We start from the raw sequence: 57,671 nt of genomic DNA on the forward strand, positions 1-57,671 counted from the left end.
AGCACGGGAGTCTTCGTGTAGTCGCTGCGATACGCCCAACTCACGCGCCTGGACGGTTGCGGTGTGTCACAGTGAAAACTTAGCGTATCACCGCTTTGCAACGGAGAGCCGTCACCCGACAAGCCACCGACACTATCGCGTTCAACCGTGGCGCAACTGTGCCATTTTGGCTCTACCTGAAAACCACCCTGCACCGCCAAATATAAGCGTAAGCCTGCTCTGGCATAGCCAACTTTCAAGCGTTGCCCGGCTTTCACTTCAAAATTCTGCCACAGAGTTAACGGCTCATCATCCAGGTGTGCCTCGGCGTCAGCGCCAGTCAGTGCAAAACAGCCATCTTGCTGAAACTCAACTTCCAAACCGCCCAGAGTAATTTCGAGCTGGGCTGCGTTAAAGCTGTTGCCAAGCAACCGGTTTGCCCATAAAAATGCGTGTTCGTCCACCGGTCCACCGCGGGTTAATCCTTTGGACAAATACCCGAAACGGCCAAAATCCTGAACCGTCGCTCTCATGCCTGCATCAAGAATTTTTATCATGACAACGACTCCAGCGAGCCACCGGCTTGCTCAAATTCGTCTTTCGACACCGCTTTAAACTGCACTCGGTCGCCTACCTTCATTGGGCTAATATTGTCTGCCTGCGGGTCATAGAGGGTTTCTGCCGTACGGCCAATAATGTTCCAGCCTCCCGGCGACACAGACGGATACACGGCGGTTTGCGCCTCTGCTATGGCCACACTGCCCGCTGGTATTTTGGTTCTTGGGTTATCTAAACGCGGCAAGCGCAGCTTCTCGGGCAACTCACCTAAATATGCGAACCCCGGCGCAAAGCCCATAGCGTACACTCGATACTCTTGCTCGGTGTGCATTTTAATAATGCCGTCAATCGACAAGGAGGTTTGCTCTGCCGCACGCTCTAAATCTGGCCCGACGCTGGGGTCGTAGTAAACGTCAATGGTATGCAAGGCGCTCTGCTTGGAAGCACCGCTTGCATCACCGTCTTGCTGCAATTCATCAATAAGCTTACGCACACATTCACGCAGCTCGTCCTCAGAAAGCGACAGCACGTTGTAGTAGATCATCAGAGAATTGTATGAAGGCACCAAATCATAGAGGTTGTTACCTAATGCGCTGCTAACACGGTTAGTTAGTGCCATGATTCGATCGTTCACCTCGGGGTCAATACCTTCGCCCAGATACACCAAAATGGCGTCAGCACCGGCGGTGACTATTTTAGGAAAAGCACTCTCTGCGTTACTCATCACTTCCTTTTACTATTTCTCTCAACTGTTTGACGGTGTCTATGGCCCGGGGGTTGTCGCCATGCACACATAACGAATCAATTTGAATACTCAGTGGCGTACCATTAACGCTGGTAATGGGCTTTCCTTCGGTAAAGGCCTGTGCCTGCTCCAGCATAGCCTCAGTTTCACTGTGTACCGCATCGTCGTGCTTACGCGAGCGAAGCTTACCGTTGTCGTCATAGGCGCGGTCAGCAAAGCCCTCAAACCATAAGGTCACACCAAATTGTGCGGCACGTTCTTTCCATGCGTGGTTCTCCGGTGTTGCCATAATCATAAGCGGCAACTCGTCATTCCCCTGTAAGGCCGAAATGGCCTGACATACAGCGTCGAACAGTGGTCCGTCATTCAGCATGTCATTATACAGCGCACCGTGTGGCTTTACGTATTCCACTTTGGCTCGCTCTCCGGTACAAATACCCTGTAACGCCCCTACCTGATACTGCACCATTGCGGTAACTTCTTCCGGCTTACAGGCCATGTGCCGACGCCCAAAACCGACCAAATCAGGATACGCTGGGTGCGCACCAATGGTAACGCCATACTCCTTCGCCAAACGCACCGTATTTTTCATGGTTAATGGGTCGGACGCATGAAAACCACAGGCAATATTCGCACAATCTATATGCGGCATAATGAGCTCGTCGGCACCCAATTTCCAGGCACCGAAGCTTTCACCAATGTCTGCGTTAAGCGTTACTTTCTTCATTTACGACTCTTTATTTATGATTTTTTCTCTTTCTCTGAACTGCGTGCTTCAATGTCGCCCAGCAGGCGCGTCAAACTGACCGCAAACAAATACAAACCAATGCCGACAGCGCCCAGTTGAAGCGGCGGTAACGCCAGCACAAACAGCTGGTGTTTCACATAAACCGCCACACCACCAATAATGCCCATGGTCGTTATCGCGCTAGCAACTAAAACGACTGGTGGTAACCACGACAGCAACCAACGGAATTTCAACAGCGCACACACACCGCCCAGTACCACACCCCAGGCAATAGGTAAGCCCAGCTGATACCAACCCAGATTGTAGTCCGCTATAACGCTAATCAGCTGCTCTTGAGTGGCTGAGTAGAAAAATAGCCCCACTGCACCGGCTAAAATAACAATCCGCTTTTTTAAATCCATGAATAATTCCCGATGTCCTAATTAGGCTCTTAAACGAAGAGGCTGATAATAAAAATAATAATCGCGATAATGGGTATCCACAAAATAGGCGACTGATACCATTTTAACGGTGCTGTCTGCCCTTTTGAGTCGAGCGAGCTCAGCGTTGGTTGGCGATACAGCCAAATAATACCTACCAACATCAATGCCGCGCCGGCCAAACGAACATTGGTATCGTTGTCACTAACAACACCCAAAACCGCCATTAACAGCCCGGCTATTAGTATTAAAAGAGCAAGTACTCTTTGCCACATACATCCCCCGCGTTTTGTTCTTATAGTTGTTCTTGTTGTTAATCGCTTTATACTAATCGTTTTACTGTAATGACTCTATACTGTATCAGCTTCTGAGGCCATATGTTAAAACGAATTCTGATAGCACTTGCCGCCATTATTATTACCGTTGGGGTTATTCTTGGCAGTGCGGTTATTTATCAAAAAACGACCATGCAGCCCGACTTACCCACCGACGAAGACTGCGGCATTCAACAGTTGGTGAATAATGGCGACGGTTCGTTAGAAGCGCATACTTATTGGTGTGAGCGCGGTAGTGACAAGCAGTGGCAAGGGCATGAAGTGTGGCTTTATGAGCCTCGTGTTGAAAAGTGGCAGCGTATACTGACAACCGAGCACGACGGCTGCATGAAATTAACGCTGAGCGATCAGCAACTGGACATTAACCACGACGGTGATCGCGGCAATATGAACTTGGTGGAACCGGTATTTTTATATAACGACGCCAACGGAGTAAGTCAGTCACTGCCGGTGCAAGTGTCTACCGCCGGCGACGCCGATTGTTCTGGTGAATAACCGAGAGCTAAGCCAGCTTTAACACCCATTTAAGCGGCAGACGTTTCATTAGGAATGCCATTAACGCCCAGGGCCAGTAAGGGACATAAGCTTTTACTGGCTCTTTATTAATGGCTTTTGCCAGTAAGCGACAACCTGTTTCCGTATCCACCATGAATGGTGTGTTTTTCACTTTTTCATTAATTTCAGAGCGAATGTACCCCGGATAAATGGTCGACACTTTTATCGGGCTATTACTGCCGTAAGTTTTCATTAAATCCGCACGAATACCTTCGGTTAGCGACGCCAGCCCGGCCTTGGTTGCTGCATACACCGTCATTGCCCGTGGCATACCACGGAAGGCACTCATGGACGAAATAGTCACCAGATGGCCCTGCTTTTGCTCGCGCAGAATTTCCATAGCCGCTTCGCATTGCGCCAGCGCCGCTACAAAGTTTGTTTCTGCCGTGGCTTTATTAGCCTCAAAGTAGCCCGTACCTAACGCCGCGCCTTTGCCCATGCCCGCATTAATAATAAAGCGGTCAATGTGTCCCTGCTCTTGTTTAAACGCCTGAAACACACGGAATACGTCGTCATGAGCATTTACGTCCAGCGTTTTAATGCTGACGGTTATACCTGAATGCTTATCTTCCAGTTCGTTTTTTAGCGCCTCTAAGCGATCTAAACGGCGGGCACACAGACATAAATTTTTGCCTTCTGCAGCAAACTCACGTGCCATACCCTGTCCTAAGCCAGAGCTGGCACCGGTAATTAAAATAGTTTTCCGTTCTTGCGGCATTGTTGAGCTCTCTTTTTTATTATAATTCGTTAAGCTTTAGCGATATGGCGACGGCAGCGCCACAGCAAATAATTCACCAGGAACCAGAAGTTCTTAAAAGCTTTATTATTGGTTTGCTTATGGTGGTACCGATAGTAAATTTGCTGCGCAATAACCGCCAAGCGAAACAAGCCAAACACCTCATAAAAGGCAAAGTCTTCCACCTTGGTGCCAGTGCGTTCGCAGTAGTAATCAATAATTTCTTTGCGCGTTAGCATGCCCGGATAGTCACTCGGTTGACGTTTGGTTGCTCGTGCCACTTTGTCATCGCTCGCTTCTATCCAATACGCCAGTGAATTACCTAAGTCCATTAACGGATTGCCTAGGGTTGCCAGCTCCCAGTCCAGAATACCGATAATGTCAGTTGGATCTTCCGGGTTCAGAATCAGGTTATCTAACCGAAAGTCATTATGAACCAGACATATTTTCTCGTTCTCTGGCTGATTTTCTTTAAGCCAGCGCATGACTGACTTAGCACCAAACACATTCCAGGTTTTCGCCTTTTCATAACGACTGCACCAGCCGTTAACCTGACGCTCGGTATAACCCTTACCTTTGGCTATTTTACGCAACCTTGTGCTGTCTAAGTCGACATTATGCAATTCAATAAGCTTGTCGAGTGCGTTCGTACAAAGCTGACGTGCCTGCCCGGCGCTTAGGTCCAGACCTTTAGGGAAACGGCGACGCGGAATAATGCCGGTAATGTGCTCCATAACGTAAAACTCAGCACCAATAACCGACTCGTCCTTACAGTGCGCCAGCATACGAGGCACATGGGGAAACGCCGGACGTAAACGCTTTTGTAAGCGGTATTCACGCCCCATGTCATGGGCTGACTTAGCTTTTGTCCCCTCCGGTGGGCGACGTAACACTAACGCTAAACCGTCATAGTCTAAGCGGTACGTCCAGTTCGACACACCACCGGTGTACTGCGTAATTCTGAGCTCACCTCGGTTGTCCGGTAGCTCACGTCCTATGTTCTCAGTCAGCCAGTTGTCCAGTGCTTCAACCGGCAACGCTTCCTCTTCGCGAACCTCGCTCGCTTGATCCGTTATTGTTGACGCGTCAGTCATTAATACGCCCTTTCCACTGTTTTAATTCGTTTTTTGCAATGGTCGCACGGTGCACCGCATCGGGTCCATCGGCAATACGTAATGAACGGGCCACAGTCAGTAACCCCGGTAATGGTGTGTCGTGGCACATAGATGCGCCACCAAACAGCTGCATGGTTTCATCCACCACTTTTTGCAGCACATTTGGTGCCACCAGCTTAATAGCGGATATTTCTTTAATGGCCTTCATGGCGCCAATGTTGTCAATTTGCCAGGCCGCATGCAGGGTCAGTAAACGCGCTTGATCAATCGCAACACGCAAGTCTGCCAGACGCTCGCTGTTGCCGCCCAGCTTCAATAACGGTTCGCCGAAAGCGATGCGTGACGTACCGCGCTCAATGAATAACTCTAGTGCCCGTTCTGCCGCGCCAATAGCCCGCATACAGTGGTGAATACGCCCCGGGCCTAAGCGCCCCTGCGCAATTTTAAAACCAGCACCGGGGCCGACAATAATGTTCTCTTTGGGAACGCGCACGTTGTCGAACACCACCTCGCCATGACCATAAGGCGCGTCGTATTCACCTAACGCCGGCAGCATGCGCTCTATGTTAACGCCTGGGGTGTCTAGCGGTACCAACACCATAGAGTGGCGATGGTGCTTTTCCGCGTCTTCGTCGGTCAGCCCCATAACCATGGCAATTTCAGCGTCAGGGTGCCCTAACCCCGTACTCCACCACTTGCGGCCGTTAATAACCCAGTCGGAGCCGTCGGCAACAATGGTGGTTTGCATATTGGTGGCGTCAGAGGACGCGACATCGGGTTCGGTCATACAAAACACCGAGCGAATGTCGCCGTTTAAAAGCGGCGTTAACCACTGCTCTTGCTGCGGGTCATCGCCAAAGTGATACAGCACTTCCATATTCCCGGTGTCGGGCGCATTACAGTTGAATACCTCGGGCGCTAGCAGACTGCGCCCCATGCGCTCGGCCAGTGGTGCATATTCCAATGTCGTTAAGCCAGCGCCCAGTTCGTCATCCGGCAAAAACAGGTTCCAAAGCCCCTGCTCTTTCGCCAACTGCTTAAGCTCAGCTACTCGCGGTGGCACCTGCCATTCACGCCAATTAGGCGTGCTGTTCAGTCGATAATTCTCTTTTTGATACTGGTCTTCATACGGCTCAATATGCTCGCGCATAAAGGCATCAAGCCGCGCCAAATAGTCCTTTGTTTTCGCACTGTAGGAAAAGTCCATAATGCCCGCTCCCAACGAATAGTTAACAGCATTGTAGACGTGAAAGTGTTGGTGGTACAACCAGAGTTGGAGGATGGAGCAAAACAAGTGATGTGAGTTTGGGTACGCTGCGAGCTCATCCATGAGCTCGCCTCAAGCTCAACAGTCTTTATTAATATCTAACTCGCTAAGATCTATGTCATCTAAGAACAACAAAAATTCATCAGTCTGATCAACTTTCAAATAAACATCTAATTCGGAATTACCCCATGTGAGTTCCTTGCTTTGGCATGCCGATAACAATCTTACATTGATGCTACCAGCCCCACCCTCCTCATGTGCACTACGATATTTGCGAATCGCTTCCTGCCCTTGCTTCATTAATTGAGCGTCCTTTTCAGATAAACGCATCACCGTAAACTGCTCGTCTTTCTCAAGCTCATTTTTTAGTGTTACAGGTATTACATAGTTTGAGTCAACAATCACAGGATAACTATAGCTGAAGCTAGTATCTGGGTTGCCTGTTCTAAAACTAAAGTCAATCACCACATCTCCATCTCTTACATCTACCTCGTCAGGAGATTTCACGGCAACAACGATTTGATTAGGATCTGCCTCTAAAGGGTTTAAGTTCATTAACTTAATCATGGTACTGAGAGGGATACTGCTACAACCGGTAACAACGCTGAGTGTTATAGCAATCAAGAGTGCTTTTAATTTCTTCACAGTTCATCCTAGTTTATTAGTTATTAATGTTAATAAAATGTTTATTTAGGAAGAATCTGACTGTGAACCTGAAGAAAAGTTTCAACTCTGTTAACTCACACCTGTGAGTCGAAAGACAGACATCGTTTCCTCAGCAAAGAGCACCTAAGCTTTTAAATTCATAAAGGTTATTCTGTGTCCCATACAGTTCTATTGTCTCTTTGAAGCTGAAACCAATAGTTTCCAGCAGCTTATTTGATCTAAAGTTGTCGGGAAGAGTGACAGCAACGACCGTATCGAGTGAACAGGTTTTCATAACGGTTTTTAGCGTATTTTCCGCAGCCTCTCTCGCATAACCTTTACCACTGTATTCGGGCAAAAAAGCGTAGCCTAAATCTGGATTATCCAATTCGTCTCGTTTCAGTAAGCCACACATACCAATTGGTGTGTGCGTTTCTTTTAGGCAAACCAAGTTAAGACCGAAGCCGTGCTTCTCATAGCTAGCCATAGGGCCAGTTTTAAGATAATTAATTGCGTCTTCGTGCGTACGAACGTTTTTATCGCCGATGTACCGTATAAACAAGTCATCGTTGAGTAAGCGGACAATAAAAGGAGCATCGCGTAACTCAAACTGTCTTATAGATAACCGTTCTGTTTCGCAAAGTACTTTCATGGAAGCCCTTTTATAGCAATGGTTATTGGTAAACCGAAAGAATTTCCCAGTTATTTTCAAACTCAGCAACGTCTTTGATATTGAGTATCGCTTGCGGTGAAGCCCCGCCTCCAGGGCGGCGGTAGTCGTGCTTTTCCATGAAAGCCACGTACCTATCGACAATTTTCTTCTGTATTTCACGCTCAGTACAGATAAAGAATCTAGCTCCACTGACCCCTGAGTCAGGCAACCGCACCAAAATCCATATCAAATCAGGGTGCTTGAGAGGTGTCAATTCGCCCAGTGTTTGACGATTATTCTTATCAATACTGTGATTACACCACTTATCGATTGTGGACTGAACCAGAGCTCCCCTAGTACTTGCTTTAACCTGAACAGGAAACGACTTTAATGACTCGGAATGCACGGCTGTAACATCAAACCCAGGCACATTTCCAGAGTACGGAGAAGCGTAGTAACCTAACGTACCCAGTACTGCCGACACCAGATGTTCGCCGACCTGCCCTGTTAATTTATTTGATGTGCCTGATGCCATAATATTGTTTTTCTTGTTCTTAACGTTTTGCCAACGGGCGCGCGAAGCGCGTCCAGCACACGAAGTGTGCGACGTTGGGCAACTTGTTATATTTCACATTTCCTCCAAGAGTTTTGATTTTTTTGTATTAAATTCTTCTTCTGTAATTACACCTGAGTTTTTTAATTCAGCTAATTTTTTTAATTTTTCTATGGGGTCAGAATTATTTTCAATTTGTTTTGCGCTAGATACGCTTTGCTGGCTTCTGCCAGCCTCGATTGCATTGACCAGACTTGTTTCACCTTCTTTTTCAAAGGTTTTAAATTCAAGATCATCATGACTTGCATGGAGGCGAATAACTCTATGCCCTAAAAGGGATTGGCGTTCTACTGAGGTAATACTTTTTAGAGGTATTGTTTCTAAAACTTCACCCATGAGGCCTTTTCTATAAAAAATTACACGAGTTTCTGAAACGATTAAAACCCCGTTGTGTTGGGTTTTATCTCCCTTCCCCATCATTTCGCCAATATAGCCATCGGCCCATGCAATTACATTTTCTCCTGATTGCGCATGACGTTCTTTGAACGCTTTTACATGCTTGGATTCTTTTTTCATGGATGGACTCCTTGTAGTGAAATATAACGCCCCCAAGCAGGGGCATATTTTTGCGTTTTGAGCGCAGCGAAGCAAAAATATGTCCCGCTGCCTTGGATTGTTATGTGCGGAAGTTACCGGCCGGAAATTGTTTTTCTTGCTTCTATATGAAGCCTGATCATAAATAGCCCATAGGTTCCCACAGCTATAAACCAAGTGTCCTTAACCCCTTCAATTGGCCCCGTTTTATAAAACCCTAGGAGCCCGAATGATATGAATGATATCGCGAAGAATCCGAACACGGCTCCAACTCTATAGAACTGTGAAGGCATGATTTTACAAACAATAATTTCAAGTACCTTGATTGCTATGAAAATCGCCTCAGACACCAAAAAAGCAAACCCGACCACAACGAAAAAGTATACTAACCCAAGGAGCCAAGAAAACTCCTCAGGTTGCGGGAAGTGGCCAAGCCCAAATTCATTTAGGTAAGCAATAACGATAAAGGGAATAGTCAGTATTCCGCTTACCTGCATCCAATTCTTTAAGTCACCCAAATTGACCACTTACTCTCCCAGTGATTTTTTCACATAACATTTATATACTGCGCATGCGCATTTATAGCGCTCAAAAACAGCACTCTAAACCGTCTTAAACAACTGATAATAACTACTATTTTCACCATTAATTCAAACTTTCCCGAAAAACTATTCGAGCATGCTCACTTTCGCTCTTATTAATGCGCAATATGAGACTTTAATTTTTTGTTATATCTATGACGATAAAAGAGTTAACCCCATAAGGCAATACTAAATCGAGCAACTTCGCCGACCGATATGCGCCAAGCATCACCACCAGCAGTTGAATCAGCGAGCCACTAATAACGAGCCGTTCCCCCCCCCCGTACCAAACACATCACATCTAACGTACAATACCCACCCTAACCACCACCAAACTGCACACAATTACATGACCTTTTCTGATCTCAAACTTTCCCCTGAAACCCTTACTGCCCTTTCACGTCAGGGGTACAGCGAACCTACACCTATTCAGGCGCAGGCAATTCCGTTGGTGCTTGCAGGGAAAGATGTCATGGCCGCAGCGCAAACGGGTACGGGAAAGACAACGGCCTTTACGGCGCCTATTTTAGAGCTTCTGAAAGGTAAAAAGCGCGCCAAGGCAAACACAGCGCGTGTGCTTATTTTAACGCCCACTCGAGAATTAGCGGCTCAGGTGAGTGAGAACGTTGCAAATTTAAGCGCAGGTCTGCCATTGAATTACGCGGTGGCGTTTGGTGGTGTGAAAATTAATCCGCAAATGATGAAGCTTCGCAAAGGCGTGGATATTCTGGTGGCAACGCCGGGCCGCCTGCTGGACTTATACAAACAAAACGCGGTTCGCTTTCCTAAGTTAGAAGTGCTGGTTCTGGATGAAGCCGACCGCATGCTTGATATGGGCTTTATTCACGACATTAAGAACATTATTAAGTTACTGCCGGCTAAGCGCCAAACGCTGCTGTTCTCGGCAACCTTTTCTGACGACATTCGAGCGCTGGCTAAAAGCTTGCTGAAAAGCCCGGTCGAAATTGCCGTGGCACCAGCCAACGCCACTGCCGAGCCTATTGAGCAAACAGTGTATGAAGTACAAAAAAGCCAAAAGCTGGGACTGTTATTAAAACTACTGAAAAGTCTGGAGCAACCCAAATTGCTTGTGTTTTCGCGCACTAAGCAAGGGGCTAACCGGCTAGTTAAGCAGCTGGATAAAGCCGGCTTTTCGGCAGCGGCTATTCACAGCGCCAAAAGCCAGGGCGCCCGTACCAAAGCATTGGCTGATTTTAAAGGCGGTAAGGTACAAGTGCTTGTCGCCACTGATATTGCCTCACGCGGCATTGATATTGAAAAGCTGCCGTACGTTATCAATTACGACCTCCCCCACGTCGCGGAAGACTACATACACCGTATTGGCCGTACTGGCAGAGCCGGTCAAACTGGTCATGCTATTTCTTTGGTTACAGACGAGGACGCTGAAGCGCTGAAAGCCATTGAAAAGCTAATAGGCGAGACGATTGAGCGGTGTAAATTAGAGTGACTTGCTTGGTAAATAATGCTCAATATCTGTAGAAGGCTTACCAAAGAAGTACCCCTGGAAATGCTCGCACCCCATATTCTGCAAACGCTTGAACTGTTGTTCGGTTTCCACACCCTCTGCAATGACGGTAAGGTTCATGCTGCGACCTAAGCTAATAATGGTTTCGGTTAATAACGCCCCTTTACTGTGTCCATCTAAGTCGCGCACAAAAGCTCGGTCAACTTTGAGTTCGTCAAGCGGCAGCCTTGTGAGATAAGCTAAAGAAGCATAGCCAGTGCCAAAGTCGTCGAGCGAAATCGACACGCCCAGTTCACGCAGACTGGCCATTTGCTCAACAATAAAATCAATATCGTCGGCTATGAGACTCTCTGTCAGTTCAAGGCATAAACACTTGGGGTTTGCGCCAGTGGTTTTGAGGATATTTTTCACGCGCTGGACAAAGTCCCCACGACGAAACTGAACCGGGCTAACATTGACAGATATGTTAAAGCTTTCACTGCTCTTTTCAGCGCCCCATTTCACCAGTAGTTGGCAGCTCTTTTCTAAGACCCAGTCACCCAGCGCGATAATACTGTCATTCGCTTCGGCAATAGGAATAAAGTCATTGGGCGAGAGTGTCTTAAACTTAGGATGATGCCAACGAAGAAGCGCTTCAAAGCCAGTAATGTTCTGATTCTGATCGACTTGCGGTTGCAGCGCCAGAGCCAGTTCGTCATTGTCGACAGCGTGATTTAGCGCCTGTGATATTTCTAAGCGCTTTTTAACCGATGACTCCATCTGTGAGTCGAAAAAGCTAATATCAGTGGTATTGGAGCGTTTCGCCATTTTAAGAGCAATATCCGCCTGGCGCAGCAATTCGTCTCCGGATAATATTCCGGGACAATGAAAAAGCGTAATTCCAATGCATGCATTGAGTTGGTGCGACCGTCCATCAAGAATTAATGGCGCTTTTAATTTTTGAAGAATTTGAGTTGCCATTAGTTCGGCCTCTGCTGCAACAGCATCGAGTGAGGATGTCGAGCAAGGTAAAACAAGAGCAAACTCATCCTTACCAAGACGAGCCAGGTCATCTGGAGAAGAACTAAATTGCTGCAAAGATTCAGCGCAACTTACCAGCACCCTGTCACCAAAACTGTAGCCCAGACTATCGTTAATACTGTGAAACTTCTCAATATCAACGATAAGCAACGCAGCAGCGGAGGTATCACTGCTTGTGTTGCGCATAGCGCTGGTTATTCGCTCCAGTATCAAACGACGGTTGGGTAACCCAGTTAGTGAGTCATAATAAGACAGGCGCTGAACTTCTGCTTCAGCCATTTCTAATGAACGCATATCCGCATCCATACAAAACATAATGGGTTCATCATTCGGCAGGGAAACGACCGTATGGCTTGAATACACAGGCACCGTGGAGCCGTCTTTATGTTTGAGGTTCAATCGCGCTGGTGGAATACCCTCTTCGTTGTCAAACATCCAAGCAACGGCTTGCTTTACTTCGTCGCGCATCTCATGAGGGATAATTAAGTCAAAAAGGCTGCGCCCAAGCGCTTCGCTGGTGGAATAACCGTATATCCTTTCTGAAGCGGCATTCCAATAGACGACCGAGCCATCCACGCGATAGCCTTGAATAGACATAGCTTGTGTATCATCGAAGAGCTTATGGAACCGTGCTTCGCTAATTTGCTTGTCGCGGTTATTCGTCATAAAAATTAGCCGTTGCTTAATTTATCGGTGAGACGTCGAACTTACATTAAGCATAGAAGATAATTGATAATATTGTTAAATAAAGGTTGTTTGACGATCAATTTTCTTAAGCGGAAGGTAAATGGAACTTTATTCAAATGTTTTCCACTAAGAATTCTTACTCGATAACAATTTAAAATAATGAAAATCGCTTTCCTGATTTCAATTTTAGTAGTCTTAAGCACCTCTCCAGCCATAGCCGGCGAAAAATACCTGCGTGATGATGGCACAGAAATTCGATATTACTTAGATAACGCCGCTGCTGATAACCTGCTGGTGATTTTTCAGGGATCAGACTGTAACAGCGTTCGTCACATGACGTCAGTTACGACTATTTGGCAAACTCTAGCTCCTAATTCCGCTCTGTTGACGATTGAGAAGTATGGCATTGATGATAGCCTACCCTATGCCTCTGGAGAGCGAGATGACTGCCCTACCAAATACCTTCAACACGACACAATGACGCAGCGAATTAATGACGGGGTTCAACTCACCGACGCTTTTAAGAACTCCTATGACAAAGTCATAGTCGCTGGTGGCAGCGAAGGGGGCTCTATAGCTCTAGCTGCAGCCGAACGAGTTTCGGGCTTGCATTCTGTACTAGCGTTAAACTCGGGTTCTTCCAGCTTTCAGCATGATATCGAATTCAGCATTAAACAGACGGTGCCAGAAGGCCAACGTAATCAGGCCTTACAAGGTTTTAGACAATTTGCGGACCAAATTAAACAAAGTAAGGAGCCTTTTCAGGTCAACGTCAGTGGACACGGTTACGCATTTTGGAAAGATGCATTAGAACGAGACCTACTCAAGCCTCTCAAGACGATTGATGCTCCGGTATTTATAATACAGTCACTGGAAGATACAAGTGTCGACCCTGAGCAAACGAGACAAGAAATAAATAAAATTATTTCCGATGGCGCTAAACATATAACACTAAAGATGCTGCCGGGACTTGATCACGGTTTTCAAGATTCAAATGGTCAATCCCAACTAAAAAATGTTGTTGAGGGTGTATCTAATATCATCAATACTAAATGATAGAGAAACCTAAAAAGACAGGTACGCCATGCCAGATAATTTAAAACTCTACGAAGCCATTATGCTGCTCGCATTGTGCGAGGAAAAGGGCACCATGAACGGCATGTACGTGGAGTATGCCACCGCTGGAGCCATAGCCGCTGAACTTTTAATGCTCGGCCGAATTAAGGCTGATGAAAATAATAAAAACAAAGTTGCAGTGCTCGATGACAGCCCTACTGGCGATGCGTTGTTAGATGAAGCTTTAACGATGATCGCTGAAGCCAAGCGTTCGCGTAAACTCAAGGACTGGGTACAAAAACTAGGCGGTATTAAAAATCTTAAACATAAAGTTGCACAAGCACTAGCTGATGACGGCATTGTGTCTCATGAAAGAGAGAAAGTGTTGTGGCTGTTCGAGCGCCAGGTTTACCCCGAAGTAAACCCGCAACCAGAACAGGAATTGCGTCAGGCCATGCGTGATGCAGTATTCAGTGATAGCGAAGATATTGAGCCTCGCATCGCTATTGCCGTCGCATTAGCCAATAGTGCCAAGCTACTGCCACAGGTGTTCAGTAAGCAAGAGCTGAAAGACCGCAAACAACGCATTAAGCAGTTGGAAAATGGCGAACTTGTGTCTAAAGCCGCCAAGGAAGCCGTCCAGGCCATTGAAGCGGCGGTTATGGTTGCTGTGATTATGCCTGCCATAACAGCAGCTTCAGCGCCAACTTCCGGGGGTTGCTAGCTTTTTGGCTCCGCGCGATAAAGCAGCCACAAAAAACCCGGCGCGAAGGCCGGGTTTTGTTTAAGCGTTGGCGGGATATTACCAGCCAGTTTTCTCTTCAACAGCTTTGCCGATGTCGGCCAGGCTGCGTACAGTTTTAACGCCTGCTGCTTCAAGTGCAGCGAATTTCTCGTCAGCAGTACCTTTACCGCCGGCAATGATGGCACCAGCGTGGCCCATACGTTTGCCCGGAGGAGCAGTAACACCAGCAATGTAAGAAACAACCGGCTTAGAGACATTGTTTTTAATGTACTCTGCCGCTTCTTCTTCTGCTGTACCGCCGATTTCACCGATCATAACGATAGCTTCGGTTTCTGGATCTTTTTCGAACAGTTCCAGAATATCGATGAAGTTAGAGCCAGGGATAGGGTCACCACCGATACCAACACAGCTAGACTGACCAAAGCCTGCATCAGTAGTCTGCTTAACCGCTTCGTACGTCAATGTACCTGAACGTGACACGATACCCACTTTACCTTTCTTGTGGATGTGGCCAGGCATGATACCGATTTTGCACTCGTCCGGAGTGATAACACCCGGGCAGTTTGGACCGATCATGCGCACGCCTTTGTGCGTCAGGTATTCTTTAACGTAAAGCATATCCAGCGTAGGGATACCTTCAGTAATACAAACAATCAGTTCGATACCAGCGTCTGCTGCTTCGATGATTGAATCTTTACAGAAAGGAGCCGGTACGTAGATAACTGATGCAGTTGCGCCAGTTGCTTCTACCGCTTCTTTTACGGTGTTGAATACAGGCAGGCCTAAGTGCTCTTGACCACCTTTACCAGGTGTTACACCGCCAACCATTTGCGTACCGTAAGCAATTGCTTGCTCAGAGTGGAAAGTACCCTGACCGCCAGTGAAACCCTGACAGATTACTTTGGTGTTTTTATCGATCAAAATGCTCATTATTGACCTCCTGCCGCAGCAACCACTTTATCGGCAGCATCAGACAAGCTTTCTGCAGCGATAATGTTCAGGCCACTTTCGTTCAATTTCTGTGTACCCAGTTCAGCGTTGTTACCTTCAAGGCGAACAACCACTGGTACTTTAACGCCGACTTCTTCAACCGCGCCAATGATACCTTCTGCGATCATGTCGCAACGAACGATACCACCGAAGATGTTAACCAATACGGCTTTAACAGAGCTGTCAGACAAGATAATTTTGAACGCTTCAGAAACACGCTCTTTTGTCGCGCCGCCACCAACATCAAGGAAGTTAGCTGGCTCGCCGCCGCTCAGTTTAACGATGTCCATCGTACCCATCGCCAAGCCTGCGCCGTTAACCATACAACCGATGTTGCCGTCTAACGCTACGTAGTTCAGTTCCCACTTAGCTGCTTCAGCTTCACGAGCGTCGTCTTGTGACGGATCGTGCATTTCCTGAATTTTAGGCTGACGATACAAAGCGTTGCCGTCGATGCCGACTTTCGCATCCAGACAGTGTACGTTGCCTTCGTCAGTGATAACCAGCGGGTTGATTTCCAACAGTGCTAAGTCGTACTGTTCGAACATTTTCGCCAAACCTAAGAAAACCTTAGTGAATTGCTTAACCTGGTCTGGAGTCAGACCCAGTTTAAAGCCTAATTCACGACCCTGGTATGGCTGCGCGCCAACTGTTGGGTCAATTTCAGCTTTCAAGATTTTTTCAGGTGTTTCTTCTGCGACGGTTTCAATCTCTACGCCACCTTCGGTTGACGCCATGAACACGATTTTGCGTGAAGCACGGTCAACAACCGCACCTAAGTAAAGCTCGTCAGCAATATCAGTACAGCTTTCAACCAAAATCTTAGCAACCGGTTGACCTTTCTCGTCGGTTTGGAAAGTTACTAAGTTTTTGCCTAACCACTGTTCTGCGAATGCACGAACTTCGTCTAAACTTTTAACCAGCTTCACACCGCCCGCTTTACCACGGCCGCCTGCGTGAACCTGACATTTTACGACCCAAATGTCGCCACCAATACGCTTTGCCGCTTCTACAGCTTCATCAGCTGTGTCGCACGCAAAACCTTCAGATACTGGTAAACCGAACTCTTTAAAGAGTTGCTTACCCTGATACTCATGCAAATTCATGATGCTCTTCCGATTCGTTGAAACAACAAAAGCAGCTTACCTGCTGCCTACCCGAATACCGCGCCGAATTTTAACGTGAACGGCGCAAAATTAACAGCCGCAAGCTAAATTAGCGTTGCGGCTGGTTCTCAGCGTCTTTAGATATCCAGGATAAGACGTTGAGGATCTTCTAACAGCTCTTTCACGGTGACCAGGAAGCCAACCGATTCTTTACCATCGATAATACGGTGGTCATAAGAAAGAGCTAAGTACATCATTGGCAAGATTTCAATCTTACCGTCGACAACCATTGGGCGCTCCTGGATTTTATGCATACCCAGAATGGCGCTTTGAGGTGGGTTCAGAATTGGCGTAGATAACAGTGAACCAAAGACACCACCGTTAGTGATAGTGAAGTTACCACCCTGCATTTCATCAAGGGTTAACTTACCGTCACGACCTTTAATAGCCAGCTCGCGAATGCCTTTTTCCATATCTGCAATTGACATTTTGTCTGTATCACGCAGAACCGGCGTTACCAAACCACGAGGGGTTGAAACCGCAATACTTACGTCAAAGTAGTTGTGATAAACAATGTCATCACCGTCGATGGACGCATTCACGTCAGGGAAACGTTTCAGTGCTTCTGTTACTGCTTTAACGTAGAAGCCCATGAAACCAAGACGTGTGTCATGAGTTTCTTCAAAGACGTCTTTATACTTCTTGCGCAAGTCCATAATTGGCTTCATGTTGATTTCGTTGAACGTCGTCAACATGGCCGTGTCATTTTTCGCTTGTAGCAGACGCTCTGCAATACGCTTACGCAAACGTGTCATAGGTACACGTTTCTGGTCGCGGTCACCTGAAACTGCAGGTTGTGCAGATTGCTGCTTGCTGCTGTCCGAAGACTTAGACGATGAGCCTGCTTTCACGTGTTTTTCAACGTCTTCTTTGGTGACTCGTCCGCCTTTGCCCGTGCCTTTAACATCACTTGGCTTAAGTCCGTGTTCACCTAATAAACGACGTACCGCAGGACCAGCCACTTCGCTGTCACCGCCATCGTCTTTGCTTTCAGCAGCAGACTCTGACTTGCTGTCGTCTGATTTGCTTGCGCTACCGCCTGAAGAAGCACCCGCTTCCACAATACCGATAACGTCGTCAGCACCAACCGTTGCGCCTTCGTCGTGTTCAATTTTAACTAACACACCGTCAGCAGGAGCAACGACTTCCAGAACCACTTTGTCGGTTTCAATGTCGACTAAGTTCTGGTCGCGCTTAACTTCGTCGCCTTCTTTAACGTGCCAAGCTGAAATGGTGGCATCAGAAACCGACTCTGGTAATTGAGGAACGGTAACGTTCATCTTCTCGCCTGAGCCTTTTTTCTCAGAAGAGCCAGAGTCTTTTTTGTTGTCTTTCTTATCGGCTTTTTTGTCGCTGTCGTCTGACTTTTCTTCTTTCTTAGAGTCAGAGCTTGCTGCGCCGTCACCTTCTTCGATTTTACCAATAACTTCGTCGGCAGTAACGGTGGTGCCTTCTTCAGCAGTAATTTCGCCTAAAACACCGTCAGCTTCTGCGACAACTTCAAGCACTACCTTATCGGTTTCGATGTCCACCAAATTTTGGTCGCGCGATACTTTATCGCCAGGTTTTACGTGCCATGTTGCGATGGTAGCATCTGCAACAGATTCGGGTAATTGAGGAACTTTAATATCAATCGCCATGGTTCATCTTCACCTATTTAATGGTTAGCGCTTCGTCAACGAGTTTTTGTTGCTGTTTGTTGTGCTCTGATAAATAACCGACCGCAGGAGCCGCTGACGCGTCCCGACCACGATAAGTTAATTGAGCACCGGAAGGTATCGCAGCCCAGAAATGATGCTGGCTACTATACCAGGCACCTTGGTTCTGCGGCTCTTCCTGACACCAGACAAAGTCCTTGACGTGTTGATAATCTTTCATGATATCGGCTACTTCTTCCGCAGGGAACGGATACAACTGTTCGATACGGATAATAGCCACATCGTCTTGTTCACGGTCGCGGCGCTCTTTCAGTAAGTCGTAATAAACCTTACCAGAGCATAGCACCACGCGTTTTACTTTTTTCGGATCCAAAGAGTCGATTTCGCCAATCGCATTTTGGAAACCGGTATTTTCAAGCTCGCTCATCTCTGAGATAGCCAGAGGATGACGCAACAATGATTTCGGCGTCATAACAACAAGCGGGCGGCGAACCGGACGCAGTTGTTGACGGCGAATCATGTGAAATACTTGTGCTGGGGTAGTAGGCACACACACCGACCAGTTGTGGTCAGCAGAAAGCTGTAAGAAGCGCTCCAGACGTGCTGAAGAGTGCTCTGGCCCCTGTCCTTCGTAACCGTGCGGTAATAACAGAGTCAGTCCGCATAAACGGCCCCACTTCTGTTCACCAGAACTGAGGAACTGGTCAATAACTACCTGAGCGCCGTTAGCGAAGTCACCGAACTGAGCTTCCCACATAATCAGTGATTTTGGTTCTGCCGTTGCGTAACCATACTCAAACGCAAGTACAGCTGCTTCTGACAGCACTGAGTCATAAATTTCAATTTGGCCCTGATCGTCTCTGATATTGTTCAGAGGCATATAGACGCTAGCATCGTCCTGATTATGCAATACTGCATGACGGTGGAAGAACGTACCGCGGCCTGAATCCTGACCTGTTAAACGAATATGGACGTCTTGATCGACTAAAGTTGCGTAAGCCAGGCTTTCTGCAAAGCCCCAGTCCAACGCTTTGTCACCTTTCGCCATTTTCTGGCGCTCTTGATAGACCTTAGCAACACGCGAATTCAGCTTGTGTTCTTCCGGATACTGAGAAATTTTCTCAGCCAGTTCTTTAAGCTTCTTCGCTGATACTTTGTAGTCGTACTCAACGTCCCAGTCATTACCAATGTACGGTGACCAGTCGACTGAATGCGCCCGCATTGGGCGGTGTTCTTCGACAACGACTTCACCCTTATCCAATGCATCGCGGTAATCTTGTACCCATTGCTTAGCGTCTTCTTCGCTGACGGCACCTGATTCGTTTAAGCGTTTTGCATACAACTCTCGCGCTACCGGATGCTTTTTGACTTTCGCGTACATTAACGGCTGCGTTGCACTTGGCTCGTCCGCTTCGTTATGGCCGTGACGGCGATAGCAAACAAGGTCGATAACTACGTCACGCTTAAAGGTGTTTCGATAATCGAGCGCTAACTGTGTAACGAAAACAACTGCTTCGGGGTCGTCTGCATTGACGTGGAAAATTGGCGCCTGCACCATTTTCGCAATATCAGTACAGTATTGTGTCGAACGAGCATCTTCTCGTTTAGACGTTGTGAAGCCGACTTGGTTGTTCACAACAATACGTACTGAGCCGCCAACCTGATACGCTCGGGTCTGCGACATGTTAAAAGTTTCTTGTACTACGCCCTGACCCGCAATAGCCGAGTCGCCGTGGATAGTAATTGGAAGAACTTTCTCACCAACCTTATCACCTAAGCGATCCATGCGAGCACGTACCGAGCCCATAACAACCGGGTTGACAATTTCTAAGTGAGACGGGTTAAAAGCAAGTGCTAAATGCACATCGCCGCCCGGCGTAGCGAAGTCCGAAGAAAAGCCCATGTGATACTTAACATCACCAGAGCCCTTGCTTTCGCCGTGTTTACCTGCGAACTCGTCAAATAGGTCTTGTGGCTTCTTACCTAAGACGTTCACTAAAACGTTCAAACGTCCACGGTGAGCCATACCAATAACGACTTCTTTTGCGCCCTGCTCGCCTGAGCGAGAAATTAACGCTTTAAGAAGCGGTACCAGGCTGTCGCCACCTTCTAATGAAAAACGCTTAGCGCCCGGGAACTTCGAGCCTAAGTACTTTTCCAGACCGTCAGCAGAAATCAGCTCACGCAGAATTTTGGTTTGTTGCTCTTTGTCGAACTTCGCCTTGCCTAAAGAGCCTTCTAAACGCTGTTGAATCCAACGTTTCTCTTCGGTAGAAACGATGTGCATATACTCGGCCCCAATAGAGCCGCAGTAAATGTTTTCCAACGCTTGGTGAATATCTTTCAATTTCATGGTTTCGCTGCCAACGGCAAGCGAGCCAACGTTGAATTCACGATCCAAGTCGTCTTTCGAAAGCTCATGAAAATCGAGAGAAAGATCAGGAACCCTGTCCTGTTTCCACAATCCAAGAGGGTCTAAATTAGCGTGTTGGTGACCTCGGAAACGGTAAGCGTTAATCAGCTGCAATACTTTAACTTGCTTTTGATCACTGACTGAGCTGCCGCTTCCAGACTGTTTGAGTTTGTTCTTCGCAGCCTCGCGAAATTGTTCGCGAACATCGCTCATTTTGGTATCTGTTACCTGGCCGTCGCTTGGCAGAGCATCGAAGACCTTACGCCACTCATCGCTGACAGCGGTCGGATCATCCAGATACGCCTCAAACATTTGCTCAATGTAGGCAACGTTCCCACCGGCTAGATGCGAAGTTTCTAGCCATTCACGCATTACACCGTCTTGCATTGCGTTTCCTTCACCTAAATATGTAAACCGATTTTATAAAAAAATAGCCATCCTTTGTGGGATGGCTATCCACAACATAAACCGTTCAAATTGACGCGCCGTTGGTTTTTAAACCGCGCGATTCAACAGCATCGATTTAATGTGGCCAATAGCCTTAGTTGGGTTCAACCCTTTTGGACAAACATTGACGCAGTTCATAATGCCGTGGCAACGGAACACACTGAATGCGTCGTCTAAATCATCCAAGCGCTCGTCGGTTGCTGTGTCACGGCTATCGATTAAGAAACGATACGCGTGCAACAGGCCAGCAGGACCGATGAACTTGTCAGGATTCCACCAGAACGACGGGCATGATGTTGAACAACATGCACATAAAATACATTCATACAGTCCATCAAGCTTAGCACGCTCTTCAGGAGACTGCAGACGCTCACGCGCCGGCGGCGTTTTTTCGTCGTTAATCAGGTACGGCTTAATCTTTTCATACTGCTGATAGAACTGGCTCATATCAACAATAAGATCACGAATAACCGGTAAGCCTGGCAATGGACGAATGACAATTTTGCTGCCTTTCAATGCTGATGTTGGCGTAATGCACGCCAACCCATTTTTACCATTGATATTGAGGCCGTCAGAGCCACAAACGCCTTCACGGCATGAACGCCGGAACGCCAACGACGGATCTTGCTCTTTCAATTTGATAAGCAAGTCCAGCACCATCATGTCTTGGTTTTCTTCCACCTCTAGGGTGTAGTCCTTCATGTAAGGTGCGTCATCAACATCCGGGTTGTAACGATAAATCGAAATATTCAATGTTTTCATCGCTGTAACCCCTTAATTAGTACGTACGAGCTTTCGGAGGGAAAGCTTCGCGCAGTTTCGGTGCCATATTAACCTGACGAGTAACCATGTCTTCAGATTCTGGACGGTAAACAGAGTGAACCAACCATTTTTCGTCGTCACGGTCAGGATAGTCAGCACGGCTGTGCGCGCCACGGCTTTCAGTACGGAAGTTTGCTGCAACCGCAGTTGAGTATGCCGTTTCCATTAAGTTATCAAGTTCCATACACTCAACACGCTGAGTATTGAACTCTTTCGACGTGTCGTCTAAACGTGCATGCTTCAAGCGCTCACGAATTTCTTTCAATTCTTTCAGACCTTCTGCCATTGCGTCGCCTTCACGGAATACCGAGAAGTTCATCTGCATGCAGTTTTGCAAGTCTTTCTTAATTTGCGCTGGATCTTCACCTTTCTGTGTGTTTTCCCAACGGTTGTAGCGAGCCATTGCCGCTTCAACATCAGATGCTGAAGATTCACGCGCTTCACTGTTAGCCGCTAAGGTTTCACCTAAGTGCATACCGGTCGCACGACCAAATACGACAAGGTCAAGCAGTGAGTTACCTCCCAAGCGGTTTGCACCGTGAACAGATACACAGGCAATTTCGCCACAAGCAAACAGACCTGGTACTGGTTTACTTTCACCTTTGTCATCAACAGTCAGAGCCTGACCGTTAACGTCGGTTGGGATACCACCCATCATGTAGTGACAGGTTGGAATAACCGGAATAGGTTCTTTAACCGGGTCAACGTGAGCAAAGGTACGAGACAAGTCACAAACGCCTGGCAAACGGCTTTCCAGCGTTTCTTTGCCTAAGTGGTCCAGTTTCAACTTAAGGTGTGTACCCCAAGGACCTTCACAACCACGGCCTTCACGAATTTCGGTCATCATTGAGCGGGCAACAACGTCACGCGACGCTAAGTCTTTTGCGTTTGGTGCATAACGCTCCATGAAACGTTCGCCGTCTTTGTTTAACAGGTAACCACCTTCACCACGGCAACCTTCAGTTACCAAGCAACCTGAACCGGCAATACCTGTTGGGTGGAACTGCCACATTTCCATGTCTTGTACAGGAACGCCGGCACGTAACGCCATGCCAACACCGTCACCGGTATTGATGTGTGCGTTCGTGGTTGAAGCGTAGATACGACCAGCACCACCAGTTGCTAAGACAACCGCTTTGGCTTTCACGTAATAAACTTCGCCGGTTTCCATGTTCAGAGTTGTTACACCCGTGACAGCACCGTCTTGGTTCTTCACGAGATCAAGTGCATACCACTCAGAGAACACGGTAGTTTTGTTCTTAACGTTTTGCTGATACAGCAAATGCAGAAGTGCGTGACCAGTACGGTCAGCAGCTGCTGCGGTACGTGCGGCTTGCTCGCCACCGAACTCTTTTGACTGACCACCAAATGGACGCTGGTAAACTTTACCGTTCTCAAAACGTGAGAAAGGTAAGCCCATGTTTTCCAGTTCCAGAATAGCTTCCGGACCCGCTTTACACATGTATTCGATAGCGTCCTGGTCACCGATGTAATCCGACCCTTTTACAGTGTCGAACATGTGCCATTGCCAGTCATCTTCGTGTGCATTACCCAAAGCAACGGTAATACCACCTTGTGCAGAAACTGTGTGAGAGCGCGTTGGAAACACTTTGGACATCAACGCACAGCTCATTCCCTCTTGGGAAATTTGCAGCGCTGCTCGCATGCCGGCACCGCCAGCACCAATCACCACTGCATCAAATTCTAAAGTTTTAACGTTCACTTAAACACCCCACAGTACGAATAAGCCAGTGAGCCAAACAGCGATGAGACCAACGCTGAAAACCAGCTGAATGAAAGCACGTAAGCCAGCGGCTTTTACGTAGTCAGTCAGTACCTGCCAAATGCCAATCCAACCGTGGATAAGAACGGCTGTCAGAACCAGCATAGTGGCCACTTTCATCCAGATGTTAGCAAATAACCCACTCCAAACTTCATAGGTGACATCTGGCGTAGAAATGAAAAAGCCCGCCATGAATAATGCGTATAAACAAATAACGATAGCGCTGGCACGAAGAAGAATGAAATCGTGCGAGCCACTGCGTCCGAAAGTAGCTGCTGCTGTTACCATAGCCAAACTCCTACTAGCACGGAAAGAAGAATAGAAAGCACAATTGAAATAACCGCGCTGGCTCTTCCCGAATCGAGCTCTTCCCAGTAGCCCATGTCCATGACTAAGTGACGCAGGCCAATAATTAAGTGAAATCCTAGCGCTGTCAAAATACCCCAGCCAATAAATTTAGCGATAAAGCTGGTCATCAGGTTTTCGACTTGAGCAAAACCTTCTGGTCCACTAAGGGAAACGGCAAAAGCCCAAATAAGGAAAACAAGAGACACCAGCATTACGACACCTGAGATACGGTGCAAAATAGATGCTTTGGCAGCGGCAGGAAATTTAATAGTTGATAAGTCTAAATTAACAGGTCTTTCTTTTTTCACGATAGATTGCCTTTTAATAAAGCACAAAAGAAATGTCTTTCACGTGTGTGTAACAAGATATTTGTTACAAATACGGTGAAAGAGTATATCGACCCAAGCCACATTTTACAACGACAAAACAATGATTCGATAAGCAAACTGTTTAGCCATGCGACTAAAGTCTAACTTAACTCAAAAATGAGTAATCTTTTCTTCATCTTCACTACGTATACTTTGCTAGAATTAGTTCACGTTCTGCGAATTAAATTGACATTTAAGGGCATGATCGAGTTAAATTAGCCCACTTTTTCAAAGTAAACAGTGAGGAGATTTCCTTATGGCTGATCGTAAAGCCACTTTACAGATTGACGGCCAATCCATTGAACTGCCAGTACTTTCACCATCGGCAGGTAAGGATGTAGTTGACGTCCGAACACTGGGAAAACATGGTTACTTCACTTTTGACCCAGGGTTCCTGGCTACGGGCTCTTGCGAGTCGGCTATCACCTACATCGATGGCGAAAACGGTGTACTTTTACACCGCGGTTACCCTATCGGTGAGCTTGCAACAAAGGCAGACTATTTAGAAGTTTGCTACATGTTGTTGCACGGCGAAGCGCCAACTGAAGAACAGTACCAAGAATTCAAGAGCACTATTACTAAACATACAATGGTGCATCAGGGCATCCACAACTTCTTTAACGGATTCCGCCGCGACGCACACCCAATGGCAATGCTATGTGCTGTCACGGGTGCTTTGTCTTCGTTCTACCACGATGACTTAGACATTCATGATGAAAATCAGCGTCTGCGCAGTGCGTATCGCTTAATTGCTAAAATCCCAACGATTGCAGCAATGGCTTACAAATTCAGCATCGGCCAACCGTTCGTATACCCACGTAACGACTTAGGCTACGCAGAAAACTTCTTAAACATGATGTTCTCTGTACCTGCTGAAGACTACGAAATTAGCCCGGCGGTTGCTCGCGCTATGGACCGTATCTTCACGTTGCACGCAGACCACGAACAAAACGCATCAACCTCAACTGTGCGTTTAGCAGGTTCTTCAGGTGCAAACCCATATGCATGTATCGCAGCGGGTGTTGCGTCATTGTGGGGACCGGCTCATGGTGGTGCTAACGAAGCGTGCTTGCGTATGCTGGCTGAAATTGGCTCTGTTGAGAACATTCCTAAATACATCGAAAAAGCAAAAGACAAGAACGACCCATTCCGTCTGATGGGCTTTGGACACCGTGTTTACAAAAACACTGACCCACGTGCAACAGTTATGCGCGAGTCATGCCACGAAGTACTTAAAGAGCTTAACCGTGATGATCCATTACTGGACGTTGCTATGGAGCTGGAGCGCATTGCGCTTGAAGACGACTACTTCATCGAGAAGAAACTCTTCCCGAACGTCGACTTCTACTCAGGTATCGTGCTGAAAGCTATCGGTATTCCAACGAATATGTTTACCGTTATCTTTGCACTGTCACGTACTGTTGGCTGGGTGTCTCACTGGCACGAAATGATGGGCGAAGCAAACCAGAAAATTGGTCGTCCTCGTCAGTTGTACACTGGCTACACACAGCGTGAATTTAGCCCGATTAAAAAGTAAGGCTAACTACTGCTTAAAAAGGCGCTCGATGAGCGCCTTTTTTATTGCTCTAAATTCAATAATTTTCCCGAAGATACCGACAATTAGTTCGTGTACGTTGCTTTTTATTCCTTAGAAAACGTGCAACTGCCCTTCAATTTATTTATACTACGTCGCATTTCGCTGGCCACCCATAGCGACAAGGCCGATTTCATTTTCAGTGAGTGTCTGTCACTTACTGCAGATAATTACAGAGAGGCTTATGCAGCAAGTAGTTAACGTACAACAACCCATCATTAAACCTCGTCGATTCAAGGTCTATCAGCACCGACAACTAGATAAAATAGAAGCACTGAACAAAGTGCCTGCTGATATGCGTTTTGAAATGAAAGTCGTTGCTAACGTACTGCCATTTCGCGTCAACGAATATGTGTTTAACGAGCTTATTGATTGGGAGAATGTACCCAACGATCCGCTGTTTCAGCTAACTTTCCCTCAAAAAGATATGCTTGAGCCGTCTGCATTTCAGCGCATGGCTGACTTAATGTCAGGCAAGCACACAACAAATGAAGTGTTTGATCTGGCAACACAGTTGCGTCAGGAAATGAACCCGCACCCAGCTGGGCAAATGCAGATGAACGTACCTCATGTCGATGGCGAACCATTACCTGGCATGCAACACAAATATCGTGAGACCGTTCTGTTTTTCCCTGCCCAGGGTCAATATTGCCATTCTTACTGTACTTTCTGCTTCCGTTGGGCACAGTTTGTTGGTAAAGCGACGCGCTTTAATTCTAATGACGCCGATCAACTACATCGCTACTTGGCACAGCACAAAGAAGTGACAGACTTACTGGTAACGGGCGGCGACCCAATGGTTATGCGCACACGTAAGCTAGCGGAATACCTTGAGGGATTGCTGAAACCTGAGTTTGAACACATTAAGACCATTCGTATTGGTACTAAGTCTCTCACTTTTTGGCCTTATCGTTTTATTACCGACCCGGATGCGGATGAAATGCTGCGTTTATTAGAACGCTTGGTTGATGGCGGTAAACATGTGTCAATTATGGCGCACCTTAACCATCCGAATGAACTGCGCACTGAGGTGTGCCAGGAAGCCATTCGCCGTTTACGCAGTACCGGCGTGCAAATTCGCTGTCAGGCACCTTTACTCCGCCACATTAACGATGACCCGGATGCATGGGCAAGAATGTGGACAAAACAAGTACAGCTGGGCATGATTCCATACTACATGTTCGTTGAACGTGACACTGGCGCGAAACGTTACTTTGAAGTTCCACTTGAGCGTACTTGGGAAATTTTCCAAAAGGCGTACCAGCAAGTTTCGGGTATTGCCCGTACTGTTCGTGGGCCATCAATGAGTGCCGGGCCAGGAAAAGTCGAAGTTCAGGGTGTGACAGAAATTGCCGGTGAGAAAGTGTTTGCACTGCGCTTTATTCAGGGCCGTAATCCTGACTGGGTACAACGTCCGTTCTTCGCAAAATATGACCCGAATGCAACATGGCTGCATCATCTTAAGCCAGCGTTTGGGGAAGAGAAGTTCTTCTTCGAAGATGAGTATGCGCAAATGTCAAAGATGGACTAAGACATTCGGCAAGGCCAGCTTAGTCGCTGGCCAGTGCCCGCGCCCGTTGCAAGTCGGCTTCAGTATCGATACCTGCGGCGGGCGTTTTTATTGCTTCAGCGACATGAATACGCTCGCCATGCCAAAGTACGCGTAACTGCTCTAACGACTCAATATGCTCAAGTGGGCTGCTTTCCCAGGTAATGTAGTCCAATACAAAACCAGCACGATACGCATAAATACCTATGTGACGTTGATAACTCTCAATAACCGCCGGCTGTAATGGTTGCTCTTTCGCAAATTCATCGCGATTCCACGGTATTGCCGCACGGCTGAAATACAGTGCATAACCTCTGCTGTCAGTAACCACTTTGACTGCATTTGGATTAAATACGTCATCTGCGTCTTTAATGGGTACAGACAGAGTCGCCATGGGCGCTGCCGTCTGATTAGCCAGATTATCCGCAACCTGACGGATAATTTCAGGTGGAATAAAAGGTTCATCGCCCTGTACATTAACAACCACTTCGGATGTTTCAATATTGAGCTTACTTATTACTTCCGCCAAGCGCTCAGTACCGGAGTTGTGATCCGGCGAGGTCATTAATACCTGACCGCCAAAGGTTTCTACCGCGCTTTCTATTCTGCTGTCGTCAGTCGCAACGATAACCCGCCCCGCACCACTTGCCTGCGCACGTTCGTACACATGCTGAACCATGGGCTTGCCGCCGATGTCAGCTAAAGGTTTACCAGGTAAACGACTCGAGCCATAGCGAGCAGGAATGACAACGGTAAAGCTCATGAAGGAACCTTTTCTAACTCTTCACTGCTGAGCTCACGTGCTTTGTCGGCAATAAGTACCGGAATACCCTCGCTAATCGGATAGGCAAGCTGCTCACCACGACAAACCAACTCGTCTTTTTCCACATAGTGAACCAATTTCCCCTTGCACTTAGGGCACGCCAGTATATTTAACGTTTTAGCTTCAATGGGCATTTCGTTTCCTTTCCAACTCTTTCAGTAACTGCTCTTTAAGCGAATCGGGCAGTTTGGTTGCTATGGGCTGATAATACCAATTATCTAACGCGAACGATTGGCATTTTCCAGCATCTTTTTCCGTCATTAGTATGGGTAATTCTTTCAAGCCGCTCAAATCACTTTCAACAAACTCATGATGATCATTAAAAGGTACGGCTTGCTCTATTTTAAAACCTTGATCTTTCAAGGAATTGAAAAACCGCTGCGGATAGCCAATAGCTGCCACTGCGTTATAAGTCTGTTCCTTATCCAGTTCACTTTGCTCGTTATTATCGACCCGATACCATTGGCCGTTTTCGACTTCCGTCACATACCGGGCAAATGGGTGGCGACCATAATTTGACACTACCCATTGAGAGCCTTTTAAGCGCCATGGCCCTTCTCTAAGAGGGCCAGCCGGCAACAACCATCCGTTCCCCACACCGCGTTCAGCGTCCAGCATAATCAGTTCAATATCGCGTTTAAGCGCATAGTGCTGGAGACCGTCATCGGAAATAATGATATCGACGTCAGGGTGTTTCTCCACCATATACTCTGCGGCCTCAACCCGTTTGGGAGCAATAATCACGGGGCACCCTGTACGTTTATGCATCACTAACGGCTCGTCACCCGTTCTTTCCGCATTATCGCTCTTAGTAACAGAATGAGGAAAAGGGCCTTTCGCCCCGTAGCCACGGCTAACAATGCCCGGCGTCCACCCCTCTTCTTTCAGCCACTGACAAAGCGCAATAACCATGGGTGTTTTGCCGGTGCCTCCAACGCTGATATTACCCACCACAATAACCGGCAGATCCACTTTGTGGCGCTTAAATAGCCCTAAAAAATAAAAGCTACGGCGTAGGTTTGTCAGCAGCCAAAACAGCAATGACAACGGCGCAAGTAACAATAAAAGCGGATGAATACGCGCCTTATACCACTGCTGTTGAAGCCACATTAGGCGCCTCCGTGAAACTGTAGGTTATACAGCTGCGAGTATGCGCCTTCCTGATCGAGCAGTTGCTGGTGAGTGCCTCGCTCAATGATCTCGCCATTGTCCATGACCAAAATTTCATCGGCGTTCTCTATAGTCGATAGCCTGTGCGCAATAACAATCGCTGTGCGGTTTTGTCGTAATGCGCCTAAGGCTTGCTGAATATGACGCTCAGACTCGGTATCAAGGGCCGAAGTTGCTTCATCCAGAATAAGTATTGGCGCATCTTGTAAAAGCGCCCGTGCAATTGCAATACGCTGACGCTGACCACCAGACAACATAACACCGTTTTCACCCACCATAGTATCCAGACCATTTGGCATGTTGTCGGTAAATTCAGTGACATAAGCTTGCTCAGAAGCTCTTATTATGTCGTCTTTTGACACCTCTTTTGACGCACCATAAGCAATATTATTAGCAATTGTGTCGTTAAATAGGGTAACGTGCTGAGACACCAGTGCGAATTGTCGACGCAAACACTTCAGTTTGTAGTCATTAATATTGTGACCATCCAGCAAAATGCGCCCCTGTTCAACATCGTAAAAACGGGTCAGCAAGTTCGAAATTGTTGACTTACCACTGCCGGAACGTCCTACCAGCGCTATCGTTTTGCCTGGGGCAACATTGAAGCTGACATGCTCTAAGGCTAAGTCATCGCCCTGCTGGTAACCAAAGCTCACATCATCAAATTCAATCTGCCCGGCCGCGCGATCAATCACTTTTGAGCCCTTATCAATTTCAATAGGCTCATCAAGGATAGTAAATACACTCGTTGCCGCTGCAATACCGCGCTGAAAGTCACTGTTCACATTGGTAAGTTGCTTTAATGGGCGTAATAGCATGATCATCGATGTCAGCAAGGTCGTGAACGCACCGGCCGATAGCTCTCCCAGCATTTCTGGGAAGCTCGCTATAACCAGAACCATCGACAAACTCAATGACGCAATGAACTGAATAACCGAGGTACTAATAGCGCGCGTATTCACCAGCTTCATGTTTTGGTTACGCGTCGTATTATTTATTTCTGAGAACCGTTTTGACTCTTTCTTTTGACCCTCGTGCATGACCACCACTTTGTGGCCATTAATCATTTGCTCGGCGGTGGTTGTCACATTCCCCATGGCGGTTTGAATACGGCTGCTGACTTTACGGAAGCGTTTAGAGACTACCGCGACAACTTTAGCAATAAGCGGTCCGACAACCAGAAACACCAAAGACAACTGCCAGCTTTGATAAAACATCAGCCCTAATAAGCCAATAACAAAAGCGCCTTCGCGAACTAACACCAATAAAGCCCGGCTACTGGCTTCAGCGACTTGCTGGGTGTCATAGGTAATCTTAGAAATTAAATCGCCGGTTGAATGTTGGTCATGAAAGGCAACAGGCAACTTCATCAGATGGTCGAACAGTTGCTGTCGCATTTTAGTGACAACTTTAAAGCCAACCCAATTTAGGAAATAGCTGGAGGCAAAGTTAAAAAAGCCACGGATAACAAAGAAAAACGGAACAAAAATAGCACCATAAAGGAGAATGTCGGAGTTTTGCTCGGTTAATCCGTCATCGATAAGGGTTTCAATTTGAGAGAAAAATAGAGTATCGACGCCTGCATAACCAATCATGCCGATAACTGCGGCGATAAAAGCGAGCTTATAAGGTTTGATATAACCAATTAAACGCTTAAAGGTCGTCTGTTTTTTTTGCTGAGAATCCATGTAGTCTCATATAAGTCATTAAAACTTTGTGCATTCTACCTGTTTTCATGTGGTAACTCCAAACTCCATGAGTCCCCGTCGCTGATTATTGTTATTTGCCCGACTTCCTGCGTGCCGTACCACGGCGACCCAGTGCGCTCTAACCGCTGTACAGTATAACGGTGCGGGAAATTGTAGCCACGATGTTTACCATAACTAATAACGTAAGCCTTGGCATTTACCGCCTGTAATAAAGGCCAGCTTGTCGAGGTTTTGCTCCCATGGTGTGGAACAGCAAGTATGGTGGAGTTAAGCACGTCTTTCGACTCAAGAGAAGCGAGTAACGACTGCTCTGCCGCCATTTCAATATCACCGGGAAACAACATTTTAAAGTCATTCCAGCGTAACTGAACAACACAAGACTCATTATTGCGGCTTAATTGACCACCTTTTGCATAGGACGCTGTCGGCCAGTAGGTATGCAAAGACATACCGTTCCAGTGAATAACCCGCCCGGACTCACAAGGATTATTCGTTTTAGCGCCTTGCCATTTTATGTTCGGGTAGCGTTTTGCTAAATACGCTTTACCACCACTGTGATCAATGTCTTTATGACTAATAACGGCAAGCTCCGGCACGAGCCCGTGGTATCTTAGAAAGGGTTCAATAACCTGCTCTGCCACACTAAAGCCGCTATGGTACGAAACACCTGTATCCATAAGAAGCGCACGGCCATTTCTTTCAATAACGACCGCCTGACTTTGTCCGACATCTAACATATGAACACGCAGCTGGCCGTCGCGACTATTGAGCAATACAAAGGCAGAAAGCGGCAGACATAGAGTCAGCAATGCTCGCTGCCAAATTCGGACCACAGGCACAATAAAGGCAATAATAAGAGCCCATAAAGCACCGAAACGTGCCTCTCTGGTAACCGCTAGAGCGTCGATTGCCAGCCAGTTCGACGGGTGGCCACTCAGCTTTTCCAAGTACGGCATCACATGAACTAATGGTTGCTCCGCAATATACCATAGCCACTGCGCGTAACTGACACCGTCGAATAGGCTGCACACCGTTGCAATAAGAGACAACGGTAAAATCCAAAAGCTAATAATTGGCAGTATCAGCAAATTAACCAGGGGTGCGAACAGCGAAAACCCACCGAATAAATACACTGACAACGGCGCCATAATAATTAACAGCACCCATTGAATGGACCAAAGTTGCCGAAGGCTGGCAAAACGCCCTTCTTTCGGGCGCCAGCGCCAGGAACTGAAAAACAATGCCGTGACGGCACAAATAGACAGCCAGAAGCCAGCATCCTGCCAGGCGAAAGGGTCCACAATAAAAACGCCAAGACAGGTTCTAAGCAGTAACTGCAGTGGCGTTATTCGAACAGCAACTAACTTGTGGGCCAGAACAATGCCCGCGAGCACAAGAGCACGAACCGTCGATATCGCAAAGTCCGCTAAAAATGCGTAGAAAACAGCGACCGCAATGCCAGCGCAAACGCTCACCAACCTTTTGTTGTAGCGCTCCCGGAAAGCCGGGCTTAGCGGTAAATAACGAAAAACGAATGACGCAAAAAGAAACACAGCGCCAATAACCATACCGATGTGCAAGCCGGATATTGCGAGGCTGTGCGCTAACCCTGTTTTTTGCCAAACCTCTTTGACTTGGTATGGCAAAAGGCTTCGCTCGCCAATGGTTAAAGCCGCAATAATACCGCCAAAACTAAGGCCGCCGCTCTTGATAGTGTCGAAAATCTGCTGTCGAATGCCAGGGGCACGGTTAAGCAACGTCACGTCTTTTAGCGTGCCGACCGCACTGATACCTTGTCTCTTTAAGTATGCTTTGTAATTAAAGCCACCATCGTTTCGGTAACTTTTGGGGGCTTTAAATACCGCAGTTCCGCGCACGGTATCGCCCGCTTTCAACACTATACTTTCGTCGTAAGTGTAAAGGTTTAACTGTACCCGAATGCTTTGGTACCAAGACGGAACGAATTCATTCGCACGCAAAACCCTGCCCGTAACACGCGTATGGTATTGATAGACTTGAGGGATTTCGTCGAGCGTTATTTCAACAGAGTATTCAGCGCCCAGATAGCTCTTAGGTAGTGACTGAAACTCTTGCCAATAAAGGTTGGCATTCACCCACGAAATACCGCAAAATACAACAATGAGTAGTAACCTGATGGTTTTAGAGTCCATCGCTTGCTCCCTCCCTGGAGCAAATCGAAACAGGTATTAAACATCACATTATGGCCAGACGCTTTATTCAACGCTTTATGCCTGACCACCAAAAAGTGCGTGAGTCTAAGGCAATAAGAATATTTGGCAGCCTTTTGCATGATGCAAATTTATGGCATTTAAACCGGCGTTCAGCCTCTGGGGCGTTCGCTGTTGGCCTTTTTTGTGCGTTTATTCCCGTTCCTTTTCAGATGTTATTAGCCGCAGCCTCGGCCATTCCTTTTCGGGTTAATCTGCCGCTGTCTGTGGGTCTGGTTTGGGTGTCCAACCCCATTACCATGCCACCCATGTTTTATCTGTGTTATCTGGTAGGTAATGCTATTCTGGCCGAGCCTCCGCAACCTTTTGCATTTGAGTTAAGCTGGGAGTGGCTGGGACACAGTATTTCCACTATTGGCCCAGCATTTATTCTTGGCTGTTTAATTCTGGGAACATTGTCGAGCTTAATTGGCTACGTTGCCATTCGCTTGCTATGGCGCCGCTCTGTGGTTAAAGCATGGCGCAACAGACAAAGTAGCTAACCTCTATCGTGTAACGCTTTTGCAGGTTCCACTTTTATCGCTCGCCAGGCCGGATAAATTGTCGCTAACCAGCTCATCAAAAGAGCTACAACACTCACCAACACGACATCATTCCATTGCCATTGCGACGGTATTTCACTTACAAAATAAATACCCCCGTCAAGAATATCTATATTAAACAACGACTCTATAAAGCGCATAATCTCAGGCATAAACTGCCCCAGAAAAATACCAATACCAGCGCCCCAGAGTACGCCGTATAGTCCATTCATAATACCCTGGAACATAAATGCCAATAGCAGCGTCCGGTCTTTCATACCCAGCGTTTTCAACATTGCAATTTGGCGACGCTTTTTTGCCACGGTCATAACCAGCGTTGAGACAATGTTAAAGCAGGCAACCGCCATAACCAGTACCAACACCAGATAAACTACTGAGCGAACTAGCTCAATGTCTCTGTACAAATGACCATGGGTGCGCGTCCAATCATTCAAGTAGACCAATTCAGGCAGTTGGTTACCGACCTCTTGTGCAACTGTTGGCGCTTTGAATACATCATTTAGCGCCAGTCGGACCGACGTCACACCATCGGCAATACTGAGTTCATCCATCGCAGTGCTAAGCGATACGTAGGCGTTCAAGTGATCAATTTCACCACCAAATTCAAACAGCCCTGTCACCTCTAAACGCTTGCGCTTTGGGGACTGAAACCCTCTTTCAGACTTTTCAGGAAACAGAATGGATAACGAGTCACCGACCTGCACATCAAGCTTTTCAGCAATTCCTGCTCCTAGCAAAATGCCACCTTCGGAAGTCCAGCGCTGCCAGTCTTCATCACTAACGTAACTACTGAGATCAGATACCCTGTTTTCGTAACTGGGGTCGATACCTTTAAGCTGAATACCGTGAAAGCTAGTATTAGTTTGCACCATCACAGTACTGTTAATGCCGGGGGCAGTAGCAACGACACCGGGATTTTCCAGAGCTATCTTACTGATGAGCTCCCAGTTTTTGAGCTCTCCCTCTACCGCACTATATTCAACATGCGGAACAACCGACAACAACCTATTTTGAAGAACATTCTGAAAGCCATTCATCATAGACAACGCAGCAATGAGTACCGCGCACCCAAACGCAATACCTGTGGTTGATGACGCCGAAATAAAGGATAAAAAACCCTTTTTATCGCGGCGACTACGGAACCGTTTTGCCAATAACCAAGCTAAATTCATCGATGGTTCACCTGTACGTCGTCGTTCAACTGCTTACCACCAAGAGTACCATCAACTAGTCGCTCCACTCGGTGTAGCTGTTCAGCCAGAGTGTTGTCGTGAGTCACAACGATAAAAGCCGTACCCTTTTCTTTATTAAGCTCTAGCATTAGCTGATAAATGCTAGCAGCTGCTTCACCATCCAGGTTCCCTGTTGGCTCATCTGCTAATACGATATCCGGGTTATTCACAAAAGCCCGGGCAATCGCTACTCGTTGTCTCTCACCACCGGAAAGCTGTGCTGGTCTATGGGATAAACGATGCTCTAAGCCAACTCGCATCAATAAAGCTTCCGCCGCCTGCTTAGCCGCTTTGGGGTTTTCGCCGGCTATCAGCCTTGGCATAGCCACGTTTTCCAATGCCGAAAACTCAGGCAGTAAATGATGGAACTGATACACAAAACCGAGATTACTATTGCGCCAGCTTGAAAGCTTGTCTGAAGACCAGGTTGTCATATCCTGACCGTTAAACGACAGACTGCCACGACTTGGCTTCTCTAAGCCTCCAAGAATATGCAATAAGGTACTTTTCCCTGAGCCGGAAGCCCCCACAATAGCAACCATTTCCCCGGCAGAAATGGAAAAGTCGACCGACTTTAATACGTCGACCTGGCTTTCACCGTCCTGGTAAGTTTTACTCAGCTCACTACAATGCAGTAAATCAGTCATATCGAAGCGCCTCCGAAGGTTGCGTGTGAGCCGCCCGTAACGCTGGGTAAACCGTCGCTAGAATAGTTAACGCAATAGCGGCGACTGCTATCAAGAAAATTTGTCCTGCATGAATCGATACGGGTAAACCGCCGTTACCCACGGCCAGGCCTCCGCCCATTAACGCCATAATGTCATTCAAAAACAGACTGACCAGCAGCCCGAGAATAACGCCAATAATGGAGCCCACCACGCCGTTGTAAGAGCCTTGCATCAGAAATACCGAGCGAATGCTTTTATGAGAAAGACCTATAGTCTGCAAAATAGCAATATCATGACGCTTATCATTTATTACCATAATAAGCGCCGACAACGTATTAAACGCGGCCACTGCAATAATCAGCGCCAGCATCAGCCACATCATACGCTTCTCCATGCCCACCGCTTCAAACAACTGACCATAACTTGAACGCCAGTCAGACACAGTAAACTCGGTTTCGCTACGAATGTTCTCTGCCACAGCGGGCGCTTTGAACGCGTCGTCCAAATACAGTTGCAAGCCGGTTACGGTGTCTCGCGGCAAACGAATTAAACGGGCGAGGTCATCGCCATGAGCAAAAACCACCGAGTCATCAACTTCAGAGCCCATGGAGAATATCCCGCTGATAACAAAACGTCGCTGTGAGGGAACCAAGCCAAAAGGCGTATAAACACCACCTTCTGCGGCCACCAAACGCACAGTATCGCCCGGCGTTAAGCCTTGTCTTTGCGCCAGCCTTTCCCCAATAATTAAGTGGTAGTCCCCTGCGTTTAGTGAAGTCCACTGCCCCTGTGTCAATTTCTCTCGTAACGAGTCCGGTAATTCAGTTTTACCAGGATAAATGCCTTGTACCTGAGCTACAGAAAGCTTTTCATTAAATTGCAATATAGCTTGAGTTTGCACATAAGGAAGTGTTTGTTGCACTGCGTCAATGTCCGGCAGCGCTTTGCGGGCGTCTTGCCAATTCGATAACTGGCGCGAGTTGTTTGTGTCATGCACCGTCACTTGAGGTACTGCACCTAAAATGCGCTCTTTCAGCTGTCCTTCAAAGCCATTCATAACAGACATGACCACCACCAACGCCATAACCCCCAGCGCAATGCCGATAAAAGCGAAGCGATTAATAAAGGCGGTAAAGGGTGATCCCTGTCGCGACCGACTGTAACGCAGTCCGATAAACAGCTCGACGGGCTGAAACATGTTCCCTCAATGTTTTTGTGGTTGCTAATTCATTACGAGCAAGGATAATGACTTGTTAACAGCCTGACAACTAAAAGCAGAGGCAATGATGCAATCGCAGACATCGATGACAGCACCAATAGGCGATTTCTTCACCGTGCAGGAAGACTTCCCGGTTAACCTGGTACCGCTAGAGAATACTGATCAGCTGCCAACCGATGAGGAGTTTGAAACACAAATTCCTGAACTGTTTTTAATTGCCTCTAGCATGGCTGAAAACGACACCCAGAAAATACAAGCCATTAAAATCGAGCAACCTGCCGGCAGCGCTCTTGTTGACTTCCTTGAGCAGCAGCACAAACGCATGAATATTCTGCTGGGCTATATGCTACGTAATGAAGACGATGCGGCACACCGTTTTTCCGGAAAAGAGTATGGTGGCGGCGGCATTCGGGTGATTTCAGGCTCACCGCCAGAAAGCGGCCAATTATTTCAGGCGAAGCTGTTTTTTAAAGAAGAAGCACTGGCTATATTCTGTTATGTCCGTCTTGAGAGCTCAGAAGCGCTCGACGATAATGACACCTACTTATGCACCCTAACTTTCGAGCGTATCCGCGAAGAAGACCAGGAACTCCTCATACGTGCCAGCCTGCACGCGCAAAGTCGCCAATTAAAGCAGCGCTCTAAACAACGCCGCGAACAAAAAGATAATGCAGAGGAAAAAGCTGACGACTCATCCAATTCCTAGTCATTTTCAGTATAATACCGTCGTTCGCGCAGCTTTTACTGCAACCTTTTTAACGTAACTATTGAGTAGTCATGACTAAGGCATCTGTATTACGACCGCCCTTTCCTTCATCTAAAGACAAAGACATTACCTGGCAGGAACTGCAAGGTAGCTCACCGGCACTTGCTCTGGCCAAACTGATTGACTCGACTCCGGGCCGGGTTTTAGTGGTCACTGCCGATGCCAATCAGGCCTATCGCCTTGAAGAAGAAGTTAAGTTTTTTGCCGGCGAACACACCGAGTATCATGACGACATAACACTCTTTCCAGACTGGGAAACTCTGCCCTACGACAGTTTCTCACCGCACCAGGATATTATCTCTGACCGTCTGTCAGTGCTGGCACGTCTGCCGTCTGCCAAGCGCGGTGCGCTTATTGTCAGCGTCAATACCTTGATGCACCGCATTGCCCCAACCTCTTATGTGTCGGGGCAGGCACTGCAAATAGAAAAAGGTCAGCAACTGGATGCCATTAAATTGCGGGAAAAGCTTGAGCGCGCTGGCTACCGGCATGTTAATCAGGTTATGGAGCACGGTGAATTCAGTGCGCGTGGCTCCATTTTAGACTTGTTCCCAATGGGGAGCGAAACCCCTTATCGACTGGACTTTTTCGATGACGAAGTTGACACCGTTCGTCCATTTGACCCGGAAACCCAGCTGTCAAAAGACCCCATAGACGATATTAATCTGCTGCCGGCGCACGAATTTCCAATGACTAAAACCGCGATTGAGCGGTTCCGCGCCCAATATCGCGAGCGTTTTGAAGCCAGTACCGAACGCGAATCGGTCTATCAGCAAGTCAGTAAAGGCCAGCTACCCGGCGGCATTGAATACTATTTGCCGCTGTTTTTTGAGGAAACGGCTTCATTATTTGACTACTTACCAGAAGACACGGTTCTGGTGACCTTTGGCAACATTCAGGCAAGCCTTGAGCGACTCTGGCAGGACATAAATCACCGTTACGACCAGCGTCAGTTCGACCCGCTGCGTCCATTGCTGCATCCGAACGAGGTGTTTTTACCGGTTGATGCAATTCACGCTAACTTTAAGCAGTACCGCCGCGTGCGTGCCAGCGTTCCTGCAGACATGGCACAACCAGGCCCGGTTCAGTTTCACTCGCAGTCAGTATCCGATATAGCCGCCGATCATCACCAAAAAGCGCCTTTTGCAAAGCTAAACCACGTTATTAATAACGCTTTAGAAAAGTCAGAGCGGGTTATTCTCTCCGGAGAAACCGCCGGACGTCGCGAAGCACTGCGGGAGATTATTGCCAAGCTGGGTCATAAAGTGACGCTGTGTCAGCATTTAGGAGACGCGCCTGCAAAAGGTGTGGGGTTAATTATAAGCCCCATCGTCAACTCTTTTTATTTGCCCGATGCCAAACTCTGGTTCATTACCGAGACAGAGCTATTCGGCAGCCGCGTAGTGCAAAGTCGCCGCCGTGAGCAAAAAGCCACGGTCAGTGCCGATACACTCATTCGTAACCTGGCGGAGTTGCAACCTGGGCAACCCGTCGTTCATATCGATCACGGTGTCGGTCGCTATCAGGGTCTGACAACACTGGATGCCGGTAATGTCACTACGGAGTTCGTGACTATTGAATACGCAGGTGGCTCGAAGCTTTATGTCCCGGTGGCTAACCTTAATGTGCTGAGTCGATACAGCGGCGGCGAAGAAAGCCATGCACCATTACACAAACTGGGCAACGATGTCTGGGAAAAAGCCAAAAAACGGGCGGCTGAAAAAGTACGGGACGTTGCTGCTGAGCTGCTCGATATCTATGCCCGCCGCGAAGCTAAGCCAGGCTACCCATTCAAAATTAATGACGAAGACTACCAGCGTTTTGCCGCTGGCTTCCCGTTTGAAGAAACTATTGATCAGCATACCGCTATTGAAGCGGTAAAACATGACATGCAGCAACCGCGAGCGATGGATCGACTGGTTTGTGGCGACGTTGGCTTTGGTAAAACGGAAGTGGCCATGCGCGGCGCCTTTATTGCGGTAAACGAAGGCAAACAAGTCATGGTGTTAGTACCCACCACTTTGTTGGCACAACAGCATTACGAAAACTTCAGTGACCGCTTCGCCGATATGCCAGTGCGTGTGGAGGTACTTTCACGCTTTAAAACGACCAAGCAGTCCAACGCCATTCTTAGCGACCTGGCTGACGGTAAAGTCGATATTATTATCGGCACACACAAGCTGCTGCAGGACACGGTAAAATGCCGCGATCTCGGCTTGCTGATTGTCGATGAGGAGCATCGCTTTGGCGTGCGCCAGAAGGAAACCATTAAACGACTGCGGGCTGATGTCGACATTCTGACATTAACCGCAACCCCGATTCCGCGAACACTGAACATGGCCATGAATAACATTCGTGACCTGTCGATAATCGCGACACCACCGGCGAAGCGCCTGGCGGTTAAAACCTTTGTACGTGAATACGATGCGCCAACAGTGCGAGAAGCCATTCTGCGTGAAATATTGCGTGGCGGTCAGGTGTACTTCCTGCACAACAACGTAGAAACCATTGAGAAAACCGCCCGCGACATTGAAGAGCTGGTACCGGAGGCTCGTGTCACTATTGCCCACGGCCAAATGCGTGAACGTGAGCTTGAGCAAATTATGTCGGACTTCTACCACCAGCGATTTAACGTATTGGTGTGTACAACCATCATTGAGACCGGCATAGATATACCCAGTGCAAATACCATTATTATGGACCGCGCCGATCATCTAGGCCTTGCTCAAATGCACCAACTACGTGGTCGTGTCGGTCGTTCACATCACCAGGCTTATGCTTATTTACTAACGCCGCATCCTAAGCGTATGACTAAAGATGCCGCTAAGCGCCTGGAGGCTATTTCTCAGTTGGAAGATTTAGGCGCGGGCTTTATGCTGGCCACTCATGACTTAGAAATTAGGGGCGCCGGTGAGTTACTGGGCGACGACCAGAGCGGCCAAATTGAGAGCATTGGCTTTACCTTGTACATGGACATGCTCGAGCAAGCCGTAGACGCCTTAAAAGCAGGCAGAGAACCGTCTCTGTCGCAACTTCTGCATGAGCGTTCAGAAATTGATTTGAAACTACCGGCATTACTTCCTGACGACTATATTCCGGATATTAATAATCGCCTTAGCCTGTATAAACGCATTGCTAATTGCGAGACCAATAAAGAAATTGATGACATTCAGGTGGAGTTAATTGATCGCTTTGGTCTGCTGCCTGACGCGGCTAAGAACTTGTTACGTCAAACCAGTCTAAGGAACCATGCCGAACAATTGGGCATTCGCAAAGTGGATGTCGGTAATCAGGGCGGTGTCATTGAGTTTGCTGATAACACCAAAATAAACCCGGAAGTGATTATCGGCTTAATTCAGAAAGCGCCGAACCATTACAAGCTGGACGGTCCAAACCGCCTGCGCATCAGTCAACCGCTTGAAGATACTCAAAGTCGCTTAAAACTGATAGAGTCACTACTTGATGAGTTTTCTGAGCAGTCGGAAGCCTAGCGTACAAGGAGAACAAATTAATGGCGTCAGTCACCAGTCTGATTAAACACAGTTTAATTGCTGCTATTGCCGTTGCGGCAATTTACCCGGTTAGCGCGAAAGCTTTGCCGGATAAAGACTACTGGCGCTGGTTTGAAGTTGAAGTTCTGGTGTTCAAACAGCGTATTGCTGATGCCTCCAGCGAACAATTCCAGCTGTCCCCGACTCGCGTCGATGCACGCAACAAACGCGACTTCCTGACTTCGTTCTTAAGCAATAGGCCACGGGCATTAATCAGCGGGTTACCCGTTTGTGAGCCATTAGACGAGACTCAACAAATTGATTTAGCCTGTCGCTATGAAAACGAAGAGCAATGGATTCCGATTGCCGGTAACCCTTTAGCTCCGCCAGCGCCGCTTATGGCGTTGCCTGAAACCCCGGTGATCATTGACGGCAAAGGTGGCGACATTAATACCGCAGCAGCCCCGTTTTTAGTGCCTGCTGACAAGCTGGAGCTCAATGAAATTCGTACCGAGCTTGAAGAAAAAGGCCATGCTAAGCCGTTATTACACTTAGCCTGGCGCCAACCGGTTTTCAAAAAAGGTGTTGGTCCCAAGTCCCGCTTATTTGCCGGTAAAAATTACTCAAACGACTTCTTTTATGACGGCTTTCCTAAAAATGACGATGAGTTTATAGCGCCATTGGAAAACCAAAGTAGTCATGCGCTTCAGTCCGATATTGAGCAATTGTTTGCACTTATTGAAAGCGGTCGCAAGCCCTTTAAACCTTTAAGCAAAATACCGCAGCCAGAGCAAATGCGGTCGTTAAATGAGAAGAACCCGCTGGTTTGGGAGTTTGACGGTCTTATCGACATATACCTTATTGGTAACTACCTGCACATTGACGGCGAATTCAATTTACGGGAAAAAAGCAGCCTGGAGCGCATTGGTAATAGCATTGAAGAGCAAGCGCAACTCGCGTTAGCTGGTGCGCAAACCGATACAGAGTTTTTACGCAGTTATTACTTCTCGCAACTGCGCCGCGTAATTAGCCACGAAACACATTACTTTGATCATCCGAGACTCGGTGTTGTCGTCCAAATTCGTCGAACTGACTTGTCAGCTCCACGATACTAAAACGGAGGCCGATAATGGAAAAGTACGAAGAGCTTTTATTGGCGCTCAGAAAAGTTATTAGAGCCATTGACCTCTATTCCAAGCAACTCAACAAGTATTCCGGGCTGACCGCCCCTCAATTGCTCATTTTACGGGAAATTAAAGCTGCAGATGGCATTACTGCCAGTAAAGTGGCTCAGAATATTAATTTAAGTCCGGCCACGGTATCGAATGTTATCGAGCGCCTTGAACACCGCCAGCTTATTCACCGGCATCGCAGTGAACAGGACAAGCGTCGTGTGTCACTGTATTTGACCGACAGCGGAATGGAGTTACTGAATAAAGCACCCCAGCCGTTGCAGGAAGACTTTATTGAAAAGTTTCAGGCGTTAGAAGAATGGGAGCAGTCCTTACTGCTTTCTTCCATGCAGCGCATTGCCAATATGATGGATGCTGAACGACTCGACGCTGCCCCGGTGTTAGAAGTCGGTAGTTATCACAAACTGGATCATTAATTATGACTGCTTCACTGTTCACACGAGCTTCGCTCATCACAGCGTTAATTGCTGCGGCCTCTCCTTTTGCCGCAGTCGCTGATGTCTGTAAAACCGACAACCCAAATATTACGCCCATTAATGCCGTTCAGGGCAGCAGCTTTAACTCACCGATGGTCGACACTCGCGTCACGGTGAGAGGTATCGTAACGGCCAGCTGGCAAGCCGAAAAAGAGCTTGGCGGCTTCTTTATTGAAAGTGCGCCAGATGACGCTGACGACAATGACAAGACGTCTGAAGGTATATTCGTGCGAACAGATAGCCACATTAGTAACGTATCGCCCAAAGACACTATTGTTCTTTCCGGAGTCATTCAGGAAATCAACAATGTCACTACCTTAACCGAGGTTAACGAGCTAACTACCTGTGGGTCTGTTAACGCTTTACCGGCAGCCACTCCGTTTACTCTGCCTGCAGCCGATAAAAGCGCCTTTGAGCGTGTCGAAGGCATGCGCGTAACACTTTCCAGCAGTAATAATGAGCCTCTCACCGTTTCAGGCAATTACAATTACTCGCGTTACGGCTTTGTGGATGTTTCTGCGGGTCGTTTATGGACACCGTCGCAGATTGTTCAACCAGGCGACGAAGCCCGTGACCTGGCAGCAAAAAACGAGCTTAACCGCATTCAAATGGACGACAACAGCAACCAGAAAGATCCTCGCCCATTGCCTTTTGACAGTTTATTTTCAGGTCCTCAGAAGAGTTTACGTACAGGCTCTGAAATAGAGCCGTTAGTTGGCGTAGTCAGTCAGTTTAATAACCGTTATCGGTTTCAGCCATTAGACACGCCGCAGCTTAAAGTGCCCGGAAAAACTGTTGTTTCTGAAACACCCGAAAAAGCTGGCGGCACACTAAGAATAGCCAGTTTTAACGTGTTAAATTTCTTCAATGGTAATGGCCAGGGGCTAGGCTTTCCAACGCCACGCGGCGCCGATACACCGGAAGAAATGAAACGGCAACAAGCTAAAATTGTAGCGGCAATAAACGCATTAAACGCCGATGTTATCGGCATTATGGAAGTTGAAAATGACGGTTTTGGAGAGCACAGTGCCATTCGTCAATTGGTCGATGCGTTAAACGATTCCGGCTCAGTCACCTACTACATCTCTGAACCGCAAGCTCAGCGTATTGGCGGTGACCAGATAACCGTTGGACTGATATACAACAAAGACACTATCTCTGCGTCTTCTCATGCTTTAGTTAACACCGCCGGTGCATTCGCCTGGGGCAGCCGCCCGCCGTTGGCACAAACGCTGGAAGATAAAAACACTGGCGAAGAGTTTACTGTTATCGTTAACCACTTTAAGTCCAAAGGAAGCTGTCCGGAAGACAACGAAAGCCCAAATAGCAACCAAAATGACGGACAAGCTTGCTGGAACGACTTGCGGGTAAAATCTGCGGAGCAGCTTACTGAATGGATCGCAGAAGAAGCCTTCCCGAATGCAGTATTACTGGGTGACTTTAACGCCTATTACAAAGAAGATCCTATTCGTTACTTTTCAGAAAACGGCTTTCATAATCCATCAAAGGCAACTGACTATTCCTACGTTTATGACAGCCAAGCTGGTGCGCTTGACCATATTTTTGTGGCAGATACGCTAAAAGACAATATTTCAGGCGTTTACCATTTACCTTTTAACGCTGACGAGCCCTCGATTTATGATTATCGCAATGCGGACTTTTATGAACCAGCGGCTTATCGTTCGTCAGACCATGATCCATTAGTATTGGATTTGCGCTTTTCAGCATCGGGCATGTAAGCATTTGTAGTACCAAAGTGAACTTCAAACTCAATACCGACTAGCCACTGGCCTTGTCGTTGCTCTTGTAAGTGACTGCGAGGCCAGTGATACCCCACCCAGCTTTCAACAAAGAACCACTCCCTTAAGTAACGCTGTCGATTTAACAGGCGTAAACCATAATCACTAATGGGCACCTCATGGTCAGTCTGCCCCTCTATCCAAGTCTCCGTTGCCCAGGCCTTATCTTCGTTATATAAGTGATATAGGCGCGCCGTTGAGCTCCAGCGTAGTCCTTCTGTTTCCTCAGCAAAAGTACCTAATGCCCCCCACTGTAACAACCAACGTTCATCTAATGCCGACTCATAATTGAAACGCTGCGAGACGCCAAGTCCATCGCTATCTCGCCAAAATACCGCCGACTGAAACTTAAGCTGCTGTTTGTCCGATATGACAAAGCCCGTCATATAGCGTGCTCTCACGTAAGTATCAAAACGCAGACCACCGCGGATACCGACACTGTAGGATACTCGGTGCCCCTCATGTATCTCAGGGTCAAACCCTAATCCAACCAACCATTCACGGTCAGACTCCGGCGAGCGTATCACCGATGGTTTACCCGTTGACTCTTCGTCTAAAAACTCATCGTCATCAACACGCCCGATAAACGCCGACACGTTGTCTTCTAAGTTAGGCAGTGCAACACGAGCACGAAAACGCGACTTAACCTCAAAACCGTCGTATTCGTCCCACTGCGGTGCCACCGAAAGGCGTCCGTAAGAGCGCCTGTAATCGTCTTCAAATTCGCCATCACCAAAAAGCCCGTCAAACCACAGTGCGGTTGCATCGACTGTGTCTCCTAAACCAACCCTGAATCCATCCAGCCAAAACTCGTCATCCTTTTGCTCCTGCTCGGCAGCAAGACAGGGCAAAGTGCAACTTAAGGTGAGAATAATTGAGTAAGTAATCTTTTTCATAAAAGTTGGTCTATAAAGTATTAATCCTGGCGTTTGGAGTTTGTCATGAAAAAGCTCATTACTATTGTTAGTGTCACACTGTTATTTTCTTGTTTCAGCATGGCACAAAATACTGAGCCAACAAAGCAAAATAATGAAAAAGTCGCCACACTTGCAGGTGGCTGTTTTTGGTGCGTTGAAGAAGCTTTTGAGCAACTAAGTGGTGTACGTGAGGTGGTATCCGGTTACGCTGGCGGCACCGAAGAAAGCCCTGGTGGTGAGCAACCGTCGGCAGCGTTAGAGTTTATTCCACTGGAAGACATGGAAGAGAGAGGATACGGTGACTACATCTCTGCAGTCACCGGTGACTAAAAAGTTAGAAAACTAAGCAGTCCAGCCGAGCTCTTTTGCTCGCTGTGCTGCTTGCTCAGGCACGTCTGTTGCTACAAAGTGATGGTGTAACACCTGAACACCCAGCATGTGGTTAATCACGGCGTCCAGCTGCACACGCTCTTCGTTAGGCACGCTTTCGTCCTGATGACGCTCAAAGGTTTTAACCACCTCGTCATAGTCGAGTAATCCGGCAGACTCCACCGCGTCCTTACTTAAGAACTGCTCAGCCAGCTTTTCTACAGCTTTCCACTTTTCCGGATCGGTATGCGCAGGCGGTGCCATAAAGGCAAACTTTTCGCGCTTATACAGGGTTTCCGGCAAGAGGCCTTTCATCGCTTCACGCAGTACATACTTTTCTTTGTTGCCTTTTATACGTAAATGGGGCGGCACAGTGAACGCATACTCTGCTAAATGGTGATCAAGAAACGCAGGACGCGCTTCCATCGAGTTTGCCATATCGACGCGGTCACCACCCCAAGTCAGTATTTGCCCTTCCAGCATGGTTTTTATCCATACATATTGAGCTCTATCTAACGGGTGACGGCCTTCCAGCATGGTTTCATCCAAAGTATCTGCAATGGCCTTGCTTGGATCATAACTCTCTACTTGTTGACGCTTCTCAGCCGACATTAAGGGTAAAGCGACAGACGAGCATGACAACCAAGGCTGCACACAACTCGGGGTAAAGCCCATTTTCTTATTGAACGCGTCACTGACGAATTCTTCACGAGCCAGCATAGCGCCCTTGAATAAGGCATTGTTCTTTTCCAGCAACTCCTGCCATTCTACCCGCTCAACTTCCGGCAAGTGATCAAGGCCATGCAGGAACATATCTTTACGGAACGCCGGGTAGCCCGCAAAGAGCTCGTCCGAGCCCTCACCAGTCATCACCACTTTGTAGCCGGCTTCATGCACTTGCTGACTCATTAAATATTTAGCGACACCCAAAGTGTTGTATATCGTTCGCTCTGTATGCCATAAAGTTTTCACGAAGTGATCGTAAAGATCGTTGGCATTCAGGCGCATAATATGATGGTCAGCGTTAGTCGCTTCCGCCATCTCCTTCGCTATTGGCGTTTCGTCGTAGTCGTCCGAGTCAAAACCAATGGTAAAGGCTTTTACGGAAGTTTGAGTCGACGCTGAAGCCAACCCCAGTATCGAACACGAATCGATACCACCTGACAAATAACAGCCGACCGGTACATCGGCAGTCATTCGATGCTGAACCGCCTCTAACAACTTGGCACGAACACCTTCAATGTACTCTTCTTCATCGACGTCAGCGCCCGGATAACTGTGCTCAGGCGGGAAATCGACGTCCCAGTATTTGTGCTCTGACGCAACCACTTTGCCGTTTTTACGCTGCAATTTAACGACATAGCCTGGTTGTACCTGGTTAATTCCTTCAAACGCCGTCGAGCCGGGCACCATGACCTGAATCAATTGGTGATATAAGCCCTCAGCCGAGAATTGACGCTTAACATCCGGGTGCGCAAATAAAACTTTCAGCTCCGAACCAAACACCACACCGTGATCTGTTTCCGTCCAGTACAGCGGTTTAATACCGAAGCGATCACGCACTAAATACAGGCTGTCGTCTTTGGCATCAAACAAGCCAAATGCAAACTCGCCACGCAACTTCTTTAAGGTGTCCTCCAGTCCGTAACGCTCGAATAAATGCAGTACAATTTCAGAGTCACTCTTACTATTAAAACGTGCGCCACGCGCCGTTAAGTCGGCTCGAATACGTTTAAAGTCATAAAACTCACCGTTGTGTGTCAGCATCAAACGTTTGTCTGCGGACATAAAAGGTTGACGACCCCGGTTTTCATCGAGATCAATAATAGACAAGCGAGCGTGACTAAAACCTACGCCGCGCTCCGGTTGAATCTTGTAACCAAACCCATCAGGCCCGCGATGATGCATAATCGCCGCCATGTTAACCAGAGTTTGAGGGTTAATTTCTCTATCCGTTTGGTGATGAAAAACGCCAGCAATTCCGCACATTCTTTGCTTTTCCTCGTATTAAACGACATCAATGACGCGTTCAGCTCGCTGAACCATACAGGTTAGTAACGCCATACGTAAAAACACTGCCCCTCTGGCCTGACTAAAATACCAATTATGAGGCGTATGATCTAAGTCCGTTGAAAGTTCTTCACCACGCGCCAATGGATGCAAAATAATGGCGCTTTCTTTTAGTGGCGACTTTGCCGACAAATGAAATTCACTGCCGTAGGTGTTTACTGAATTACCTTCCCATGAAATAGCGTTGATATAAACCACATCAAGCTCTGGTAATACCTCATCGAGCTCTCTGGTACTGCGAATTTTTATTCCCGCCTGCTCTACCTGTTCTTTTTGTTCACTACCAAATAGCTGCTCTGTTGACGCCTCATCATGGATGATGACCAGCTCATCAATGGCCTTGGGAAACTTAGTTAAGCACTTAATGAAACTTCTGACCGTGCGCATTTTGTTCGGTACGCCAATAATACCGACTTTTATCGGAGCGTTTTCCGCCTCTTCGGTGACTAAGTCAGGACGCCATTTAAATATCGCGTACATATCAGACAGCGCCTGAGTTGGATGCTCATCGGCACCGTTACCGGCGTTGATAATTGGAATACGCAGAGAATCTATCATTTCCTCAAGCGAGGTTTCATTATTGTCCCTAAGCACCACGCAATCGCCGTAGTTATTAAACATCTCGGCTATATCCGACAAACACTCGCCTTTTGCGATGCCTGTGGTTGACCGGTCAGTTATCGACATAATATCGCCCCCTAACCGATGCCAGGCGCTTTCAAACGACAGTCGCGTGCGGGTGCTTGGCTCATAAAATGCGCTGATTAATATCTTGCCCTGCAACGACGTACTAAAACGGCGGGGATTCGCTTCATACTTCGCAGCCAAACGAAACAACTGCAACATGCCTTGCTGAGAAAACTGGTCAGCCGACACAATATGTTGATTCGCCAATTTCAGTAGGTAATCGCCGTCCTCCTGAATAGCTTTTAACAACGCCTTCGGGTGAGCATCGCCGCAGACATCGGGGCGCTCACGTTCGAAGGATACATCCTTTATGTTCATAGAATTACCATATTGTTTTTGAAATTAAATCTTTTACCCAAAGCACCAGAAGTACTACAGGCGCTAAGCAACTGAGGATCAACGCAGTGATAATCATCCACTCGAATACCGACTCACCCATTAGCATGTGCGTCTTCCTCCTGTAGCTGCTTCCAGTCAAAGTTGTACTGGCTGGTCATGATACCCACCGCGCATATCAGTCCGGATACCGCGCAAGACACCAGCGCTGCCACATAAAAACCTATCGCGAAATAACCTATCATTCCGCACGCTGTGCCCGCTGCCATAGCTATTGCTGCATAAGTACCGGTCAGCTTCTTATGATAAAGCCCCAGTAATATTGGCCAGATAGTGCTTGCCACAAAAGCTCCGGCAAAATTCAGTAATGCGCCCAGCGTGGCTATTTTAGGAAGACAGAAAAGCCAGGTAATGACTCCCAACGCAAAAATACAGCTTCGGTTAAAACGCATCAGGTTTTTATCGGACGCCTTCGGTTTTAGTTTTTTGTGGTAAATATCCTGGGTAACGAGATCGGATGTTGCAGCTAATAACGAATCAAGGCTTGAGGCTAAGGCTGAAAATATCACAACGAAAACGATAACAGCGCCTGCTTTACCCAATACAGCTGCGGCAACGGTTGGGCCTATCATATCCATACTAGGCGGGAATATGCCTAACTGTGGCGCCGCTAACGCAATAAAGCCGGTAACAATAGGAATAGGCAACCACATTAACCCACCGGTTAAATAGGCTTTATAAGCAACACCCTTTTTAAACGATAGCGCCCGTGACCACCACACGTTGGAATGAAAAATTTCGCCTAGACCGAAAAAAATATTATTAAACAGGAACATAACGGCAGCGGGGAACAAGACGTCGAGCAACTTTGGATGCTCCGCTGTCAAATTCTCATGAATACTGCTTAAACCGATATTGTCGATAAGCCAGTAAGCAATAAAGCTGACACCGGCAATAATAATGAGTGCCTGAATAAAGTCGGTTGCAATAACGGCGCGCATACCGCCAAACAAGGTATAGCCCACACAAATGACTAAAATTGTGGTCATCCCGATGTGGTAGTCGAGCCCGGTTAAAGACTCCAGAAGAATACCGCCCGCCATGCCCAGGCTGATTAACCAGCCGAATGCATAGACGACAGAAATAATCATGAACACAACCCAGGCAAACTGACCATAACGCAGTCGGATAAAGTCACCTGAGGTATAACCGTTAGGCAGCAGCTGTTTAATGCGTTTCGCCATGGGGGCGAACAAAATAAGCCCCAGCGCTGCAAATGAGTAGCCTATCATGCCCCACACACCAAACTGAAACGTCAGCTGCGGCGCAACCAAAGTGGTATTACTGGTCACCCAGGTTGCCATCGCCGTCGCCGCCGCAAAAGCAAAACCGACGTTTCGGCCGGCTAACGCAAAGTCTTCATGGCTTTTATTTTTGCGACCCAGCCAATACCCAAAACCTATCCAAAACAGGCCAAAAAGCACAATGATGAGAATGCCGGTACTTGTGTCCAGTGCAAATTCAGTCATGAGGATGGTGTCGCGAGTGTGTCCATTTACGATGAAGTAAAAGCAACGTGGTTACGACTGCTACAAAAACAATTAACCCAATAAAAAACAGTGTCAGTGCCTGCCACAGAGGATAATGCTTAACCGTAACCTGAATAATATTACTGACCAGCGACTCGCCGCTTTTGGTTTCGGCTCTGGCTCTTAAGTGATAACTGCCATTTGAAAACCCGGTTAGCGATATAGTGGAAAAGTCACCCAACGCAGGAAACTGTTTCTGGTTGTCAGTGAAGTCTGCATCTGTCGCAACTTCAATGGTTAACTTGTCGAGCTTTTGCAGCTCTGACTTTGCAGACACTGAAACATTAAAGTACCCTTCTTTAATAACTGAAGTGGGTCCTTCAATGGTAAGCTGGTGAGCCGATTCATTCGCAAGGGTTGGCGTTGGCAGAAAGCCAATAAAACAAAATAAAAACAAGATATAGCAATAGTTAAAGCTTTTTTTGTTTTTTGTCATTAAGACATCTGCTCGCCAACGCAAGTTGAAATTTCAGGCTATCAGCCAATTATAGCAATTTCAACTGTTTCACGGGGTCATCTGTTTTACGCTGTACACCGTATATGACACAACATAATTTTTACGTTTAGTGGCTTTTAACTTATGAAGTATTTATGCAGCCTGGGGTCGAATATCGATCCTGAAATGAATATCCATCACGCAAAACAGCAGTTACGAACGATCAGCGGCGACTGCTTGTTCAGTCAAAACATAGCCACGAAGCCGGTTGATATTGATACAAACAACGGTTTTCTCAACGCGTTATTTATTATCGATACACCGCTTAACTCAGATGAGCTTAAGCAGCAATTTAACCAAATAGAAGAAGCTCTGGGTCGCGACCGCAGTGATCCGGAAAGAAGCAGAAAAGACAGAACCATCGATATTGATATTTTAGGGTCTCTTGATGAACGCCCTGATGTACCGGAGTATTTACAATCACTGACTACAGAGTTGGGGCTTGCCTCATGACGAAAACCGCACTTGTTACCGGCGCTGGTCGCCGTTTCGGCTTTGAAGTCGCCAAAGCACTCATAGAAGACGGCTACAAAGTATTTGCACATTACAACCATTCAAAAGACGGTGTCGACGAACTCAGTAAACTGGGCGCTGAACCGGTTCAGGCCGACTTTACCCGCCAGGATGACATTAAAGCCCTAAATGCCAAGGTTCAGAAAAGCGCCTCTAGACTGGATTTATTGATTAATAATGCGTCCTGTTTTTTCGACAACGATACGGTCGACAATGACCCGGAAGCGCTTGCAGCTGTCTTTCAGGTTCACAATGTTGCGCCCTACCTACTCATTACAGGCTTACAACAGCAACTGTCGAACTCTGACAATGGACTTATTATAAATATTACTGATATATACACCGACAAGCCGTCCACGAATTACATTGCTTATTGTGCTGCGAAAGCAGGCTTAGCCAATATGACTCAAGCCTTTGCTAAAACATTAGCGCCGGATGTGCGCGTTAACGCTATTCAGCCAGGCCCAATTTTATTCCTGCCCGAGCACGATGACGAACATAAAGTGCAAGTGCTGGATGAGACTCCTTTGCGTGTAGAAGGTGGCTTAAAGCCCATGATAGACACAGTGCGCTTTTTACGCGACAACCCATTCTTAACGGGTGAATCGATAAAGGTTGATGGTGGCAGAGCGCTTAAGCTATAAAAAAACCCCGGCTGCTCGGCCGGGGTTTGTCGTATTAGCTAACTATTACTTAAGCATTTGACGCAGTACGTAGTGTAAGATACCGCCGTTTTTGTAATAGTTCATTTCGTTGCCGGTGTCGATACGACATTTCACCTGGAACTTCTCTTCTGAACCGTCTTTGCGTTTCGCAACAACGTCCAGCATTTGACCGGGTTTCAGGTCACCGTTCAGTCCCAATACAGAAATTTGCTCTTCACCGGTTAGCTTGTGAGCTTCAACGCCCTGCCCGTCGACAAATTGCAGCGGTAGAACGCCCATACCAACCAAGTTAGAGCGGTGAATACGCTCATAACTCTCAGCGATAACAGCCTTAACACCCAGCAAACGCGTGCCTTTTGCGGCCCAGTCACGGCTAGAGCCTGTACCGTACTCTTTACCTGCCAACACGACTAACGGTGTGTCGTTCTCCATGTACTTCATGGCGGCGTCGTAAATTGGCATTTGCTCGCCTGTTGGAATGAACTTAGTAAAGCCACCCTCAACATTATCGAGCATTTGGTTTTTAATGCGGATATTTGCAAAAGTACCGCGCATCATCACTTCGTGGTTACCACGGCGTGAACCGTATGAGTTAAAGTCCTTAACCGCAACACCGTTTTCCTGCAAATATTTACCCGCAGGTGAGTCAGGCTTAATTGAGCCTGCCGGCGAAATATGGTCAGTTGTAATAGAGTCCGCGAACACCGCCAGTACATTAGCGTCTTTAATATCGCTAGGGTCTTCCAGCGGCTTATCAATACCTTCGAAGAACGGCGGGTTCTTAACGTAGGTAGACTCGTCCTGCCAATTATAGGTTTTACCTTCAGCAACACTAATGCGCTGCCACTCTTCGTCGCCAGCAAAGACTTCAGCGTACTCCTTGCCAAACATCTGGTTATCAACCATTTTCACCGCCTCAGAGATTTCAGCGCTGCTTGGCCAAATGTCTTTCAAGAATACGTCATTTCCGTCTTTGTCTTTACCAATAGGGTCTTTGGTTAAGTCAGTACGAGTTGTACCTGCTAACGCATAAGCAACCACTAATGGTGGTGAGGCCAGCCAGTTCGCTTTAACTTCTGGGTGAACGCGACCTTCAAAGTTACGGTTACCGGACAGCACAGAAGATACGGTTAAGTCACCCTCCTGAATAGCTTCGGTAATTTCATCATCCAACGGACCCGAGTTACCGATACAAGTCGTACAGCCATAACCTACCAGGTTAAAGCCGAGTTTATCGAGATACTCGTCCAGACCTGCTTTCGCCAGGTAATCAGTAACAACCTTCGAACCCGGTGCCAGTGACGATTTAACCCAAGGTTTACGCATCAACCCTTTTTCTATCGCTTTTTGAGCTAATAGGCCCGCTGCCATCATAACGCTTGGGTTTGACGTATTCGTACAAGAGGTAATAGCGGCAATAACAACGTCACCATGTGACAAGCTGTAATCTTTTCCTTTTACTGGTACTTCTTTATCTTTTTCAGCCGATTGACCGTTTGTCTCAAGAATCAGGTCAAAGTTACTGCCCAATTGCTCCATGTTGACGCGATCTTGTGGGCGTTTGGGTCCAGCAAGCGATGCGGTTACATCACCTAAATCTAACTCCAGCGAATCGGTGTATTCTGGTTCGTTGTCGTTGTCACGCCATAAGCCTTGAGCTTTGCTGTATTTTTCAACCAATTCAATGGTTTCTTCATCACGACCAGACAGACGGAAGTAACGCAAGGTTTCATCGTCGACCGGGAAGAAGCCACAAGTCGCACCGTATTCCGGTGCCATGTTCGAGATTGTTGCGCGGTCTGCCAATGGCAGGTTATCTAAGCCCGGTCCGTAGAATTCAACAAACTTACCGACTACGCCTTTTTCACGCAGCATTTGCGTAACTGTTAAAACCAAGTCCGTCGCTGTCACACCTTCATTCAGTTTGCCGGTTAAACGGAAACCAACCACTTCTGGAATCAGCATGGAAACCGGTTGGCCAAGCATTGCGGCTTCAGCTTCAATGCCGCCAACGCCCCAACCCAATACGCCAATACCGTTAATCATTGTGGTATGAGAGTCGGTTCCTACCAGCGTGTCCGGGAACGCAAAGGTTTTACCATCTTCTTCTTTAGTCCAGACACTTTTACCTAAATATTCCAGGTTTACCTGGTGACAAATACCCGTGCCCGGCGGCACTACACGGAAGTTTTCAAAAGCACCCTGTCCCCACTTCAGGAATTCGTAACGTTCTTTGTTACGCTCCATTTCAATGCGAACGTTTTCTTTAAATGCCTCAGGGCTTGCGTACTTATCGACCATAACCGAGTGGTCAATGACCAAGTCGACAGGCGACAATGGGTTAATGGTTTCAGGATTATGCCCTGCTTTATCAACCGCATCACGCATGGCTGCCAAGTCAACAATGCCGGGTACACCGGTAAAATCCTGCATCAGAACACGCGCTGGACGGTACTGAATTTCACGGTCGATTTTCTTCTCTTTCTGCCAATCGACCATGGCTTTTAAATCATCTTCATTCACTGTGCTGCCGTCTTCATTTCGCAGCAAGTTTTCTAATAACACTTTCATTGAAGCCGGAAGTTTTGAAATATCCCCTAGAGCTTCTGCCGCTTTGGGCAAACTGTAGTAATGAAAGGTTTTTTCGTTAACCTCTAATGTACTTAAGGTTTTCAGACTGTCTTTGCCTGACATAGATACTCTCCCATTCGCTTCTTAAGCGTTTTGTTAAGCCAAACGATACTTCTAATATAGACAAACAGAACCGTTTGAGCCACATAAAGTACTTTCTATGCAAACACAAATCAAAGACTTGTGCCAACACACTGCGCGTTAAATGCTCAGTTAATCCACTATAATCGTTATTTTCTTACTTTATATTACATAGTCCGGAAAAACCGTTTAAGATCAATAAGACTTAAGTTTTAACCAGCATCACAGGACGCAGGAAATGAGCAAGGTACTCGACGACTTATTGAACCTACTGACACTGGAGACCATTGAAGATGGATTATACCGCGGTCAAAGTCAGGATTTAGGCTTTGGCGCTGTATTCGGCGGCCAGGTCATTGGTCAGGCTTTATCGGCCGCGAAAGAAACACTGCCACCGGAACGCGTGTGCCACTCATTTCACAGCTATTTTTTGCGTCCGGGCGATGCAAAGAAACCCATTGTTTATGACGTAGAAAATATTCGGGATGGTAAAAGCTTTTCGGCACGGCGGGTGCAGGCCATTCAGTATGGCAAGCCAATTTTTTACATGACAGCGTCGTTTCAGCAACAGGAGCAAGGGTTTGAGCATCAGGATGTTATGCCACAGGTTCCGGGTCCCGAAGGCTTGGTTTCTGACTTGGATATTTACCGCGAGCATGAAGAGCTTATCCCGGCACCACTAAGAAAGAAGTTTATTTGCGAAAAGCCGATAGAAATGCGCTTTGTTACACCCTATAACCCGTTTAAACCTGAGAAAGATGAACCGAAGCGTTATGTTTGGTTAAAAGCCAACGGCAATATGCCTGCAGATATTCGAGTACATAAATACCTGCTTGCTTATGCGTCAGACTTCAACTTTTTACCAACAGCATTACAACCTCACGGGGTTAGCTTTGCACAGCCCAATATGCAGGTTGCCACCATTGACCATGCTATGTGGTTCCACCGCGACTTTCGCATGGACGACTGGGTGTTATACGCAATAGACAGTCCTTCAGCCAGCGGTCAGCGTGGACTTGTACGTGGCCAAATTTATACCAGAGACGGTGTTTTGGTCGCATCGACCATTCAGGAGGGTGTCATGAGAGACCGCAGTTAATTGCGGTCTCTCGGGTTTTATCAGGTTAGAGAAACAAAGAACCCAGCAATAGCGGCACTCATCATATTGGCGAGTGTCGCTGCCAATAAAGCTCTCATACCCAGTCGGGCAATATCATGACGACGACTCGGCGCCATACCACCTAGCCCACCAAGCAAAATGGCAATAGATGAGAAGTTCGCAAAACCACAAAGCACGAAAGTAATAATGACCTGCGAATGCTCACTCATTTGGTCTTTATAATTCACAAAGTCCAGATAAGCGACAAATTCATTAATAACCAGCTTTTGGCCAATGAAGCTACCAGCCAGGTTCGCTTCGTCCCAACTGACCCCTAATACATAGGCAACCGGTTGGAATACGTAGCCAAAGACTTCTTGCAGAGTCAAGTCCGCGTAACCAAACCAGCTACCGACCCAACCAAAAATGCCGTTAATTAATGCAATAAGTGCCACAAAGGCTAACAACATTGCACCCACATTCATGGCTAGCTGTAAACCGCTGGACGCGCCTTGTGCAGCGGCATCAATCACGTTTGCTGAACTGTCTTCAACTTCAATTTCTTCTAAGTCGTTACGTGGCTTCTCGCATTCAGGAATCATCATTTTTGCCATAAGGAACCCTGCCGGAGCTGCCATAAAGCTTGCGGCGATTAGATATTTCAGCTCAACACCAACGCCCGCATAGCCCGCAAGTACGGAGCCTGAAACGGACGCCATTCCGCCAACCATTACCGCAAATAGTTCGGAACGGGTCATTGTACCTATGAAGGGCCGCACCATCATGGGCGCTTCGGTCTGCCCCACAAAAATATTAGCTGCTGCCGACATTGATTCCGGGCGACTGGTACCCAGTAGTTTTTGCAGGCCACCACCTAGTATGCGAATGACCCATTTCATAATGCCTAAGTAATAAAGCACTGAAATAAGTGATGAGAAAAAGACAATAACGGACAACACCTGAATGGCGAACACAAAACCAAAGTCTTCGGACGCTAAGTTGCCAAAAAGAAAGTCGATACCCGCTTTTGTGTAGCCAATAACGGTCGATACTCCTTGTGCGAAACCAAACAGCATTTCACGACCAATAGGCACATAAAGCACAAACCCGGCAAGCACTACTTGAATAGCAAAAGCACCGAGAACGGTGCGCCAGCGGATAGCTTTACGGTTAGTAGAAACCAAATAAGCAACGAGAAAAATAATGGCAATGCCAAGAATACTATTCATAAGAAAACCAGTTTATTCCGCCAGCAACTGACGTATTT

Annotated in this window: 54 protein-coding genes (2 of these 54 cut by a window edge); 16 read left to right on the forward strand and 38 right to left on the reverse strand. The window is 47.3% G+C overall.

Annotation, left to right across the window (positions count from 1 at the left end):
- The 5 genes in view from CWI73_RS02880 to CWI73_RS02900 are tightly spaced (at most 29 nt apart) and all read right to left on the reverse strand, a layout consistent with a single transcriptional unit that may run on beyond the window.
- Positions 1-536, reverse strand: the 5' portion of a protein-coding gene (locus CWI73_RS02880; protein WP_126751461.1) for a 5-oxoprolinase subunit C family protein. It extends 418 nt beyond the left edge of the window; only the first 536 of its 954 coding nucleotides appear in the window; it begins with the start codon at positions 534-536; its stop codon lies off the left edge, out of view.
- Positions 533-1,261, reverse strand: coding sequence for a 5-oxoprolinase subunit PxpB (pxpB, locus tag CWI73_RS02885; protein ID WP_126751462.1), 729 nt, complete (start codon positions 1,259-1,261; stop codon positions 533-535). The genes CWI73_RS02880 and pxpB overlap by 4 nt, the downstream gene beginning before the upstream one ends.
- Entirely contained in the window at positions 1,254-2,009 is a 756-nt protein-coding gene (locus tag CWI73_RS02890; protein ID WP_126751463.1) for a 5-oxoprolinase subunit PxpA, read from the reverse strand. The genes pxpB and CWI73_RS02890 overlap by 8 nt, the downstream gene beginning before the upstream one ends.
- Before the next feature lie 14 nt (positions 2,010-2,023).
- On the reverse strand, positions 2,024-2,431 hold the full coding sequence (locus CWI73_RS02895) for a hypothetical protein (protein WP_088768004.1): 408 nt from the start codon (positions 2,429-2,431) through the stop codon (positions 2,024-2,026).
- Between the two features lie 29 nt (positions 2,432-2,460).
- Positions 2,461-2,724: a hypothetical protein gene (locus CWI73_RS02900; RefSeq protein ID WP_058578982.1), complete on the reverse strand. Its 264-nt coding sequence runs from the start codon at positions 2,722-2,724 to the stop codon at positions 2,461-2,463.
- A 102-nt stretch (positions 2,725-2,826) separates the two neighbouring features.
- On the opposite strand from CWI73_RS02900, the gene CWI73_RS02905 reads away from it, so the two are divergent.
- Complete coding sequence (locus CWI73_RS02905) at positions 2,827-3,279, forward strand: hypothetical protein (RefSeq protein ID WP_126751464.1); 453 nt, start codon at positions 2,827-2,829, stop codon at positions 3,277-3,279.
- Between the two features lie 7 nt (positions 3,280-3,286).
- On the opposite strand, the gene CWI73_RS02910 is transcribed toward CWI73_RS02905, so the two are convergent.
- The 8 genes from CWI73_RS02910 to CWI73_RS02945 form a co-directional block, all read right to left on the reverse strand.
- The gene (locus tag CWI73_RS02910; RefSeq protein ID WP_126751465.1) at positions 3,287-4,057 is read right to left on the reverse strand and encodes an SDR family oxidoreductase; all 771 of its coding nucleotides are present in this window, start codon (positions 4,055-4,057) and stop codon (positions 3,287-3,289) included.
- 29 nt (positions 4,058-4,086) lie between these two features.
- On the reverse strand, positions 4,087-5,169 hold the full coding sequence (locus CWI73_RS02915) for a phosphotransferase family protein (RefSeq protein WP_126751466.1): 1,083 nt from the start codon (positions 5,167-5,169) through the stop codon (positions 4,087-4,089).
- Positions 5,162-6,397 carry an acyl-CoA dehydrogenase family protein gene (locus CWI73_RS02920; protein WP_126751785.1) on the reverse strand — a complete coding sequence of 412 codons (1,236 nt, stop codon included), beginning with the start codon at positions 6,395-6,397 and terminating at the stop codon, positions 5,162-5,164. Before CWI73_RS02920 ends, CWI73_RS02915 begins: the two co-directional genes overlap by 8 nt.
- A 138-nt stretch (positions 6,398-6,535) precedes the next feature.
- The gene (locus CWI73_RS02925; RefSeq protein ID WP_126751467.1) at positions 6,536-7,102 is read right to left on the reverse strand and encodes a hypothetical protein; all 567 of its coding nucleotides are present in this window, start codon (positions 7,100-7,102) and stop codon (positions 6,536-6,538) included.
- Between the two features lie 130 nt (positions 7,103-7,232).
- Positions 7,233-7,754 carry a GNAT family N-acetyltransferase gene (locus CWI73_RS02930; protein ID WP_126751468.1) on the reverse strand — a complete coding sequence of 174 codons (522 nt, stop codon included), beginning with the start codon at positions 7,752-7,754 and terminating at the stop codon, positions 7,233-7,235.
- A 22-nt stretch (positions 7,755-7,776) separates the two neighbouring features.
- On the reverse strand, positions 7,777-8,289 hold the full coding sequence (locus CWI73_RS02935) for a hypothetical protein (protein ID WP_126751469.1): 513 nt from the start codon (positions 8,287-8,289) through the stop codon (positions 7,777-7,779).
- Positions 8,290-8,382: 93 nt separating this feature from the next.
- Entirely contained in the window at positions 8,383-8,883 is a 501-nt protein-coding gene (locus CWI73_RS02940; protein ID WP_126751470.1) for an SHOCT domain-containing protein, read from the reverse strand.
- 113 nt (positions 8,884-8,996) lie between these two features.
- Positions 8,997-9,419 (reverse strand): hypothetical protein, encoded by a 423-nt coding sequence (locus CWI73_RS02945; RefSeq protein WP_126751471.1) that lies wholly within the window; start codon positions 9,417-9,419, stop codon positions 8,997-8,999.
- A gap of 412 nt (positions 9,420-9,831) precedes the next feature.
- On the opposite strand from CWI73_RS02945, the gene CWI73_RS02950 reads away from it, so the two are divergent.
- Positions 9,832-10,950 carry a DEAD/DEAH box helicase gene (locus tag CWI73_RS02950; protein WP_126751472.1) on the forward strand — a complete coding sequence of 373 codons (1,119 nt, stop codon included), beginning with the start codon at positions 9,832-9,834 and terminating at the stop codon, positions 10,948-10,950.
- On the opposite strand, the gene CWI73_RS02955 is transcribed toward CWI73_RS02950, so the two are convergent.
- A complete protein-coding gene (locus CWI73_RS02955) occupies positions 10,942-12,654 on the reverse strand; it encodes a putative bifunctional diguanylate cyclase/phosphodiesterase (protein WP_126751473.1) in 1,713 nt (570 codons plus the stop codon). The genes CWI73_RS02950 and CWI73_RS02955 overlap by 9 nt on opposite strands.
- Positions 12,655-12,834: 180 nt before the next feature.
- Here CWI73_RS02955 and CWI73_RS02960 point away from each other — a divergent pair, with 180 nt between their 5' ends.
- Complete coding sequence (locus CWI73_RS02960; RefSeq protein WP_126751474.1) at positions 12,835-13,731, forward strand: prolyl oligopeptidase family serine peptidase; 897 nt, start codon at positions 12,835-12,837, stop codon at positions 13,729-13,731.
- A gap of 28 nt (positions 13,732-13,759) precedes the next feature.
- The gene (locus CWI73_RS02965; protein ID WP_126751475.1) at positions 13,760-14,455 is read left to right on the forward strand and encodes a GOLPH3/VPS74 family protein; all 696 of its coding nucleotides are present in this window, start codon (positions 13,760-13,762) and stop codon (positions 14,453-14,455) included.
- A 78-nt stretch (positions 14,456-14,533) separates the two neighbouring features.
- On the opposite strand, the gene sucD is transcribed toward CWI73_RS02965, so the two are convergent.
- The 8 genes from sucD to sdhC all read right to left on the reverse strand — a co-directional run bounded on the left by sucD (position 14,534) and on the right by sdhC (position 24,411).
- The gene (gene sucD / locus CWI73_RS02970; RefSeq protein ID WP_126751476.1) at positions 14,534-15,406 is read right to left on the reverse strand and encodes a succinate--CoA ligase subunit alpha; all 873 of its coding nucleotides are present in this window, start codon (positions 15,404-15,406) and stop codon (positions 14,534-14,536) included.
- On the reverse strand, positions 15,406-16,572 hold the full coding sequence (gene sucC, locus CWI73_RS02975; protein ID WP_126751477.1) for an ADP-forming succinate--CoA ligase subunit beta: 1,167 nt from the start codon (positions 16,570-16,572) through the stop codon (positions 15,406-15,408). The genes sucD and sucC overlap by 1 nt, the downstream gene beginning before the upstream one ends.
- Before the next feature lie 137 nt (positions 16,573-16,709).
- Entirely contained in the window at positions 16,710-18,272 is a 1,563-nt protein-coding gene (gene odhB / locus CWI73_RS02980) for a 2-oxoglutarate dehydrogenase complex dihydrolipoyllysine-residue succinyltransferase (RefSeq protein ID WP_126751478.1), read from the reverse strand.
- A gap of 13 nt (positions 18,273-18,285) precedes the next feature.
- Positions 18,286-21,090: a 2-oxoglutarate dehydrogenase E1 component gene (sucA, locus tag CWI73_RS02985; protein WP_126751479.1), complete on the reverse strand. Its 2,805-nt coding sequence runs from the start codon at positions 21,088-21,090 to the stop codon at positions 18,286-18,288.
- 108 nt (positions 21,091-21,198) lie between these two features.
- Entirely contained in the window at positions 21,199-21,912 is a 714-nt protein-coding gene (locus CWI73_RS02990) for a succinate dehydrogenase iron-sulfur subunit (protein WP_058578964.1), read from the reverse strand.
- A gap of 16 nt (positions 21,913-21,928) precedes the next feature.
- Entirely contained in the window at positions 21,929-23,695 is a 1,767-nt protein-coding gene (gene sdhA, locus CWI73_RS02995) for a succinate dehydrogenase flavoprotein subunit (RefSeq protein WP_126751480.1), read from the reverse strand.
- Positions 23,696-24,043, reverse strand: a complete 348-nt coding sequence (gene sdhD / locus CWI73_RS03000; RefSeq protein ID WP_053952372.1) for a succinate dehydrogenase, hydrophobic membrane anchor protein — start codon at positions 24,041-24,043, stop codon at positions 23,696-23,698.
- A complete protein-coding gene (gene sdhC / locus CWI73_RS03005) occupies positions 24,037-24,411 on the reverse strand; it encodes a succinate dehydrogenase, cytochrome b556 subunit (protein ID WP_126751481.1) in 375 nt (124 codons plus the stop codon). The genes sdhD and sdhC overlap by 7 nt, the downstream gene beginning before the upstream one ends.
- A gap of 316 nt (positions 24,412-24,727) precedes the next feature.
- Between sdhC and gltA the strand changes: the two genes are divergently transcribed.
- Positions 24,728-26,008, forward strand: coding sequence for a citrate synthase (gltA, locus tag CWI73_RS03010; RefSeq protein WP_126751482.1), 1,281 nt, complete (start codon positions 24,728-24,730; stop codon positions 26,006-26,008).
- A 241-nt stretch (positions 26,009-26,249) separates the two neighbouring features.
- Positions 26,250-27,596: a KamA family radical SAM protein gene (locus CWI73_RS03015; protein ID WP_126751483.1), complete on the forward strand. Its 1,347-nt coding sequence runs from the start codon at positions 26,250-26,252 to the stop codon at positions 27,594-27,596.
- Positions 27,597-27,615: 19 nt separating this feature from the next.
- On the opposite strand, the gene kdsB is transcribed toward CWI73_RS03015, so the two are convergent.
- The 5 genes from kdsB to CWI73_RS03040 are packed head-to-tail and all read right to left on the reverse strand — an operon-like array spanning position 27,616 to position 33,487.
- Positions 27,616-28,377 carry a 3-deoxy-manno-octulosonate cytidylyltransferase gene (gene kdsB / locus CWI73_RS03020; protein ID WP_126751484.1) on the reverse strand — a complete coding sequence of 254 codons (762 nt, stop codon included), beginning with the start codon at positions 28,375-28,377 and terminating at the stop codon, positions 27,616-27,618.
- Positions 28,374-28,571 carry a Trm112 family protein gene (locus CWI73_RS03025; RefSeq protein ID WP_126751485.1) on the reverse strand — a complete coding sequence of 66 codons (198 nt, stop codon included), beginning with the start codon at positions 28,569-28,571 and terminating at the stop codon, positions 28,374-28,376. Before CWI73_RS03025 ends, kdsB begins: the two co-directional genes overlap by 4 nt.
- Positions 28,561-29,547: a tetraacyldisaccharide 4'-kinase gene (lpxK, locus tag CWI73_RS03030; RefSeq protein ID WP_126751486.1), complete on the reverse strand. Its 987-nt coding sequence runs from the start codon at positions 29,545-29,547 to the stop codon at positions 28,561-28,563. The genes CWI73_RS03025 and lpxK overlap by 11 nt, the downstream gene beginning before the upstream one ends.
- On the reverse strand, positions 29,547-31,295 hold the full coding sequence (gene msbA / locus CWI73_RS03035) for a lipid A export permease/ATP-binding protein MsbA (RefSeq protein ID WP_126751487.1): 1,749 nt from the start codon (positions 31,293-31,295) through the stop codon (positions 29,547-29,549). Before msbA ends, lpxK begins: the two co-directional genes overlap by 1 nt.
- A gap of 35 nt (positions 31,296-31,330) precedes the next feature.
- Positions 31,331-33,487 (reverse strand): DNA internalization-related competence protein ComEC/Rec2, encoded by a 2,157-nt coding sequence (locus CWI73_RS03040; protein ID WP_126751488.1) that lies wholly within the window; start codon positions 33,485-33,487, stop codon positions 31,331-31,333.
- 50 nt (positions 33,488-33,537) lie between these two features.
- Here CWI73_RS03040 and CWI73_RS03045 point away from each other — a divergent pair, with 50 nt between their 5' ends.
- Complete coding sequence (locus CWI73_RS03045; RefSeq protein ID WP_126751489.1) at positions 33,538-34,047, forward strand: DUF2062 domain-containing protein; 510 nt, start codon at positions 33,538-33,540, stop codon at positions 34,045-34,047.
- On the opposite strand, the gene CWI73_RS03050 is transcribed toward CWI73_RS03045, so the two are convergent.
- From CWI73_RS03050 to CWI73_RS03060, 3 genes are read right to left on the reverse strand one after another with little or no spacing between them, the layout of a single operon-like run.
- Positions 34,044-35,279 carry a lipoprotein-releasing ABC transporter permease subunit gene (locus CWI73_RS03050; RefSeq protein WP_126751490.1) on the reverse strand — a complete coding sequence of 412 codons (1,236 nt, stop codon included), beginning with the start codon at positions 35,277-35,279 and terminating at the stop codon, positions 34,044-34,046. The genes CWI73_RS03045 and CWI73_RS03050 overlap by 4 nt on opposite strands.
- Entirely contained in the window at positions 35,276-35,986 is a 711-nt protein-coding gene (gene lolD, locus CWI73_RS03055) for a lipoprotein-releasing ABC transporter ATP-binding protein LolD (RefSeq protein ID WP_126751491.1), read from the reverse strand. Before lolD ends, CWI73_RS03050 begins: the two co-directional genes overlap by 4 nt.
- Complete coding sequence (locus tag CWI73_RS03060; protein WP_126751492.1) at positions 35,979-37,205, reverse strand: lipoprotein-releasing ABC transporter permease subunit; 1,227 nt, start codon at positions 37,203-37,205, stop codon at positions 35,979-35,981. Before CWI73_RS03060 ends, lolD begins: the two co-directional genes overlap by 8 nt.
- Before the next feature lie 85 nt (positions 37,206-37,290).
- Between CWI73_RS03060 and CWI73_RS03065 the strand changes: the two genes are divergently transcribed.
- The 5 genes from CWI73_RS03065 to CWI73_RS03085 all read left to right on the forward strand — a co-directional run bounded on the left by CWI73_RS03065 (position 37,291) and on the right by CWI73_RS03085 (position 44,891).
- Positions 37,291-37,932: a PilZ domain-containing protein gene (locus tag CWI73_RS03065; RefSeq protein WP_126751493.1), complete on the forward strand. Its 642-nt coding sequence runs from the start codon at positions 37,291-37,293 to the stop codon at positions 37,930-37,932.
- Between the two features lie 71 nt (positions 37,933-38,003).
- Entirely contained in the window at positions 38,004-41,483 is a 3,480-nt protein-coding gene (gene mfd, locus CWI73_RS03070) for a transcription-repair coupling factor (RefSeq protein WP_126751494.1), read from the forward strand.
- Positions 41,484-41,503: 20 nt separating this feature from the next.
- A complete protein-coding gene (locus CWI73_RS03075; protein WP_126751495.1) occupies positions 41,504-42,598 on the forward strand; it encodes a CsiV family protein in 1,095 nt (364 codons plus the stop codon).
- A 14-nt stretch (positions 42,599-42,612) separates the two neighbouring features.
- Positions 42,613-43,092, forward strand: a complete 480-nt coding sequence (locus CWI73_RS03080; RefSeq protein ID WP_053952388.1) for a MarR family winged helix-turn-helix transcriptional regulator — start codon at positions 42,613-42,615, stop codon at positions 43,090-43,092.
- A 2-nt stretch (positions 43,093-43,094) separates the two neighbouring features.
- A complete protein-coding gene (locus CWI73_RS03085) occupies positions 43,095-44,891 on the forward strand; it encodes an ExeM/NucH family extracellular endonuclease (RefSeq protein WP_126751496.1) in 1,797 nt (598 codons plus the stop codon).
- Here the strand turns inward: CWI73_RS03085 and CWI73_RS03090 are convergent.
- On the reverse strand, positions 44,828-45,847 hold the full coding sequence (locus CWI73_RS03090; protein ID WP_126751497.1) for a hypothetical protein: 1,020 nt from the start codon (positions 45,845-45,847) through the stop codon (positions 44,828-44,830). The two genes, CWI73_RS03085 and CWI73_RS03090, sit on opposite strands and share 64 nt — an antisense overlap.
- Before the next feature lie 45 nt (positions 45,848-45,892).
- On the opposite strand from CWI73_RS03090, the gene CWI73_RS03095 reads away from it, so the two are divergent.
- Positions 45,893-46,198 carry a peptide-methionine (S)-S-oxide reductase gene (locus CWI73_RS03095; protein WP_126751498.1) on the forward strand — a complete coding sequence of 102 codons (306 nt, stop codon included), beginning with the start codon at positions 45,893-45,895 and terminating at the stop codon, positions 46,196-46,198.
- Between the two features lie 12 nt (positions 46,199-46,210).
- Here CWI73_RS03095 and asnB read toward each other — a convergent pair whose 3' ends face one another.
- The 4 genes from asnB to CWI73_RS03115 form a co-directional block, all read right to left on the reverse strand.
- Positions 46,211-48,226, reverse strand: a complete 2,016-nt coding sequence (asnB, locus tag CWI73_RS03100; protein ID WP_126751499.1) for an asparagine synthase (glutamine-hydrolyzing) — start codon at positions 48,224-48,226, stop codon at positions 46,211-46,213.
- 18 nt (positions 48,227-48,244) lie between these two features.
- A complete protein-coding gene (locus tag CWI73_RS03105) occupies positions 48,245-49,312 on the reverse strand; it encodes an aspartate/ornithine carbamoyltransferase family protein (RefSeq protein WP_126751500.1) in 1,068 nt (355 codons plus the stop codon).
- A gap of 113 nt (positions 49,313-49,425) precedes the next feature.
- Entirely contained in the window at positions 49,426-50,859 is a 1,434-nt protein-coding gene (locus CWI73_RS03110; protein ID WP_126751501.1) for a sodium:solute symporter family protein, read from the reverse strand.
- Positions 50,852-51,355 carry a hypothetical protein gene (locus CWI73_RS03115; protein ID WP_126751502.1) on the reverse strand — a complete coding sequence of 168 codons (504 nt, stop codon included), beginning with the start codon at positions 51,353-51,355 and terminating at the stop codon, positions 50,852-50,854. Before CWI73_RS03115 ends, CWI73_RS03110 begins: the two co-directional genes overlap by 8 nt.
- Before the next feature lie 144 nt (positions 51,356-51,499).
- Between CWI73_RS03115 and folK the strand changes: the two genes are divergently transcribed.
- The gene (gene folK / locus CWI73_RS03120; RefSeq protein ID WP_126751503.1) at positions 51,500-51,868 is read left to right on the forward strand and encodes a 2-amino-4-hydroxy-6-hydroxymethyldihydropteridine diphosphokinase; all 369 of its coding nucleotides are present in this window, start codon (positions 51,500-51,502) and stop codon (positions 51,866-51,868) included.
- Complete coding sequence (locus CWI73_RS03125) at positions 51,865-52,572, forward strand: SDR family NAD(P)-dependent oxidoreductase (protein WP_126751504.1); 708 nt, start codon at positions 51,865-51,867, stop codon at positions 52,570-52,572. Before folK ends, CWI73_RS03125 begins: the two co-directional genes overlap by 4 nt.
- A 45-nt stretch (positions 52,573-52,617) precedes the next feature.
- Here the strand turns inward: CWI73_RS03125 and acnA are convergent, their stop codons facing one another.
- Positions 52,618-55,287, reverse strand: a complete 2,670-nt coding sequence (gene acnA / locus CWI73_RS03130; RefSeq protein WP_126751505.1) for an aconitate hydratase AcnA — start codon at positions 55,285-55,287, stop codon at positions 52,618-52,620.
- Positions 55,288-55,543: 256 nt separating this feature from the next.
- On the opposite strand from acnA, the gene tesB reads away from it, so the two are divergent.
- Entirely contained in the window at positions 55,544-56,404 is an 861-nt protein-coding gene (tesB, locus tag CWI73_RS03135; protein ID WP_126751506.1) for an acyl-CoA thioesterase II, read from the forward strand.
- A gap of 20 nt (positions 56,405-56,424) precedes the next feature.
- On the opposite strand, the gene CWI73_RS03140 is transcribed toward tesB, so the two are convergent.
- A complete protein-coding gene (locus tag CWI73_RS03140) occupies positions 56,425-57,633 on the reverse strand; it encodes a NupC/NupG family nucleoside CNT transporter (RefSeq protein WP_126751507.1) in 1,209 nt (402 codons plus the stop codon).
- A 12-nt stretch (positions 57,634-57,645) separates the two neighbouring features.
- Positions 57,646-57,671 carry the end of a uridine kinase gene (gene udk / locus CWI73_RS03145; protein ID WP_126751508.1) on the reverse strand. It continues 607 nt past the right edge of the window, so the window shows 26 of its 633 coding nt (coding positions 608-633); its start codon lies beyond the right edge, outside the window — the gene reads right to left on this strand; the stop codon is at positions 57,646-57,648.

Source organism: Idiomarina piscisalsi, assembly GCF_003987095.1.
GTDB lineage: Bacteria > Pseudomonadota > Gammaproteobacteria > Enterobacterales > Alteromonadaceae > Idiomarina > Idiomarina piscisalsi.

Coding starts and splice junctions, on each gene's coding strand:
- pxpB (WP_126751462.1), bottom strand. CDS start 1,261: ATGAGTAACGCAGAGAGTGCTTTTCCTAAAATAGTCACCGCCGGTGCT.
- CWI73_RS02890 (WP_126751463.1), bottom strand. CDS start 2,009: ATGAAGAAAGTAACGCTTAACGCAGACATTGGTGAAAGCTTCGGTGCC.
- CWI73_RS02895 (WP_088768004.1), bottom strand. CDS start 2,431: ATGGATTTAAAAAAGCGGATTGTTATTTTAGCCGGTGCAGTGGGGCTA.
- CWI73_RS02900 (WP_058578982.1), bottom strand. CDS start 2,724: ATGTGGCAAAGAGTACTTGCTCTTTTAATACTAATAGCCGGGCTGTTA.
- CWI73_RS02905 (WP_126751464.1), top strand. CDS start 2,827: ATGTTAAAACGAATTCTGATAGCACTTGCCGCCATTATTATTACCGTT.
- CWI73_RS02910 (WP_126751465.1), bottom strand. CDS start 4,057: ATGCCGCAAGAACGGAAAACTATTTTAATTACCGGTGCCAGCTCTGGC.
- CWI73_RS02915 (WP_126751466.1), bottom strand. CDS start 5,169: ATGACTGACGCGTCAACAATAACGGATCAAGCGAGCGAGGTTCGCGAA.
- CWI73_RS02920 (WP_126751785.1), bottom strand. CDS start 6,397: ATGGACTTTTCCTACAGTGCGAAAACAAAGGACTATTTGGCGCGGCTT.
- CWI73_RS02930 (WP_126751468.1), bottom strand. CDS start 7,754: ATGAAAGTACTTTGCGAAACAGAACGGTTATCTATAAGACAGTTTGAG.
- CWI73_RS02935 (WP_126751469.1), bottom strand. CDS start 8,289: ATGGCATCAGGCACATCAAATAAATTAACAGGGCAGGTCGGCGAACAT.
- CWI73_RS02940 (WP_126751470.1), bottom strand. CDS start 8,883: ATGAAAAAAGAATCCAAGCATGTAAAAGCGTTCAAAGAACGTCATGCG.
- CWI73_RS02950 (WP_126751472.1), top strand. CDS start 9,832: ATGACCTTTTCTGATCTCAAACTTTCCCCTGAAACCCTTACTGCCCTT.
- CWI73_RS02955 (WP_126751473.1), bottom strand. CDS start 12,654: ATGACGAATAACCGCGACAAGCAAATTAGCGAAGCACGGTTCCATAAG.
- CWI73_RS02960 (WP_126751474.1), top strand. CDS start 12,835: ATGAAAATCGCTTTCCTGATTTCAATTTTAGTAGTCTTAAGCACCTCT.
- CWI73_RS02965 (WP_126751475.1), top strand. CDS start 13,760: ATGCCAGATAATTTAAAACTCTACGAAGCCATTATGCTGCTCGCATTG.
- sucD (WP_126751476.1), bottom strand. CDS start 15,406: ATGAGCATTTTGATCGATAAAAACACCAAAGTAATCTGTCAGGGTTTC.
- sucC (WP_126751477.1), bottom strand. CDS start 16,572: ATGAATTTGCATGAGTATCAGGGTAAGCAACTCTTTAAAGAGTTCGGT.
- odhB (WP_126751478.1), bottom strand. CDS start 18,272: ATGGCGATTGATATTAAAGTTCCTCAATTACCCGAATCTGTTGCAGAT.
- sucA (WP_126751479.1), bottom strand. CDS start 21,090: ATGCAAGACGGTGTAATGCGTGAATGGCTAGAAACTTCGCATCTAGCC.
- CWI73_RS02990 (WP_058578964.1), bottom strand. CDS start 21,912: ATGAAAACATTGAATATTTCGATTTATCGTTACAACCCGGATGTTGAT.
- sdhD (WP_053952372.1), bottom strand. CDS start 24,043: ATGGTAACAGCAGCAGCTACTTTCGGACGCAGTGGCTCGCACGATTTC.
- gltA (WP_126751482.1), top strand. CDS start 24,728: ATGGCTGATCGTAAAGCCACTTTACAGATTGACGGCCAATCCATTGAA.
- CWI73_RS03015 (WP_126751483.1), top strand. CDS start 26,250: ATGCAGCAAGTAGTTAACGTACAACAACCCATCATTAAACCTCGTCGA.
- kdsB (WP_126751484.1), bottom strand. CDS start 28,377: ATGAGCTTTACCGTTGTCATTCCTGCTCGCTATGGCTCGAGTCGTTTA.
- CWI73_RS03025 (WP_126751485.1), bottom strand. CDS start 28,571: ATGCCCATTGAAGCTAAAACGTTAAATATACTGGCGTGCCCTAAGTGC.
- lpxK (WP_126751486.1), bottom strand. CDS start 29,547: ATGTGGCTTCAACAGCAGTGGTATAAGGCGCGTATTCATCCGCTTTTA.
- msbA (WP_126751487.1), bottom strand. CDS start 31,295: ATGGATTCTCAGCAAAAAAAACAGACGACCTTTAAGCGTTTAATTGGT.
- CWI73_RS03040 (WP_126751488.1), bottom strand. CDS start 33,487: ATGGACTCTAAAACCATCAGGTTACTACTCATTGTTGTATTTTGCGGT.
- CWI73_RS03045 (WP_126751489.1), top strand. CDS start 33,538: ATGGCCAGACGCTTTATTCAACGCTTTATGCCTGACCACCAAAAAGTG.
- CWI73_RS03050 (WP_126751490.1), bottom strand. CDS start 35,279: ATGAATTTAGCTTGGTTATTGGCAAAACGGTTCCGTAGTCGCCGCGAT.
- lolD (WP_126751491.1), bottom strand. CDS start 35,986: ATGACTGATTTACTGCATTGTAGTGAGCTGAGTAAAACTTACCAGGAC.
- CWI73_RS03060 (WP_126751492.1), bottom strand. CDS start 37,205: ATGTTTCAGCCCGTCGAGCTGTTTATCGGACTGCGTTACAGTCGGTCG.
- CWI73_RS03065 (WP_126751493.1), top strand. CDS start 37,291: ATGATGCAATCGCAGACATCGATGACAGCACCAATAGGCGATTTCTTC.
- mfd (WP_126751494.1), top strand. CDS start 38,004: ATGACTAAGGCATCTGTATTACGACCGCCCTTTCCTTCATCTAAAGAC.
- CWI73_RS03075 (WP_126751495.1), top strand. CDS start 41,504: ATGGCGTCAGTCACCAGTCTGATTAAACACAGTTTAATTGCTGCTATT.
- CWI73_RS03080 (WP_053952388.1), top strand. CDS start 42,613: ATGGAAAAGTACGAAGAGCTTTTATTGGCGCTCAGAAAAGTTATTAGA.
- CWI73_RS03085 (WP_126751496.1), top strand. CDS start 43,095: ATGACTGCTTCACTGTTCACACGAGCTTCGCTCATCACAGCGTTAATT.
- CWI73_RS03090 (WP_126751497.1), bottom strand. CDS start 45,847: ATGAAAAAGATTACTTACTCAATTATTCTCACCTTAAGTTGCACTTTG.
- CWI73_RS03095 (WP_126751498.1), top strand. CDS start 45,893: ATGAAAAAGCTCATTACTATTGTTAGTGTCACACTGTTATTTTCTTGT.
- asnB (WP_126751499.1), bottom strand. CDS start 48,226: ATGTGCGGAATTGCTGGCGTTTTTCATCACCAAACGGATAGAGAAATT.
- CWI73_RS03105 (WP_126751500.1), bottom strand. CDS start 49,312: ATGAACATAAAGGATGTATCCTTCGAACGTGAGCGCCCCGATGTCTGC.
- CWI73_RS03110 (WP_126751501.1), bottom strand. CDS start 50,859: ATGACTGAATTTGCACTGGACACAAGTACCGGCATTCTCATCATTGTG.
- CWI73_RS03115 (WP_126751502.1), bottom strand. CDS start 51,355: ATGACAAAAAACAAAAAAAGCTTTAACTATTGCTATATCTTGTTTTTA.
- folK (WP_126751503.1), top strand. CDS start 51,500: ATGAAGTATTTATGCAGCCTGGGGTCGAATATCGATCCTGAAATGAAT.
- CWI73_RS03125 (WP_126751504.1), top strand. CDS start 51,865: ATGACGAAAACCGCACTTGTTACCGGCGCTGGTCGCCGTTTCGGCTTT.
- acnA (WP_126751505.1), bottom strand. CDS start 55,287: ATGTCAGGCAAAGACAGTCTGAAAACCTTAAGTACATTAGAGGTTAAC.
- tesB (WP_126751506.1), top strand. CDS start 55,544: ATGAGCAAGGTACTCGACGACTTATTGAACCTACTGACACTGGAGACC.
- CWI73_RS03140 (WP_126751507.1), bottom strand. CDS start 57,633: ATGAATAGTATTCTTGGCATTGCCATTATTTTTCTCGTTGCTTATTTG.